This is a genomic window from Actinosynnema sp. NPDC023587, from assembly GCF_040640215.1.
Taxonomy (GTDB): domain Bacteria; phylum Actinomycetota; class Actinomycetes; order Mycobacteriales; family Pseudonocardiaceae; genus Actinosynnema.
Map to the genome: position 1 here is coordinate 112,545 of NZ_JBFABG010000003.1, position 44,563 is coordinate 157,107.

The following is a 44,563-nucleotide window of genomic DNA, read 5'->3' on the forward strand; positions in this document are numbered from 1 at the left end:
CGGAGGATTCCGGGCCGTAGATCTCGACCACCCGGCCACGGGGCAGGCCACCGATGCCGAGCGCGACGTCGAGCGCGATCGCGCCGGTCGGGATCACCTCGATCGGGGCGCGGCCCTCCTCGCCGAGCCGCATGACCGAGCCCTTGCCGAACTGCTTGTCGATCTGGGCCAGGGCCAGTTCGAGCGCCTTGTCCCGGTCGGGTGCCTGTGCCATCTGGAGTCCACCTCGGTTTGTCTTCTTGGTCGCTGAGCGATGTCGGTGCCGACGTTACGGGCGGGGTACGACATTTCTCGGCGGGGACCGGGTCACCTGCGGGGATGCGTCACCCGGACGTGTCGGGAACTATAGCCGAACAGGTGTTCGAACGCGTGGTCGGCACGCCGTTCACCGCCGGTGCGCCGGCACGTCGAACGCGTCGCAGACGGCCAGCCAGATCTCCTTGGTCGGCACGCCCTCCTCCAGCGCCTGGTCGGCGGTACGCCCGCCGAGGGCGGTCATCACGTGATCCCTGGCCACCATCTCCGCCCTGACCTGCCCGAACTCGTCGGACATCAGCTTGCGGAACACCGTATTGCGCATTCCGTCCAGGCTAGCGCGCCGCCTGCCAGGCAGGACTGTCGACGTAGTGGTTGTCGTAGCGGTCCTGCGACGCCCCGATCCCGGCGGGGTCGGCCTGACCGCGCCGCACCCGGTCCAGCAGGCGGTAGTAGTCGAACCGGCCCAGGCCGGGCGTGAAGACGAACAGCACGTCGGCGTCCGCGCCCTCGGCCGCGCCGAACGCGTGCGGGGTGCGCGGCGGCACGACCAGAAAGTCGCCGCGTGCCAGCGTGATCACGTCCTGGTCGAGCAGCACCTGAAGGGTGCCGTCGAGCACGAAGAACAGCTCCGACGCACGGGTGTGGAAGTGCGGTGGCGCGCCGTTCGCGCCGTCGAGGAACGTGGAGCGGTTGCAGGTCAGCCCGTCCAGGTCGGCGAGCAGGGTGACGACGGCGGCGGGGTCGGCGGTGAGCTTCTCGGCCTGATCGGCCCGGATGAGCAGTGCGTTGTCCACAGGACGACGATCTCCCGGATCGAACGCCCCGACAACGACGGGAAACGCCCCGAACGATAACCTGGGTGTTATGGAACGGCGGGACGTCGAGATCTTCCTGACCCTGGCCGAGGAGCTGCACTTCAGCCGCACGGCCGCCCGCCTGCACGTGTCCCAGGCCCGCGTCAGCCAGACCGTGAAGCACCTGGAACGCCGCATCGGCGCGCCCCTGTTCGAGCGCACCAGCAGGCGCGTCGCGCTGACCCCGATCGGCCGCCGGCTGCGGGACGACATCGGTCCCGCCCACCAGCGGATCGTCGAAGCCGTGGAACGTGCGATCGCCGCAGGTCGCGGGACGGGTCTGCTGCGGCTGGGCTTCGAGGCACCGGCGCTCGCCGACCTGATCCCGGACGTCCTGGCCCGCTACCGCGCCGGGCACCCCGGCAGCGAGGTCCGAATCCGCGAGGCACCGTTCGCGGACCCGTTCGCGCTGCTCCGGGACGACGAGGCGGACGTGCTGGTGACGCTGTTCCCGGTCGGCGAGCCCGATCTGACCGCCGGTCCGGTGGTCTACCGCGAGCCGATGGTGCTGGCGGTGGCCGACACCCACCCGTTCACCAGGCAGTCCCGTGTCACGGTGGAAGACCTCGCCCGCGACACGGTGTTCCGCGCGGCCTTCTGGCGTGACACGACACCGTCCGGCCTCCCTATCGCGCGCGGGCGCGCCCTTACGACGTTCCAAGAGCTCATGACGGTGATCGCGAATGGTGAAGGCGTGTGTCCGCTGGGTGCGCACGCGGCCGGGTACTTCGCGCGCCCCAAGATCGCATTCCTGCCCCTGGAAGGCGCTCCTCACCTGGAATGGGGAATGGTCTGGCGCACGGCGGGCGAGACGGGCCGCGTGCGCGAATTCGCCGCTGCGGCCCGCTAACCTCGACCTGTGGACGACACCGTGGCAGGACCCCTTTTCCAGGTCGTGGTCATCGCGGGGTTGGTGGCCGCGATCGTGGTCGGTCTCCGCGCGTGGTGGTACCACAACCGCAGGAAGTGATCAGCGGGTCCGCTGCAACGCCGTGAACAGGCACGCCACCAGCAGCGGCAACGCGGTGAACCCCACGATCAGCCCCAGCGCGGCGTAGGACCACGCCGTCACCACGATCCCCGCCGTGATGCCGCCGACCGCCCCGCCGATGTTCATGCACAGGTCGGACAGGCCCTGCGCGGCCGGCCGGTCGGCCACCGGGACCGACTCGGTGAGCAGCGCGGACCCCGCCACCAGACCGGCCGACCAGCCGAGGCCGAGCAGCGCCAGACCGGCCGCGAGCTGCGGCGCGTCGTGCGAGGGTGCCATGCCGGCGACACCGGACGCGGCGACCACGAGCGCGGAGCCGATGGCCAGCACGGGCACCCGGCCCAGCCGGTCGGCCAACCACCCGAACACCGGGCTGGCCGCGTACATGGCCGCCACGTGCAGGCTGATCACCACGCCCACGACCCGCAACGACGAGCCCGCGTGGTCCATGTGCACCGGGGTCATCGACATGAGGCCCACCATCGCCGTGTGGCACAGTGCGATGCCGCCCAGCGCGAGCTTGCCGGTGGCGGGCAGCGCGCGCCACACCGCACCGGAGCCCCGCGTGTCGCCCACTCCCCCGGCGCAGTGCGCGGGCGTCACGGACGGCGCGGGCAACGCCGATCGGGCCAGGGTCAGCGGGTCGGGTCGCAGGAAGCGCAGCACGACCAGCGCCGCCACCCCGAACAGCACGGCTGCCGCCAGGTACGGCCCCACGCCCACCGGGAGGCCGAGCCGCGCGGCGAGCTGCCCCGCCGGGTCGGCCAGGTTGGGCCCGGCGACCGCGCCGAGCGTCGCCGCCCACACCACGAGCGCCAGCGACCGCGCCCGTCGCCGAGGGTGCGCCAGGTCCGTCCCGGCGTAGCGCGCGGCCAGGTTCGCGCTGCTCGCGGCCCCGAACAGGACCAGCGCGACCACCAGCACCTGCCACGAGCCGAGCACCACCGCGCAGGCCGCCACGAACGCCCCGGCCGCGCCCGCGCCGTAGCCGAGGACGAGCGCCGGGCGACGGCCGCGCCGGGTGGCCAGACGTGCCGTGGGCAGGGCGAACAGCGCCGCACCGAGGACGGCGGCGGTCTGCGCCAGGCCGCCCACCGCGTCCGAGCCGGACAGCGCGGCGGCGATGAGCGTGGAGAACGCCAGGCCGATGGTCACGCCCGCCGCGCCGAGCACCTGGGTGACCCCCAGGACCCGGAGCACCCGGCGCTGCACCACCTCGACCGTGGTCATGATCATCATGGTGCCAGGCCGAATGGCGCAGGCACAGCCTCCGTAAGGGTCAGGTGCCCGGCTGGACGGTGTTCTCGAAGAAGGTCGCGACGGTGTCCGCGGTGAGGTCGCCGCCACCGCTCTTGGTCACGATGCCGAGCAGCGGGCGGTCGTCGGCGGTGAACGCGAGCAGCCCCACGCCACCGTCCGCAGCGGCCCGGTATTTGCCCTTGAGGCCGTTGCCGGCCCATTCCGCCTCGACCATGTCCGCCTTCATCGAGCGGACCACGGCCTCCGCGCCCTGCTGCGCGCCCGTGACGGTCTCGGTGAGGATGTACTGCACCGAGTAGTCGTCCTGGATCGCGCAACTCACCACGGTGCCCTTGATGGCGCTGATGCCCGACACGCCGGCCGCGCCGCCCGCCTTGCACGTGTTCGTGTCCGGCAACGTGCCCGCGAGGTGCCGCAAGCACTGCGTGAAGCCCTGCGCGTCCTTCTCCGTCTCCGACTTGCAGTCCTCCGCGCTGGGCACGCCCGCGCCGCTGAACGCGAAGAAGCCGCCCACCACGGCCAGCACGACGACCACGGCCGCACCGGCGGCGATGAGCGCGTTCTTGTTCGGCTTCTTCTTCGGCGGCGGCTGGGCGCGCGTGACGCTGGGGAAGTTGAACTGCTGCGGCCCCGTCTGCGGGTAGTTCACCTGGTACGGGCCGCTGACCGCCGGGTTGACCTGGTACGGGCCGCTCACCGCGGGGTTCACCGGGTACGGACCGCTGACCGCCGGGTTCGACGGGTACGGCGCGGTCGCGACGGGGTTCGGACCGGTCACCGGCTTGGTGATCACGGTGGCCGGATCGTGGTTCACCTTGACCGGGCGCTGCTCCGAGCGCGGCGTCACGCCGTCCTTGGGCACGTGGTGCGCGCCCAGCGCGACCGCCGTCTCCGGCTGGTCCAGACTGGTCGGCACCACCCGCACCTGCTCGGTGATCATGGTCGCGACCAGCGGAATCCGGCTCGAACCGCCGACCAGGTAGATGCCCGCGAGCTGGTTGGGTGCCATGCCGGTGGACCGGATCGTCGAGGCCAGCAGCTCGGCGCTGCGCAGCATGCTCGGCCGGACCAGCGCCTCCAGGTCGGACCGGTTGACCAGCACGTCCTCGAACGGCTCCGGCATCGGCACCTCGGTGTGCGCGTGCCGGGACAACGACTCCTTGGCCGCCCTCACGTCCTCCTGCAACGCCCGCCGCGCACGGCGGTCGGCGGTCGACTCGGGGCGCAGCAGCCGCTGCCAGACCGCCGGGTCGCGGTGCGACACCTGCCGCCCCACGTGCTCCAGCAGCGCCTGGTCCACGTCCAGCCCGCCGAGGTCGGGCAGGCCGTCTTCGGCGAGCACGGTGAACCCGCTCTGGGTCGCGCCGACGACCGCCACGTCGAACGTGCCCGCGCCCAGGTCGTACACGGCCAGCGCCTGGCCGACCGACAGCGAGGCGTAGTGCGACGCCGCCGCGACCGGCTCGGGCACCAGCACGACGTCGGTGTTCACCCCCGCCAGCCGGGCCGCCGACAGCAGCACGTTGCGGCGGGTCGGCCCCCACTGGGCGGGGTGGGTGAGGCGGACCTCGTCCAGCGACTCGCCGCCGAGCTGGCGGGTGGTCTCCTCCAGCACGCGGCGCAGCACGGCGGCCAGCGCGTCGGTGACCGGCACGACGTTGGCACCGAGCAGCAGCGTCCCGTCGTCCACCCGGCGCTTGGGGTTGGGCTCGAACCGCGACGGGTCCAGCCGGGCGCGGCGCTCGGCGTCCCGGCCGACGACCAGCGAGCCGTCCTCCTCGCAGTACACGGCCGAGGGCATGGTGGCGGACCCGTCCACCTCGACGACCCTGGGCGGGCGACCGTGCGCGGCGAGCACCGCGACGGTGTTGGAAGTGCCCAGGTCAACGGACAGGACGCGCACAGTCACCCCTTCACGTACGAACCGGGGTGATCCTGTCACAAACCCCCACCGCGCGAGGCCGGGACTTCCAGGCTCCCGAGCCGCACCGCCGGAGGCGGTGCCGGGTAATTGTCGTACCCCCGGTTCACTATGGACGCATGGATGTACTGGCTGCTTTCTCCCCCGCGACCCGGCAGTGGTTCGCCGGGGCCTTCGCCGCGCCGACGGCGGCGCAGGCGGGCGCGTGGGAGGCGGCTGCCGCCGGCGAGCACGCGCTGGTCATCGCGCCGACCGGTTCGGGCAAGACGCTGGCCGCGTTCCTCTGGGCGTTGGACCGGCTCGCGTCGACCCCCGTGCCGGAGGAGCCCCGGCACCGCTGCCGCGTCCTCTACGTCTCGCCGCTGAAGGCCCTGGCGGTCGACGTGGAGCGCAACCTCCGCGCGCCGCTGACCGGGATCAGGCAGGCCGCGCACCGGCTGGGCCTGCCCGAGCCGTCCATCGCGGTCGGGATGCGCACCGGCGACACCCCGGCCGACGAGCGCCGCGCGTTCGCCCGCCGCCCGCCGGACGTGCTGGTCACCACGCCCGAGTCGTTGTTCCTCATCCTCACGTCGTCGGCGCGCGAGTCGCTGCGCGGCGTGGAGACGGTGATCGTGGACGAGGTGCACGCGGTCGCGGGTAGCAAGCGGGGCGCGCACCTCGCGCTGTCCCTGGAGCGGCTGGACGCGCTGCTGGAGCGGCCGGCCCAGCGGATCGGCCTGTCCGCGACGGTCCGCCCGGTCGAGGAGGTGGCCGCGTTCCTGGCCGGCGGGCGTCCGGTGAAGGTCGTGCAGCCGAAGTCCGCGAAGACCATCGAGGTGCGGGTGGAGGTGCCGGTCGAGGACATGTCCGCCCTCGGCGAGCCGACCGGCGAGGTCAGCGGGCCGGCGTCGGGCGCGGAGCAGCGGGCGTCGATCTGGCCGGCGGTGGAGCAACGGGTGCTGGAGCTGGTCCGCGAGCACCGGTCCACGATCGTGTTCGCGAACTCGCGCCGGCTCGCCGAGCGGCTCACCGCCAAGCTCAACGAGCTGGCCGAGGAGGCGGTGCCGGAGCCCGGCCGGTTCCCGGCCGGGGCGATCGGCCAGTCGGGCCTGACCACGCAGACCGCGCCGGTGATCGCCCGCGCCCACCACGGCTCGATGTCGCGCGAGCAGCGGACGGTGGTGGAGGAGGAGCTCAAGTCCGGGCGGCTGCCGTGCGTGGTGGCGACGTCGTCGCTGGAGCTGGGCATCGACATGGGCGCGGTCGACCTGGTGGTGCAGGTGGAGGCACCGCCCACGGTCGCGTCCGGGTTGCAGCGCGTCGGCCGCGCCGGGCACCAGGTGGGAGCGGTGTCGCGCGGGGTGGTGTTCCCGAAGTTCCGGGGCGACCTGGTGTCGTGCGCGGTGGTCGCGGAGCGGATGCGGGACGGCGCGATCGAGGCCGTCCGGTACCCGCGCAACCCGCTGGACGTGCTCGCGCAGCACGTCGTGGCGATGGTGGCGATGGAGCCGTGGCCGGTGGAGGCGCTGGCCGGGCTGGTGCGGCGGGCCGCGCCGTTCGCCGCGCTGCCGGAGTCGGCGTTGCAGGCGGTGCTGGACATGCTGGCCGGCCGCTACCCGAGCGAGGAGTTCGGCGAGCTGCGGCCCCGCATCACGTGGGACCGGGTGAACGGCGAGCTGCGCGGCCGGCCGGGGTCGCAGCGGCTGGCGGTGACCTCCGGCGGCACCATCCCGGACCGGGGGCTGTTCACCGTGATGACCCCGGCGTCGGAGAGGGGGCCCGGTTCGCGGGTGGGCGAGCTGGACGAGGAGATGGTCTACGAGTCGCGGGTGGGCGACACGTTCCTGCTGGGCACCTCGTCCTGGCGGGTGGAGGACATCACCCACGACCGGGTGATCGTGGTGCCCGCACCCGGTCAGCCGGCCCGGATGCCGTTCTGGAAGGGCGACGCGCCGGGGCGTCCGCTGGAGCTCGGGCGGGCGCTGGGCAGGTTCCTCCGCGAGATGTCCGCGATGGCACCCGAGGCGGCGGCGGAACGGGCCGCCGGCGCGGGGCTGGACACCTGGGCGACGGCCAACCTGCTCGCCTACCTGGGCGAGCAGCGCGAAGCGACCCGGCACGTGCCCGACGACCGGACCGTGCTGGTCGAGCGGTTCCGGGACGAGCTGGGCGACTGGCGTCTGGTCGTGCACTCGCCGTTCGGGGCGCAGGTCAACGCGCCGTGGGCGCTGGCCATCACGGCCCGGCTGCGCGAGCGGCGGGGCATCGAGGCGCAGACGGCGCACTCCGACGACGGGATCGTGGTGCGGCTGCCCGACGCCGTCGACCAGGACGGCGCACCGGTCGTGGCGGGCGCGGAGGACGTCCTGCTGGACCCCGAGGAGGTCGACCGGATCGTGGTCGCCGAGGTGGGCGGCTCGGCGGTGTTCGCCGCCCGGTTCCGGGAGTGCGCGGCGCGGTCGCTGCTGCTGCCCCGGCGCGACCCGAGGCGGCGCACCCCGCTGTGGCAGCAGCGGCAGCGGTCCGCGCAACTGCTGTCCGTGGCGGCGAAGTACGAGAGCTTCCCGGTGGTGCTGGAGGCGATGCGCGAGGTCCTCCAGGACGTGTACGACGTACCCGGGCTGCGCGAGCTGATGACCGACGTGCGGGCCCGGCGGGTGCGCGTGGTGGAGGTGGAGACGCCGTCGCCGTCGCCGTTCGCGCGCAGCCTGCTGTTCGGGTACGTCGGGATGTTCCTGTACGACATGGACGCGCCGCTGGCGGAACGGCGCGCGGCGGCCCTGTCGCTGGACTCGGCGCTGCTCGCGGAGCTGCTGGGCTCCGAGGCGATCCGGGAACTGCTCGACCCGGAGGTGGTCGAGGAGGTCGAGCGCGCCTTGCAGCGCCTCGCCCCGGACCGGCACGCGCGGGACGCCGAGGGCGCGGCCGACCTGCTGCGGTTCCTGGGCGACCTGTCCGAGGCGGAGGCCCTGGAGCGGGGCATCCGGCCGGAGTGGCTGGCCGAGCTGGTCGCGCAGCGGCGGGCCATCCGGGTGCGGATGGCCGGCGACGAGCGGGTGATCGCGATCGAGGACGCGGGCCGGGTGCGCGACGCGTTGGGCGTGGCGCTGCCGGTCGGCGTGCCGGAGGCGTTCACCGAGCCGGTGGCGGACCCGTTGGGCGACTTGCTGTCCCGCTACGCGCGAACGCACGGCCCGTTCCCGGCGAGCGAGGCCGCGCGGCGGTTCGGGCTGGGCGTCGCGGTGGTCACGGCGGTGCTGGAGCGGATGGCCGGCGCGGGCCGGCTGGTGCGCGGCGAGCTGCGCCCCGGCGGCACCCACACCGAGTTCTGCGACGCCGACGTGCTGCGCAGGCTGCGGCGGGCATCGCTGGCCCGGCTGCGCGCCGAGGTCGAGCCGGTGGAGCCGGCCGCGCTGGGCCGGTTCCTGCCGAGCTGGCACGGCGTGGGCCGGCGGCTGCGGGCCGCGCCGACCGTGGACGACGTGTACTCCGTGGTGGAGCAGCTCGCGGGCGCGCCGCTGCCGGCGAGCGCCGTGGAGTCGTTGCTGTTGCCCGCCCGGCTGCCCGGCTACAGCCCGGCGCTGCTGGACGAGCTGACCGCGTCCGGCGAGGTGACGTGGACCGGCTGCGGCGCGCTGGCCGGCGGCGACGGCTGGATCGCCCTGGCTCCCGCCGACGTGGCGGACCTGCTGCTGCCGGACCTGGTGCCGGAGGCGGTCCCGGAGTCGTCGTTGCACACCGCCGTGGTCGAGGCGCTGGCCGGCGGCGCGCTGTTCTTCCGGCAGGTGGTCGACCGGGTCTCGGTGCAGGGGCCGACGACCGACGGCGCGGTGGTGGGCGCGTTGTGGGACCTGGTGTGGGCGGGCGTGGTCACCAACGACACCCTGTCGCCGCTGCGGGCGCTGGTCGCGGGCGGCGGCACCGCGCACAAACCCCGCCGGACAGCCCCGAGGGGCCGCTACGCGCGGATGCGGGCGGGCCGGCCGGACCTGCCCGGCCGGAGCGGGCCGCCCACCGTCGCCGGGCGCTGGTCGTTGGCCGTGGTGCCCGTCGCGGACCCGACCAGGCGCGCCCACGCGCGGGCCGAGGCGTTCCTGGAACGCCACGGCGTCCTCACCAGGGGCGCGCTGGACACCGAGCGGGTGACCGGCGGGTTCAGCGGCGTCTACCGGGTGCTGCGCGCGATGGAGGAGTCGGGCCAGGTGGTGCGCGGCTACGTGGTCGAGGGACTCGGCGCGGCCCAGTTCGCGGCGAAGGGCGCGGTGGACCGCCTGCGCGCCCTGTCCCGGCCGCCCGGCCAGGAGCACGTGGGCGCACCGCAGGCGGTCGTCCTGGCCGCCGCCGACCCGGCCCAGCCCTACGGCGCGGCCCTGCCCTGGCCCGACCCGCTCGGCGAGGGCAAGCACCGGCCGGGGCGGAAGTCCGGCGCGCTCACCGTGCTGGTGGACGGCGCGGCCACGTTGTACGTGGAGCGCGGCGGTCGCTCGTTGTTGTCGTTCACCGAGGACGAAGCCGTCCTGCGAGCCGCTGCGCAGGCGCTGAGCCAAGCGGTGCGCGACGGCTGGCTGGGCCACCTCGCGGTGCAACGGGCCGACGGGGAGGTGGCCCTGGGCTCACGGCTGGCCGGCGTCCTCCAGGAAGCAGGCTTCCGCGCCACCCCGAAGGGACTGCGCCTGCGCGCCTGACCACGCGAAGCCCCGATCCCGACCCAATCCGGCCCAACCCCAGACCAGACCCGGCCAGACCAGACCCGGCCAGACCCGGCCCGGCCCCAGACCCGGCCCGGCGCGGCCCGGCGGACGCCGATCGCCACCTCGCCACCTCGCCGAGCGGACTGCGAGCGGACTGCGAGCGGATTGTGGCGGTTCAGTCCTGGATCGGTCGGTGGGTGGGGTCAGCGGAAGAGGCTGCTGTAGGCGTTGAGCGCGGGCTGGCCGCCGAGGTGGGCGTAGAGCACCGTGGAGTCGCGGGGGATCTCGCCCGACGACACGAGTTCCACCAGGCCCGCCAACGACTTCCCCTCGTACACCGGGTCGGTGATCATGCCTTCGAGGCTCGCGCCGAGCTTCATCGCCTCCACCGTGGACTCGCCCGGGACGCCGTAGACGCCCTCGTGGAAGCGTTCGTCGAGCAGGACGTCCGCGTCGCGCACCTCGACGTCGAGCAACTTTCCGGTCGCCTGGGCGATGCGGGTGACCTGCGCCCGCGTCTCGGCCGGTTTGGCCGACCCGTCGATGCCGATGACCCGCCGGTCGCGGCCCGCGAACCCGGCGACCATCCCGGCCTGGGTGCTGCCGGTCACCGAGCACACCACGACGGTGTCGAACCGCACGCCCAGCTCGACCTCCTGCCGCTCCACCTCCGCCGCCCAGCCCGCGAAGCCCAGCCCGCCCAGCGGGTGGTCCGACGCGCCCGCCGGGATCGCGTAGGGCGTGCCCCCGGCCGCGCGCACGTCCTCGACCGCCTGTTCCCAGGCCGGTTTCACGCCGATCCCGAAGCCCGCCTCCACCCGCCTGACCTCGGCACCCAGGAGCCGGCTGAGCAGGATGTTGCCCACCCGGTCGTACCCCGCGTCCGGCCAGTCCACCCAGCTCTCCTGCACCAGCACGCACTTCAGCCCGGCCCGCGCGGCGGCGGCGGCGACCTGGCGGGTGTGGTTGGACTGCACGCCGCCGATCGAGACGAGCGTGTCGCACCCGGTGGCCAGGGCGTCCGCCACCAGGTACTCCAGCTTGCGGGTCTTGTTGCCGCCGTAGGCCAGGCCGGAGTTGCAGTCCTCCCGCTTGGCCCACACGGCGGCCCCGCCGAGGTGCTTGGTGAGCCGTTCCAGCGGGTGCACCGGAGACGGGCCGAAGGTCAGCGGGAACCGCGCGAAATCATCCAGTGCCATGGTCAGTTCTCCTCCAGCAGGTCGGCCAACGTCGCCCAGTTCCGCTCGACCAGCCGCGCCGCGCCGTCGGCGTCGCCGGCCGCGCACGCGGCGGTGATCTCGTCGTGCACAGCCACCGAGTGCCGTCCGGTCGGCGCGGCGAACCGCAGTCGCTCCAGCCGTCGCACCAGGGGCGTGTAGCGCTCGATCGTGGCGATCACGGCGAAGTTCCCGCTCCCCCGCACGGCCACGTCGTGGAACTCGTCGTCGGCGGCGAGCGCGGCGGCGACGTCCCCGGCCGCGAGCGCGGTCGCGAACCGCCCGTTGGCCGCGCGCATCGCCGCCAACTCCGCTTCGCCCATCGTCGGCACGGCGAGCCGCGCGGCGAGGGCGTGCATGGTCTGGATGACGGCGTGCGCGTCGCGTACCGGCGCGGTGTCGAGCGGGGTGATCCGCGTGTAGCTGTGCGGTTTCGACTCGACCAGGCCCTCCTCGGTCAGCCGCGCCAGCGCCTCGCGCACCGGCGTCCTCGACAGGCCGAGCCGTTCGGCGAGCTCGACGTCCTTGACAGGCGTGCCGGGCGCGAGGTCGCCGTCCAGGATCGCCGCGCGGATCGCGGTCAACGCCTGGTCCCGGTAAAGGGCCCGACTGATATATTGCATACCGGACCCTAACCCGGCTTGGCCGGCCGACGCCGGCCCCACCACCGACCGCCCTCACCACCGACCGCCCTCACCACCGACCGCCCTCACCGCCGACCGCCGGGACCGGCGTTGATCGCCGTGCTGTGGCGGAACGCGAACCGCACCGGGCGGTCGGGCCCCGTGAACCGGGAAGCGCACGCCCAGCCCGGATGGGCCGTCCGGCCGAGCGCCCGGAACCGGGAAACCGCGTCGGGACGGGTCGGCAGTGTCCACGGCCACAGAGCACGACCTCGTCACCGTGATCCGGAGGTAACGTCTGCGCCCATGGCGCAATTGGTGATCGGCCCCGTGCTGCGACACGTCGACGCGACGTCGGCCACCATCTGGGTGGAGACCGACGCGGCCTGCGAGGTCACGGTGGCGGGCCACCGCGCCGCGACGTTCCAGGTGGGCGAGCAGCACTTCGCGCTGGTCGTCGTGGACGGTCTCACGCCCGGCACGTCGACGGCCTACGACGTGCGGCTGGACGACCGGGTCGTCTGGCCGGAGCCCGACTACCCCTTCCCCGCACCGAGGATCCGCACCGGACCGGTGCGGCAACTGGTCTTCGGGTCGTGCCGCGCGGCCAAGGGCGGCTCCGAGACCGACCGGCTGGGGCCGGACGCGCTGGACGCCTTCGCCGTGCGGATGCAGGACCTGCCCGAGGAGCGCTGGCCGGACGCCCTGCTGCTGCTCGGCGACCAGGTGTACGCGGACGAGCCGACGCCCCGGATCCGCGAGTGGCTGGCCGAGCGGCGGCCGGAGCCGGAGGGCGAGGTGGTGTCGTTCCGCGAGTACGCCGAGCTGTACCACGAGTCCTGGGCGGACCCGGAGATCCGCTGGCTGATGTCGGTGCTGCCGACGTCGATGATCTTCGACGACCACGACATCCGGGACGACTGGAACACCTCCGGCCCGTGGCGCGCCAAGATGGCCGAGAAACCGTGGTGGCGGCAGCGCATCCGGGCCGGGCTGGCGTCGTACTGGGTCTACCAGCACATCGGCAACCTCGGTCCGGCCGAACTCGCCGACAACGAGCTGTTCACCACCGTCCAGAACGCGGGCGAGGACGTCCAGCAGCTCCTGGAGGACTTCGCCGAGCAGGCCGACCGCGAGGTGGAGGGCCGCAAGGCCACCCGCTGGAGCTACCGGCGCGACTTCGGCCGGGTGCGGCTGCTCGTCATCGACACCCGCAGCGGCCGGATCCTGGACGGGCCGGAGCGGCTGATGGTGGGCGACGAGGAGTTCGACTGGATCGAGCGCAACGCGGAGGGTGACGTCGACCACCTGCTGATCGGCTCGTCGCTGCCGTGGCTGATGCCGCACGCGCTGAGCCACCTCCAGTCCCTCAACGAACGCGCGGCGGCCCGTCCCGGCCTGCGCGGGCGGATCGGCGAGAAGGTCCGCCAGGTGGGCGACCTGGAGCACTGGCCCGCGTTCCGGGCGTCGTTCGAGCGGCTCGCGCGCCTGCTGCGCCGGCTGGGCAGCGCGGCGGACGCGCCGGGCACGATCTGCGTGCTCTCCGGCGACGTCCACCACAGCTACGCCGCCCGCGCCGAGTTCGCCGAGCCGACCAGGTCCGAGGTGCTGCAACTGGTCTGCTCGCCGGTGCACAACGACCCGCCGAAGCCCTTCCGCGTGGTGTTCCGGCTGTCCTGGTCGAAGCCGCTGGCGTGGCTGCTGCGCCGCTGGGCGGACCGGGCGGGCGTGACGCCCGACCCGGTCGCGTGGCGGCGGATCAGCGGGCCGCACTTCGGCAACTCGGTGGCGGTGCTGGAGATCATCGGCCGCACCGCCCGCTACCGCCTGGAGACCGCCACCGGCGACGGTCTCGTGGAGAGCGCGAACCTCACCCTCTAGTCACTTCGTCGCCAACCTCAGCAACGCCCACAACTGCGCGATCGCGTCGTGGTCACCGGTGGTCCGCACGTCGCGGTCCGGGATGCGGCCCCACAGCCAGCGGTAGACCAGCACCGGCGAGCCGGTGACGTCCGCGTCCGCCGACTCCGCCTCCTCCGGCGACGCCCGCCACGCGGTCGCGGGTTCCGGGCCGGTGCGGACGAGCCACACCCGGCGGCCGGACCGGACGGCGACCGTGCTCTCCCTGGTGCCGCGCACGCCCAGCACGTCCAGGCGGTGGCCGAGCCACAGCGACAGCACCTCGTCCGCGCCGTCCTCGGCGACGTCGTCGGACACCGGGTCCAGCGGCAGGCCGGCCGCCGACTGGACGTCCATCCGGTGCACGGTCGCCTCGTGCGCGAGCCGCCGCGCCCAGAACCCGCACGTGCGCTCGGCGGGCCACCACGTCTCGCACGGGTGGTCGGCGGCGCGTTCGGACAAGGCGTCCACCAGCGGCCCGACCCCCTCCCTCAGGTAGTCCGACACCGTCTGCCCGGGTGCCGGGTCCTGTTGCCACGCACCGGGTTGCCGTCCTTCCCGGACCCACGCCGCGACCATCCGGAACGTGCTGCCGACGTGCCGCGCGGTCTCGCCCAGGTTCAACCCCGGGCACGCGGGCACCTGGCGTTCCGGCCGCTGCCCTTCCGCCGACACCGCCAGCAGCTCGGCCTCCGCCGCCACCACGTCGATCAGCCGGCCGTAGCCGACCAGTCCCCTGCTCACAGTCTGCCCTCGTACGTGATCTCGTCGACCAGCTCGGTGAACCGCGCCGCTTGGCGCACGAGGTCGTCGGCACTCCGTCGGTCCACCCGCCGGGTGCCCGCCCGGACGGCCGCGCGGGACGCGGAGCACGCGGCCCGGTCCCGTGGTCCAGCGCGGGTGGGCGGTGGCGGACCGCTCGGCGGACCCGGTCGCGCGCTCGGCTTCCCGAACGCGATCACGGGCCCGGACGAGCGGGGTGACGGCCGACGCCGGGGACGGGAGCGGCGGGACCCGGCGGGTGCCGGGGAAGTCGGTGGAAGTCGACATCGGCGGCCTCCTCGCGGCGTCGGGACAGCGACGACCGCCGCGGGGAGACGGCGGCACTTGGTGGTGGGGCGCTTCCCCCGCCCCACCACCAAGGCATAGCTCGAACAGACGTTCGAGCAAGGTCAGCGTAGCCCGAGAACCCGGCACTCCTCAACCCGGCCGCACGTGGTCTTATGAACACGTGAGCGCACTTGACCACCCCGGCATCCGCAAGGTGGCGGCGGCTTTGGCGGAGGCCGGCCACCCCGAGGCGGCCGACGGGATCCGCGTCCTCGCCGACGCCGTCCGCACCGCCGCCGAGGCCGCACGGGCGGTGGACGTGCCGGTCGGGGCCATCGCGAACAGCCTGGTGTTCGCCGCCGTCCGCGGTGCCGAGGTGGCCCCGCTGCTGGTGCTCACCTCCGGCGCGCACCGGGCGGACACCGACCTGCTGGCCGGACTGGCCGGCGCGGACCGGATCGACCGCGCCTCGCCGGACTTCGTCCGCGAGCACACCGGCCAGGTCATCGGCGGGGTGTCGCCCCTGGGCCACCCCGCGCCGATCCGGACGTTCGTGGACGTCGACCTGGAGCGGTACGAGGTGGTGTGGGCCGCCGCCGGGCACCCGCACGCGCTGTTCCCGACGACCTGCGCCGGTCTGGTGGACCTGACCGGCGGCACCCCCGCGACGGTCGCGCGATGACGGCCGCGCCGTCGCAACGGCTCGTGGAGGTGTCCGCGCGGGACCTGAACGCCCGGCTCGGCGAGGCGTTGGCGCTCTACGTCAGCGCGATGAACTACCCACCGGGCACGGCCGAGCAGCGCGCGCCGATGTGGCTGGCGCACATGCTGCGCGACGGCTGGCGCTGCGTGGTGGCGCTCGGCGAGGAGGACGAGCTGATCGGCATCGGCTACGGCTACCGCGGCTCGGTGGGCCAGTGGTGGCACGAGCAGGTGCGGCACGGCCTCACCCTGGTCTCCGGGCCGAACTCGGTCGAGGAGTGGATGCGCGACTACTTCGAGCTGACCGAGCTGCACGTCCTGCCCGGCGAACAGGGCCGGGGCGTCGGCGAAGGTCTGCTGCGCACCCTGCTGGCGGGGGTGCCGACGTCCCGCGTGCTGCTGTCCACCCCGGAGGGCCCGAGCAAGGCGTGGCGGCTCTACCGGCGGCTGGGTTTCGCGGACGTGCTGCGGCACTACCAGTTCACCGGCGACCCGCGACCGTTCGCCGTGCTGGGCCGCACCCTGCCGCTGGACTGACACGACGACGGGCGGCCGTCCCGGAGGACGACCGCCCGGCGCACTCCCGGACCTAGAACGGCGACACGAACCCGGAGGCCTTGAGCCCCGGACCGGCGTTCAGGTCGGCGATCCTGCGCCACTTGGAGTGGACGACCTTGTCGCTCACGTTGCCCTCGACCGTGCGCACGTGCGTCGCCTTCTGGCCGGTGCGGTCGTAGTTGACCTCGACCACGATGCCGACGTGCGCGACCATCGACGGGTAGTTGCCGTACACGACGGCGTCACCCATCTCCACGTCGCGGTCCGCCAGCGACTTCCAGCGGCCGTTCGCCTGGCCCCACTTCTGCCAGTACGTCGCCCAGTGGCCCTGGTCGACCCCGGGCGCGCCGTCGGCCGGCCGCATCGACGGGCGTTGCGGCACACCGGCTTTCGTCCACGCCCAGTTCACGAACACGCCGCACCACTCCACGGGACGCCGGACGTCCGGGTCCACGTCCTGGTAGCGCTGCGGGTAGCCGTTGGGGCCGTTCTCCTTCGCCCCGATCTGGCTGAACGCGTAGTCGACGATCTCCAGCCGGATCCGCCACTCGTCCGGCGCGTGCTCGTTCTGCCGCGCCTGCGCCGGAACCGCGCTCAACACCGGGCCCAACACCAGCGCGCCCACGGCGGCGAACACCGTCGCGGAACGCCTGAGACGTCTGGACATCCGTCCCCCCTCACCCTCGTCCCCGCAGCATATGCAACAGAAACCCCGGTGACGACGCCGTGAAGCGGAATCACCGGGGCCCGGTCACCGATCAGCCGTTCACAGTCGGGCGAGGCGCTCCCGCAGCGTGTCCAGACCCATCGACCCCATCTCCAGGGCGTCCTTGTGGAAGGTCTTGAGGTCGAACGCCGCGCCGTGGCGGGCCCGCGCGTCGTCCCGCGCCGCCAGCCACAGCCGCTCGCCGAGCTTGTAGGAGGGGGCCTGGCCGGGCCAGCCCAGGTAGCGGTCGATCTCGTCGCGCACGTGCGCCGGGTCGGTGATGGTGCGGGTGAGCATGAACTCCAGGCCCAGTTCCGGCGTCCAGCGCTCGCCGTCGTGGAAGCCCGCGCCCCTCGGGATCTCCAGCTCCAGGTGCATGCCGATGTCGATGATCACCCGGGCCGCGCGGAACAGGTGCGCGTCGAGCATGCCGAGCAGGTCGCCGTCGTCCTCCAGGTAGCCGAGCTCGCGCATCAGGCGCTCGGCGTAGAGGGCCCAGCCCTCGCCGTGGCCGGACACCCAGCACATCGTCCGCTGGAAGTTGTTCAGCTTCTCCGCCTGGTAGACGGCGGTGCCGGCCTGGAGGTGGTGGCCGGGCACGCCCTCGTGGTAGACGGTGGTGACCTCGCGCCAGGTGGAGAACTCGGTCTTGTCCGCGGGCACCGACCACCACATGCGGCCGGGGCGGGAGAAGTCCGGGGTGGGGGCGGTGTAGTACGCGCCGACGGCACCGCCGGGCGGCGCGATGCGGCACTCCAGCTCCATCAGCTCGTCGGGCAGCTCGAAGTGCACGTCGCGGACGTCGAGCAGGGCCTTGTCCGAGAGGTCCTGCATCCAGGACCGGAGGGCGTCCTGGCCGTGCACGAGGTAGCGCGGGTTCGCGTCCAGCGCGGCGGCGGCCTCGGCGAGCGTCGCGCCCGCCTTGATCCGGTTCGCGACCTGCTTCATCTCGGTCTCGACGCGGGTGAACTCGGCCCAGCCCCACTCGTACGCCTCGGCCAGGTCCAGCCGCGCGCCGGTGAAGTAGCGCGACCACAGCCGGTAGACGTCCTCGCCGACGGCGTCCTTCTCCGGTGCCTTCGCCGCGAGGTCGTCGCGCAGGAACGACGCCAGGTCCGCGTACGCCTCGGCGGCGGCCCGCGCGCCCGTCTCCAGGTCGGTGCGCAGCGACGCGTCCACGTCGGCCGGCTCGATCAGCGACGCGAAGTAGGACTTGCCGCCGGACCGGCCGGACCAGGTGTCGCACTGCTCGGCGACCCGGGCGACCTGCCGCAGCGCGGCGACCTCGCCCCGGTCCGCCGAGTGCGCGAGGCCCGCGCGCAGGTTCGCCACCGCCTCCGGCATGGCGGTGAGCCGCTTGGCGACGGTGGCCCAGTCCTCGGTGGTGGCGGTCGGCATCAGGTCGAACACCTCGCGCAGGTTCTGCACGGGGCCCGCGATGACGTTGAGCTCGCCCTCCCACAGACCCGCCTCGTGGATCTCCACGTCCAGGCCGACCCGCTCCAGGAACACGGATTTGGCGGCGGCCTCGCCGGCGTCGGCGGGCTCGGCGGCGGTGATCTCGGCCAGGGCGCGCGCGGCCAGTTCCCGGCGGGCGGCGTGGCCCTCGGGCGAGTAGTCGGTCAGCCGGTCGTCGTGGCCGGGCGTGCCGATGAACGTCGCGGTCAACGGGTCGGCCGCCGCGTAATCGGCCACGAACTGGTTGCTGATGCCGTGCACGCCGGCCGGAGAGGGTGACATGAACCGCACGTTACCCGTGGGTCATGTACCTCCAACAGGTAATTAGCCACGCTCACGACCGTGTCCAGACGGTCAACTTTTGACCCGGCCGGCAGGATGGCCGCGTGCCCAGGGCCTCAGCGCTCCTCCTGCCGGTGATCCTCCTCGCGATGTTCTCGCTGACGGGGTGCATCCGGCTGCACGCCGCGATGGCGCTGTCGCAGGACGACCGCGTCTCCGGCGAGATCGTCGCCGCCACACCGCCCACCGAGGACAACGACCCGGGCCCGCAGCTCAAGGTGCCGGAGGAGCTGGTCGGGCGGGTGACCACCAAGCAGTACCGGGCGGACGGCTACACCGGGACGCAGGTGTTCTTCAGCGCCCTCACCTTCGAGGAGGTGCGGACCCTGTCGATGGTGACCAGCGCGTCCTCCAGCCGCTACCAGCTCGCGTTCCGGCGGTCCGGCGACCTGGTGACGCTGTCCGGGTCGGTGGACCTCACCCAGGTGCCGACCGACCGCGCGGACATCCAGATCAAGATCAGCTTCCCGGGTGAGGTCGTCGACACGAACGGGCGCGAAGAGGAGCCGACGACCATCGCGTGGGCACCCAAGCCGGGCCAGGCGACGATGATCACGGCCACGCTCCGCTACGCCGGGGAGAATTCGCCGTCCTACTTCGGGTGGACCATGCTCGTGGCGGGCCTGACCGGCGCGGCGGCGCTGATCGTGGTGGTGCTCGCGATCGTCGCGCACCGGCGGAGCCTCGTGGCGTAGCGCCAACCGCCGGGTGGGGAGCCGGTGGGGGGAGCACTGTCACATCCCGGCCGGCCACACCGTCCAGCGGGCATGAGGATGAATCTCGCCGAAGTCGCGCCCGAGGTCTACCGGGCGCTGGCCCAGCTCGACGGCTACGCCCGCGAGCGGATCGACCCGACCCTCGCCGAGCTGGTGAACCTGCGGGCCTCCGTGCTCAACAACTGCGCGTTCTGCGTCGACCTGCACTCGTCCGACGCGCTCAAGCGCGGGGAGAGCGCGCAACGCCTGTTCGCCGTGGCGGTGTGGCGCGAGTCGCGGTTCTTCACCGACACCGAGCGGGACGCGCTGGAGTTCACCGACGCGGTGACCCGGCTCGGCGAGCACGGCGTGCCCGACGAGCTGTGGGAGAGGGTCACCGCGACCTTCGACCAGCCGCAGGTCGCCGGGCTGCTGGCCCAGATCATCGCGATCAACGGGTTCAACCGGATCGGCGTGCCGCTGGAGTCGGCCACCGAGCGCCGGTTGCGCTGAGCGGGCCGGGCTCGGGCGCGACCGGGCGGGGTGGTCAGGTCCGGACGGGCACCAGGCCCAGCCGGCCGACCACCTCGCGGGTCGCCTTGGAGCGGTTGAACGTGTAGAAGTGCAACCCCGGCACGCCTTCGGCGAGCAGCCGCTCCCCCATCTCGGTCACCAGGTCGACCCCGGCCGACCGGAACGCCTTCGGGTCGTCGACCAGCGGTTCCAGCCGTCGCGCCACGGCGGCGGGCACCGGCGCGCCGGACAGCTCCACGGACTTGGCCAGCGTGCGCGGCGTGGTCAGCGGCATCAGGCCGGGCAGCAGGAACGTGTCGTGGCCGAGCGCGGCGACGCGGTCCCGCAGCCGCAGGAAGTCGTCCGGGTCGAGGAAGAGCTGGGCGATCGCGAAGTCCGCCCCCGCCCGCAGCTTGCGGACCAGGTGCCTGGTGTCGGTGTCCAGGTCGGCCGAGCGCGGGTGCCCGTACGGGAACGCGGCCACGCCCACGCAGAAGTCGCCCAGCTCCCGGCACAGCCGCACCAGGTCCTCGGCGTAGGTCAGGCCGTCGGCGTGGGGCACCCACTCGCCGTTGGGGTCGCCGGGCGGGTCGCCGCGCACCGCGAGGATGTTGCGCAGGCCGACCGCCGCGTACCACCCGATCACGTTGCGCAGCTCGGCCACCGAGTGGTCCACGGCGGTGAGATGCGCCATCGGCACGAGGGTGGTCTCCTGGACCACGCGGCCGGTGGTGCGGATGGTGCGGTCGCGGTTGGAGCCGCCCGCGCCGTAGGTGATCGACACGAAGGCCGGGTCCAGGGCCTCCAGCTCGCGGATGGCGCGCCAGAGCACCAGTTCGTCGGCGTCGTCCCGCGGTGGGAAGAACTCGACCGAGAACACCGGGGTGCCGCCGTTGAGGCGTTCGACGACCGACGTCATGCCCTCCAGCCTAGTGCCGGTGCCGGCCAGTGGGAGAAGCCGCTCATCAGGTGGGAGCAGGCCCCCGGTTGGCCGGCCGCGCCGGGCAGAGGTGACCATAGGGGGGTGCCGCCCCACCCGTTGGACCTCGAACTCCCCCAGCACGTCGACGCAGCGCTCACAGGCTACCTCGCCGACCGCCGCGCCCTGGGCGAGCGGATGGAGGAGAACTTCGCCGGCGCGGTCGACGCGCTCGCGGATTTCGTGCTCGGCGGCGGCAAGCGGATACGGCCGACTTTCGCCTGGTGGGGCTGGCGGGCGGCGGGCGGCGACCCGGACGGCGACCTGGCCGGTGCCGTGCTCACGGCGGTCAGCTCGCTGGAGCTGATCCAGGCCTGCGCGCTGATCCACGACGACCTGATGGACGCTTCGGAAACCCGGCGCGGGATGCCGACCGTGCACGTCCGGTTCGCCCGCCGGCACCGCGACGAGGGCTGGCTGGGCGAGCCCGAGCGGTTCGGCCTGGCCGCCTCGGTGCTGATCGGCGACATCGCGCTGGCGTGGGCGGACGACATGCTGTTCGCGGCGGGCCTGCCCAACGACGCGTTGCGGCGGTTGAGCCTGCCGTGGCGGGACATGCGCACCGAGATGCTCGCGGGCCAGTACCTCGACGTGCTCACCCAGGCGCGCGGCGACGCCTCGACCGACGCCGCGCTGCGCATCGACCGGCTCAAGACCGCCGCGTACACCGTGGAACGGCCGCTGCACATGGGCGCGGCGATCGGCGGCGCGGCACCGGAGCTGGTGGCGGGCCTGCGGGCGTTCGGCACCGACATCGGCGTGGCCTTCCAGCTCCGCGACGACCTGCTGGGCGTGTTCGGCGACCCGGCGGTGACCGGCAAGCCCGCGGGCGACGACCTGCGCGAGGGCAAGCGGACCCTGCTGGTGGCGCTGGGCGTGGAGTTCGGCGCGGACGTGCTGCACGACGCGCTGGGCAGGCCCGACCTGGACGTCGCCGCGGTCGACGAGGTGCGGGCCCGGCTGGTCGAGGTCGGCGCGGTGGCCGCGGTCGAGGACCGGATCGCGCGGCTCACCGAGTCGGCGCTCCGGGCGCTGGCCGGCGCGCCGGTCGCGGAACCCGCCGGGGAGCGGCTCGCCGAGCTCGCGATCAGCGCCACGAAACGGACCTACTGACCATGCGCACGGTCTCCGGCCGCACCGACCACGTCGTCGTGGTCGGTGCGGGCCTGGCCGGCCTGTCCGCCGCGCTGCACCTGCTCGGCGCGGGCCGCCGGGTGACCGTGGTGGAGCGCGACGACGTGCCCGGCGGGCGGGCCGGGCGGCTGGACCTGGGCGGCTACCGGTTCGACACCGGGCCGACCGTGCTGACCATGCCGGACCTGGTGGACGAGGCGCTGCACGCGGTCGGCGAGAGCCTGGCCGACCGGCTGGACCTGGTGCCGGTGGAGCCCGCGTACCGGGCGCGGTTCGCCGACGGCGACGTGCTGGACGTGCACGCGGACGGCGACGCGATGGAAGCCGAGGTGCGCCGGTTCGCCGGTCCCGCCGAGGCGGCCGGGTACCGGGCGCTGCGGGACTGGCTGACCGACCTCTACCGGGCCGAGAAGGACGCGTTCATCGACGCGAACTTCGACTCGCCGATCGGGCTGCTCACGCCCCGGCTGGCCCGGCTGGCGGCGTTGCGCGGCTTCTCCCGACTGGGGCCGTCGATCGCGCGGTTCCTGAAGGACGAGCGGCTGCAACGGGTGTTCTCCTTCCAATCGCTCTACGCGGGCGTGCCACCGCGCAAGGCGCTCGCCGCCTACGCCGTGATCGCGTACATGGACACCGTCGCGGGCGTCTACTACCCGCGTGGCGGGATGCGCGCGCTGCCCGACGCGTTGGCGGACGCGGCCCGGGACGCGGGCGCGGACCTGCGCTACCGGACGAAGGTCGCGTGGCTGGAGCGGATCGGCGGCCGGGTCACCGCCGTGCGCACGGCGCAGGGCGAGCGCATCCCGTGCGACGCCGTGGTGCTCACCCCGGACCTGCCGATGTCGTACCGGCTGCTGGGCCACCGCCCGCGCCGCCCGGTGCCGATCACGTGGTCGCCGTCGGCGTTCGTGCTGCACGCCGGCGTCGACCGGACGTGGCCGGAACTGGCCCACCACACGGTGTTCTTCGGCCGCGCGTGGGACCGCACCTTCGACGAGCTGACCCGCCGGGGCACGCTGATGAGCGACCCGTCGTTGCTGGTCACCAGCCCGCCGGGGGGCGGTGTGTGCGTGCTCGCGCCCACCCCGAACCTGCGCGTGGGCCCGATCGACTGGGACCGGGTCGGCCCGGCCTACCGGGACGAGGTGGTGCAGACCCTGGAGGCGCGCGGGCTGACCGGGTTCGGCGCGTCGATCGAGGTCGAGGCCCTGGTCACGCCCCGGGACTGGGCGGGCCTGGGGTTGGCGGCGGGCACCCCGTTCTCGGCCGCGCACACGGTCGCCCAGACCGGCCCGTTCCGACCGCGCAACCTGGTGCTGGACAACGCGGTGCTGGCCGGCTGCGGCACCACGCCGGGCGTGGGCGTGCCGCCGGTGCTGATCTCCGGGAAGCTGGCCGCGCAGCGGATCACCGGGTCGGCCGGCGCGGCGTGGCGGCGGCCCGCGGCGAGGTCGCGAGCGCACGGCCCGCGCTAGCCCGCACCGCCCGCCGGGGACGCGCGCCGCTCCCGGGACCGGGTTGGACCGGGATGCGCGACCTGCCCGACCACCCCCGTGGGAAGACGGCCGGATCGGCCACGAAACGTGTCCGACCAGGCGTTCCCGCACGTCGTAATACTCCATGTGGTCACTCGCTCGGGTGACACCCGCGTGCGACGATCCGTCGGGGTGTCACCTGCCCGCGCACGTGTCCGCCATCGCGTGCCGTCGCGCGCCCGCGTTGTGCGACGATGTTGCCGCGATGGCCGCGACCCCGTCCCCACCCACCTCTAGCACCGCACCTGTCGAGCCGGTGCGGTCCGGTGCTACCCAGGTTCCGGACCCCGGCGGAATCCCCGTCCGCACCATCCTGCTCGGCGTGGCGGGCGTCATGCTCATCGCGCTGGGCGGCACCGGCGCGGGGGCGATCCTCAAGCGCGACCCGCTCCTCGCCGACACCACGCTGAGCTGGATCAGGTACGGCCACGGCCACGACCTGGCCAACGCCGTGCTCTACGTCGGACTCGGCCTGGTGGTCTGGTCGTGGATCCGGCTCGGCCGCATGGTCCGCAACGGGCACGTCGGCAGCAACGCCGTCCTCACCGCGGTCGTGGTGTGGACGTTGCCGCTGCTGTTCGCGCCACCGCTGTTCAGCAAGGACATCTACAGCTACCTCGCGCAGGGCCAGATCGCCCTCAACGGCCTGGACCCCTACCAGGTCGGTCCGGCGGTGTTGCAGAACCCGCTGTCGGACAACGTGAGCTGGGTCTGGCAGAACACGCCCGCGCCGTACGGCCCGCTGTTCCTGGTGCTCGCGATGGGCGTCGTGTGGGTGACGAGCGCGAGCATCATCGGCGGTGTGGTGCTGATGCGGTTCGTGCTGGTCATCGGCCTCGCACTGCTCTGCTGGGCGCTGCCCGGCCTGGCCCGGCACCTCGGCGGACGCCCGGCGGTGGCGCTGTGGCTGGCCGCCGCGAACCCGCTGATGCTGGTGCAGCTCACCGGCGGCGCGCACAACGACCTGCTGATGGTCGGCCTGATGGCCGCCGGCTGCCTGTTCGTGCTCGACGGCCGGCACGTGCTGGGGATCGTCGTGGTGACGCTGGCGTTCGCGGTGAAGGCGACCGCCGTCGTGGCGCTGCCGTTCCTGGTGCTGGTGTGGGCGCGGCGGCTGTCCGGCACGCGGACCGCGCAGCTCGTCAAGGCGATCGCGGGCGGGCTGGCCACGTTCGTCGCGGTGTTCGCGGCGACCACGCTGCTGTCCGGGCTGTCCCTGGGCTGGATACCGGCGCTGAGCTCGTCCTCCACCATCGTCAACTGGCTGTCCCTGCCCAGCGCCGTGGGTGACTTCACCCACACGGTCGTGAGCCTGTTCGTGCGGGTCGAGCCCGGCGTGTTCATGACCGTCGCGCGCGGCCTCGGGTCGCTGCTGCTGGTCTACGTCGCGTGGCGGCAGTGGCGGGCCGCCGACGACGGCGGGCCGGAGGCGGTCCGCCGGGCCGCGATCACCCTGCTGGCCGTGGCGCTGCTGTCCCCCGCGACGCTGCCCTGGTACTTCAGCTGGGCGCTGGTGCTCGGCGCGGGTCTCGCGTGGAGCGCGAAGGGCCTGCGGGGGGCGGCGTTCTTCTCCACGTTCCTGCTGCTGGTGACGTTCCCCAACGGCGACACCGGGCTCTACTCGTGGGGCTACCTGGCCGTCACGATCGCCGTCTCGGCGCTGGCCTGCGTGTCGCTGGTCAAGCCCGACCCGCTGAAGCTGTCCAGCAGGTACGCGTAACCGAGCCGGCACGCACTTCCCGTGGGGCGTGGGGGAAGACCTCGGACGTGTGCGCCTGTCCGGACCGGCCCGGACGGTGGTGTTCCGCGCGACGTCCGGACGGCTCCGCGGGAACCGCCCGGACGCGCCTGGTCGGAGTCAGAAGCCCAAGGACTGGGCGCGGCGCTTCACCTCACGGCCGCGATCGCCCCGCAACGCCTCGATCGGCGTCCCGGGCAGCGTGTCGTCTTCGGTGAACAGCCACCGAAGGATCTCATCGGTCGAGTAGCCGGAGTCGCGCAACACCGTGATGGTGCCGGGCAGCCCCTTCACCACGCCTCCGGCGGCGAGGAAGTGGGAGGGGACGACGAGGACACCGTTCCGGCGCTCCGCGATCAACTGACCGTCGCGCAGCAACTGGTGGACACGGGTGACGGGTAGACCGAGACGCTCGGCGACCTCGGGCAGGTCGAGGACCTCCAGGTCGGGAGCCAGTACATCCGCAGCGGCAGGAATCGCACTCACGTGCGCCACGATGCCACAACGCCGGGAGCAACGCCCTGCGCCAACCGGGTGGTGGCCGTACACCCCCGGGTCGGTTCCCGGACACCCCCTGTTCCCGGGGGCTTTGACACTGATCCCACACGCGGGCCGGGATGCTCCCAGCGCACCACATCGGTCGGCTCCACCCCACCGTACGATCCACGGCTGTGGAAAGGTCTGCGACGAACGTGATCGGCGGGCTGCTCGAACAACGCTACCGAGTAGGAGCCCTGGTGGCGCGCGGGGGCATGTCCACCGTGTACCGGGGCGTCGACACGCGCTTGGAGCGTCCCGTGGCGATCAAGGTCATGGACCCCCGCTTCTCCTCGGACCCGCAATTCGTGGCCCGGTTCGAGCGCGAGGCGCGCGCCGCCGCCGGGCTGCACCACCCCGGTGTCGTGGCGGTGCACGACCAGGGCGTGGACGAGGACCGGGTCTACCTGGTGATGGAGCTGGTCGAGGGCGGCACCCTGCGCGACCTGCTGACCGCGCGCGGGAAGCTGGACGTGCCGCTGGCGCTGACGGTGCTGGAGCGGGTCCTGTCGCCGCTGGCCGCCGCGCACCGCGCCGGGCTCGTGCACCGGGACGTGAAGCCGGAGAACGTGCTCGTCGGGCGGGGCGGCGCGGTGAAGGTCGCGGACTTCGGGCTGGCCCGCGCGGTGGCCACACCGGCCATCACGAGTGACACGACGATCCTGGGCACGGTCGCGTACCTGTCGCCCGAACAGGTCACCAACGGCTCCGCCGACGCCCGCAGCGACGTGTACTCGGCCGGCGTGCTGCTGTACGAGATGCTGACCGGCACGCCGCCCTACGTCGGCGACACGGCCATCTCGGTGGCCTACCGGCACGTCAACGAAGAGGTGCCGCCGGTGCCCGGCGTGCCCGCCGAGGTCGCCGAGCTGGTCCGGCGCTCGACGCGCAAGGAGCCGTTCCTCCGGCCGGCGGACGCCGAGGCGTTCCTGTCCGAGGTGGAGACGGCGCGGGCCACGCTCGGCCTGGCCTCCGTCGACGTGCCGACCGTGACGGCGGCGACCGTCGACGCCCCCGCCTCCGCCGAGCCCCGGACCGAACGGGTGCAGCCGGTGGGCGTCGGGGCCGTGGCGCACGCCGAGGCGACCGTCCCGGTGCGCAGGTTCCCCCCGCCGGGCCCGCAGGGCACCCAGGCGCTGCCGCGCGGTCTGGACCCCACCCCGTCACCCGCCCAGGGCCTGTCCGTGCCCGTGACAGGGCAGCAGACGGCCGTGGTGCCCCGCACGCGGCCCGTGCGGCCCAAGCGACCTCCGAAGCAGAAGACGCCCGAGCAGCTCTACGAGGAGATGCGGGCGAAGAGCAAGAAGCAGTTCATCACCTGGATGAGCGTCGTGGGGGTCGCGGCGGTGCTGATCGGCCTGGTGAGCTGGTGGATGGCGATCGGCCGGGTCGCGTCGGTGCCCGACGTCGTGGGCAAGGAGCAGGACGCGGCGGTCGCGATCCTGGAGAACGCGTCCCTGAAGGCCGCGGTGTCCACGGAGAACAGCGACACCGTGCCCAGCGGGCAGGTCCTGCGCACCGACCCGGCAGCGGGCGCGGAGGGCACCCGGGGCGACCTGGTGCGGGTCGTGGTCTCGCGCGGCAAACCGGTCGTGCCGCAGGTGGCGTCCGGCGTCGAGGTGGCCGCCGCGGAGAAGGAGATCAGCGCGGTCGGGCTGAAGCCCAGGCTCGTCCCGGAGGACGACGCCTTCAGCGAGCGGGTGCCCAAGGGCAAGGTCGTGACGACCAAGCCCGCGCCGGGCACGCCCGTGGAGATCGGCAGCGCGGTCACCATCGTGCTGAGCAAGGGCATCCAGCCCAAGCCGGTGCCGGACCTGAAGGGCAAGACGAGAGAAGAGGCGTTCGCGGAGTTGTCGGCGGCGGGCTTCGAGCCGGTCGAGGGTCCCGAGGAACCGTCCGGCGAGGTCGACGGGGGCCGGGTGATCCGCACGACCCCGCCGGCGGGCACCGCGCTCGGCGCGGACAAGCGGGTCACCGTGATCGTCGCGGCGGACCGCGGCGTGACCGTGCCCAACGTCGAGGGCAAGAAGCTCCGGGAGGCCAAGGAGACGCTGGAGAAGGCCGGTCTCCAGGTCGAGGTGCGGTTCGGCAACCGGGAGCGGTCGACGGTGGTCAACCAGTCCATCCGGGGCGGCGAGCGCGTGCCGAAGGGCACCAAGATCACGATCATCGCGGTCTGACCGCGACCCCCGACGACCGGGAGGGCGTCCGACCTCCCGGTCGTCGGGCGCGGTGTCGTCCGTGGCGCGGTCGCCACCCGGACCGCCGCGTGCCCCGGCGGTCCGGGACGGGGTCCAGGTCCGGCCGGGGCACGGGGTCCGTGCTCGATCAGGTCAACTGCGGAGCATCTCCGCGACCAGGAAGGCGAGCTCCAACGACTGCTGGGTGTTCAGCCGGGGGTCGCAGGCGGTCTCGTAGCGGCCGGCGAGGTCGGTGTCGGAGATCTCCTGCGCGCCGCCGAGGCACTCGGTGACGTCCTCGCCGGTCAGCTCGATGTGGATGCCGCCGGGGTGGGTGCCGAGGCGGCGGTGCACCTCGAAGAAGCCCTGGACCTCGTCGACGATCCGGTCGAAGTGCCGGGTCTTGTAGCCGGTGGAGGCCTCGTGGGTGTTGCCGTGCATCGGGTCGCACTGCCAGATGACCTGGTGGCCCGACGCGGTGACCTTCTCCACGATGGCGGGCAGCACGTCGCGCACCTTGCCGTTGCCCATGCGGCTGATCAGGGTCAGCCGGCCGGCCTCGTTGTGCGGGTCGAGCCGTTCGACGTACTCGACGGCCATCTCCGGGGAGGTGGTCGGGCCGATCTTGACGCCGATCGGGTTGGCCAGCAGCTCGGCGAACGCGATGTGCGCGCCGTCGAGCTGGCGGGTGCGCTCGCCGATCCACAGGAAGTGCGAGGACAGGTTGTAGAGCTTGGCCTGGTCGCTGTTGGCGTCCAGGCGCAGCAACGCGCGCTCGTAGTCCAGCAGCAGCGCCTCGTGGGAGGCGAAGATCTCGGTGGTGTGCAGCGAGCTGTCGTCCACGCCGCACGCGGACATGAACCGCAGGCCGCGGTCGATCTCGGCGGCCAGCGCCTCGTACCGCTCGCCGGCGGGCGACTGGCGGACGAAGTCCTTGTTCCACTCGTGCAGGCGGTGCAGGTCGGCCATGCCCGCGGTGGTCATCGCCCGCAGCAGGTTCATCGCCGCGCCCGCGTTGGCGTACGCCCGGATCATCCGCGAGGGGTCCGGGACGCGCGCCTCGGGCGTGGTGATCAGCGAGTTGACGATGTCGCCCCGGTAGGACGGCAGGCCGAGCGCGTCGATGTTCGACGAGCGCGGCTTGGCGTACTGGCCGGCGATGCGGCCGATCTTGACCACCGGCAGGCTCGCGCCGTAGGTCAGCACGACCGCCATCTGGAGCAGGGTGCGGATGTTGGCGCGGATGTGCGGCTCGGTGTTGTCCGCGAACGTCTCGGCGCAGTCGCCGCCCTGGAGGAGGAACGCCTCACCCCGGGCCACCTCGGCGAGGTTGCCGCGCAGCCGGTCGATCTCGGCGGGCACGGTGATCGGCGGGACGCTTTCGAGCACCGCGCGCACCCGGCGCACCTGCTCGGCATCCGGCCATTCGGGCTGCTGGGCGGCGGGCCGGCCCAGTGCGTCGTCCAGTCGGTTGCGGAGCTCGGGCGGGAGGGGCGGGAGCTCGGGAAGCGTGTCCACGGGCACGTCCACGGTCCAGTTCACGGGTCAAGGGTATGCGGTCGGCACCGGGGGACGGGCACTGGATGGCCTGTGCGAGATGTGCGTCATGCCGGCCACCGGTCCGGGCGGCGCGCACCCGGCGGGCCGGGGGCGGGACCGGCGGTGGGTCACCGCCGTGGCCGGTCCCGCCCGGACAGCAGGACGCGGGCGCTCCCGGACGGGTCGAGGGTCCGTCCGGGAGCGCCCGCGAGCTCGTCGCGCGGTCTAGCCGAAGAAGACCTCGGCCTCCGCGTACCGCTCCAGCGGCACGGTCTTGAGCTCCGCCGTCGCCTCCGCCAGCTTCACCCGCACGATGTCGGTGCCGCGCAGCGCCACCATCACACCGAAGTCGCCCTCGGCGACGGCGTCCACCGCGTGCAGGCCGAACCTGGTCGCCAGCACCCGGTCGTACGCGGTCGGGATGCCGCCGCGCTGGGTGTGGCCCAGCACGACCGCGCGGGACTCCTTGCCGGTGCGGTGGGCGATCTCCTCGGCCAGCCAGGTGCCGACGCCGCCCAGCCGCACGTGGCCGAACGCGTCCTTCTCACCGGAGTGCAGCACCTCGGCACCGCCCTCGGGCACCGCGCCCTCGGCGACGACGATGATCGGCGCGTACTGCCGCTCGAAGCGCCGCTCCACCCACTCGACGACCTTCTCCACGCTGAACGGCCGCTCGGGCACCAGGATCACGTTCGCGCCGCCCGCGAGACCCGAGTGCAGCGCGATCCAGCCCGCGTGCCGGCCCATGACCTCGACCACGAGCGCCCGGTGGTGGGACTCGGCGGTGGTGCGCAGGCGGTCGATGGACTCGGTCGCGATGTGCACGGCCGTGTCGAAGCCGAACGTGTAGTCGGTCGCGCCCAGGTCGTTGTCGATGGTCTTCGGCACGCCGACCACGCCGATGCCGTCGTCGGTCAGCCGCTTCGCGACACCCAGGGTGTCCTCGCCGCCGATCGCGATCAGCGCGTCCACACCCTCGGCGGCCAGCACCTCGCGGATGCGGTCCACGCCGCCCTCGATCTTGTACGGGTTGGTGCGCGACGAACCCAGGATCGTGCCGCCCCGGGTGAGGATGTCCTCGACGTCACCGAGGCCGATCGGCCTGGTGAGCCCTTCCACCGGGCCCTGCCAACCGTTGCGGAAACCCACGACCTCCCAGCCGTGGCCTTCGACGCCCTTGCGGACGACGGCGCGGATGACCGCGTTCAGGCCGGGGCAGTCACCACCGCCGGTGAGCACACCAATACGCATCTGCTTAGCCAATCTCTTCGTGGCGTGGGTCACCCAAGACTGTCACGACCTGGATCGGTGCAGCAAGGGTGGGTCCCACCTAGCGGACGGCGAACCCCCGGCGGTGCCGCTCGGCCTCGATCACCTTCCAGCGGGCCAGGTTGTGGCGCGCGTCGGCGAGCGCGTCGTGCGCGTCGGCGGGCGGTGCGGGCAGTTTCGGCTTGCCCACGTCCTCCCAGCGCTGCCGCAGGTCGCGGGTGAACCGGGGCAGGCAGCGCGGCAGCGCGGGCATCGGGCCCCACAACTGGGCCAGCGCCACGTGGTCGTAGGCCGCGAACCACGCCCACAGCTCGATGTCGTCCCGGTTGGCCTTGGCACCGCCGACGAATTCCAGCAGGTCGCGGCGGATGCGCTCGCGACCGCGCCAGGCCCGGTCGGCGGGTGGCGGAAGCTGGGTGAGCACGTTCGCCCGCACCCACGGACCGGCCTTCTCCGGGTCGAACTCGGTCGACACGGCGTAGAACTCGCGGCCTTCCTCGTCGACCACCCCGATGGAGACGAGGTCGATCGTCACACCGTCTTCGATGAACTCACAGTCGTAGAAGAACCGCACCGCGCCAACCTTAAGGTGCGGTTCACCCGGCCTTCGTGCCGGGCAGCCGGTCGACGTCCCCGCCCGGCCGCTTCGGGTCGCCCTGCTCCTCCTTCGCCTTGGCCGCGTAGACGTCGACGTACTCCTGGCCGGACAGCTCCATCAGGGCGTACATGATCTCGTCGGTGATGGACCGCAGCACGAACCGGTCGCCGGACAGCCCCTCGTACCGGGAGAAGTCCAGCGGCTTGCCGATCTTGATCCGGATCGGGTGGGGCCGCCACATCTTCGAGCCGATGGGGTTGGCCTTGTCGGTGCCGAACATCGCGACCGGGATGACCGGCACGCCGGACTCCAGGGCGATCCAGGCGACGCCGACCTTGCCCTTGTAGAGCCGGCCGTCGGGCGAGCGGGTGCCCTCGGGGTAGATGCCGAGCAACTTGCCCTCGCGGACGATCCGCACGCCGGTGTCCAGCGCGCCCTGCGCCGCCGACGCCGAGGAGCGGTCGATCGGCACCTGGCCGACGCCGGAGAAGAACCAGCGCTGCAACGCGCCCTTGACGCCCTTGCCGGTGAAGTACTCGATCTTCGCCGGGAAGGTGACCCGGCGGGAGAGCTTGAGCGGCAGGAAGAACGAGTCGGAGACGGCGAGGTGGTTGGACGCCAGGATCGCACCGCCCTCCTTGGGGATGTTCTCCGCGCCCTCGATGATCCGGGGGCGGAAGAACAGCTTCAGGAGCGGCCCGAGAAAGATGTGTTTCATCAACCAGTAGAGCACTGCCGGCCGCGCCTCCTCGACGTGCTTGATCCCCGCGGGTCAGCCTACGGAGCCAACCGCACCAGGCACAACGAACCCGGGGTGCGGCCGGTGCGGTCGCGAGTCCCACCGACCGCCGCGATCCGCAACACCACGGCCTCGTGGGACGATGAAGTCTGGCAGAGGGTTCGCCTTCACTACCGGAGGGCTGGAGCACGCCGATGAACTCCCGACGCGACCCGGCGGACGGCCCGGAGGACGTGGACGCGACCTTCGCCGAGATCGTGGCCGGTCTGGAACGCGATGGCGTCGGCAGGACCTGGCCCGACGGCGAGGAGCCGGACGACGAGGCCGACGAGGCCGAGCCCGCCGGCCCGATCCGCCCGGAGGGCAAACCGGCCGTGGCGACGGTCGACGACGACCCGGACGAGGAGCCGGACGACGGCCCGGACGACCACTTCGTCCCCCCGGACCCGCCGCCGCTGCCCGTGCTGCGCGCCGGCACCATCGCCGCCCTGCTGCTGATCCTGCTCGGCGTGGTCCTGCTGCTGTTCCCGGGCCTGTTCGGCCTGGGGTCGTCGGTCGGCACCCCGCTGGCGCTGGTCGTGCTCTGCTCGGGCGCGGGCTGGCTGGTCCTGCGCATCCGCAACGGCCCACCGCCCGACTCGGGCTGGGACGACGGCGCGGTCCTGTAGCCGCTCGCGGTCGGGACCGGGGAGCACCGCCCCGGCAGCGCGTGCCGGTCGGGCCTAGCGGGCAGCGGCCAGGTCCCGGGCCAGGGTGGCCACGCCGACGATGCCGGCGTCGTCGCCGAGCTGCGCGGTGCGGATGCGGGCCAGGGGGCGGTGGCCCGCCCCGGTGACCACGGCCGAGTAGCGCTCGCGGGCCTCGTCCAGGAACAGGGGCGCGGACTCCGACACCCCGCCGCCGATCACCACGACCTCCGGGTCGTACACGTCGGCCACCAGCGCCAGGCCCTCGCCCAGCCAGCGGGCCAGGTCGGTCATCGCGCGGGTCGCCAGCGGGTCGCCGTCGCGGGCGGCGGCGGCGATGCGGCGGCCGGTCACCGCCCGGGAGTCACTCCGCGCCTCGCGGGCCAGCAGCGTCGACACGCCGGGGTGCCGGGCCAGCAGCTCCACCGCGGTCGTGGTCAGCGCCGTACCGCTGCAATACCGCTCCCAGCAGCCGTTCTTCCCGCACGCGCAGGGCCGCCCGTCCGGCACCAGGCGCAGGTGGCCGAGCTCCGGGGCGACGCCGTGGGCCCCGCGGAACACCTCGCCGTCGACCAGCAGCGCGCCCCCGATCCCGGTGCCGATCGCGACCAGCACCGCGATCCCCGCGCCCCGCGCCGAGCCGAACCGGTGCTCGGCGAGCGCCGCCGCGTTGGCGTCGTGCTCCAGCACCACGGGCAGCCCGACGCGCTCGGCGATCCGGTCGGCGACGGGGGCCTGCCGCCAGGCCAGGTGCGGCGCGAACCGGACGGTCCGGCGGTCCGGCGTGACGAAACCCGCCACCGCCAGCCCCACGGCGGCCACCCGGTGCCGCGAGGCCACCTCGGCGACGGTCGCGCCGATCGCCTCCTCCAGCGCCTCCTCCCCGGACGGGGTGGCGGCGCGGGCGGTGTCCAGCACGGCCCCGTCGGCGTCCACCACGCCGGCGCGGACGCTCGTCCCGCCGACGTCGACGCCGACGGTCAGCACTGCGGTCGCCGCCGGACCACCGGGATGTGCTGCACGTGCGACGCGGGCCCGGCGTCCTCCGCGTCGGCGGCGGCACCGGTGGCACCGGCCGCGTCGGCGGGCTCGGCCAGGGCGGCGCGCAGCACCGCGAGGAGACCGGCCACGTGCTCGGCGGCGCGGGCCGCGAGCTCCGAGCGGTCGCCGCGGACCAGCGCCGCCGCGTTGCACAGCGGGCACCAGTCGCAGGTCCGCTCGCCGTGCTCGCCGTGCTCGCGCTCGGCGAGCTTGTCCAGCCACGGTTGCGCGCGCTCCGAGGCGGCGTCCAGCAGCAGCCGGAGTTCCTCGGCGAGTTTCGCGTCCACGTTCCTCACCGCATCCACAGGTCGGGGTCGGGGCGGAAGCGCACCGCCAGGCCGTCGTCGTCCAGTTCCGCGCCGAGCACCACGCACCGCCGCAGCAGCGACGGCAGGGCGATCAGCCTGCGCCGCCCGTCGACGGTCACCGCCAGGTCGTCGCCGACCCGCGCGAGCTCCAGGTCCGAGTCGCCGACCGGCAGCGCCAGCCGCAACTCGTACTCGTCGCCCACCGGCACGACCTCGACCAGCGGCCCGGGGGTGCCGGCACCGCCCAGCGGGTCCGCGCCCCGGTAGAGGCCGTCCGCGACGTCCAGCAGGGCGGCCAGGCCGACCGGTTCGCCGGCGCGGTGCCCGACGGTCCGCAGCGGACCCAGGTCCAGCGACGCGAGCACGGCCTCCTGCTCGGCGCGCCGGGTGCGCAGCCACGTCGCGGCCGGGCCGGAATCGTCGCCGGGGTCCGGCACGAGCCGGTTGGCGATCACGCCGTCGACCCGGATGCCCTGCAACGCGAGCGCGGTGACGGTGCGGCGGGTCTCGGCGACGACCACCCGTTCGGGGGTGCAGACCAGCCGGACCGCCGTGGTGTCGGCGGTGAGCAGCGCGCGGAGCTGCTCCAGGTTCTCCGCGAGCCGGCCCAGCGCGTCGGCGGTGGCGTCCCACCTCTCCACCGAGGCCGCGGTGCCGGCCAGGCCGGCGAGCAGGCCGCGCACCACCCGGCGGTGGGTGGGGAACAGCCTTTCGAGGTAGGAGGCGAGGGCCTCGGGCAGCGCGAGCAGCCGCAACGTCTCGGCGGTCGGGCCGCAGTCGACCACGACCACGTCCCACGGCCCGGTGCGCGCCAACCGCTGCACCTCGGAGAGCGCGAGCAGCTCCTCGACGCCCGGCAGGACGGTCAGCTCCTCGGCGGCCAGCTCGTCCACGCCCGCGCCGGCCAGCACGGTCCGCAGGTGTCCGCGCAGCTCCCGCCAGGTGTCGTCGACCAGCGCGCGGGGGTCGATCTGCGCCGCGTGCAGACCGGCGTCCACCTCGGCGGGCGACGACCCGAGCGGCACGCCGAACGCGTCACCCAGCGAGTGCGCGGGATCGGTGGACACGACCAGGGTCTTGCGCCCGCCGGCGGCCAGTGCGGCGGACGTGGCGGCGGCGAGGGTGGTCTTGCCGACCCCGCCCTTGCCGGTGAACAGCAGCAGGCGCGCGCTCATCCAGCTTTTTCCACCCGGCGCTTGAGCTCCTTCAGCGCGGTGTCCATGATCATCTTCTCCGCTTTGCGGCGGAACAGGCCGATCATCGGCACCACGAGCTGCACGGACAGCGTGTAGGTCACCTCGGTCGAGCCGGCGCGCTCGGTGAAGGCGTAGCTGCCCTCCTGGGACTTCTGCATCTGCCCCTTGACCAGGTGCCACGAGATCCGCGAGCTCGACCACTCGTCGTAGGCGAGCACGTACTCGTCCTTGATCGGACCCTGGTCGATGTTGAACTTCACCTGCGCCGCGTAGCCGTCCGCGCCGGTCTCCAGCACCTCGGTGCGCTTCACCCCGTTGGCCCACTCGGGGTACGCGGCGAAGTCGGCGATCACCGCCACGATCTCGGAGGGAGCCGCGTCGATGACGATGGACTGGGTGGACTCGTCGGCCATGCCGGGGAGGCTACCCGGTGGTTCGGATCACCAGCGCAACACGTGGGGCGTGCCGCTGCGCTGGAAGTGGCCGACGTTCACGCACTCGGTCCACCCCACCCGCACGCGCCGCGCCATCGGCTGGTGCACGTGCCCGAACACCGACCAGCGGGGCCGGTCCCGGTGGATCGCGCCCAGCAGCGACGCGGAGCCCCACTCGGGCCGGCGCGCCACCACGTCGTAGGTCAGCTCGGCCACCGCCGGCGGGATGTGGGTGCACAGCACGTCCACCGGGCCCAGCCCGGCCAGCGCCGCGCCGAACTCCTCCTCGGTGCGCAGGTACGGGTACCAGGGCGAGCCGGGCCGGCGCACGAAACCCGGCGCGATCAGCGCGCCGCCGACGAACCCGAACCGCAGCCCGCCGATCTCCGCGGCCTCGCCGTCCAGCACGTGCACCCCGTCGCGGACGAATCGCGGCCACAGCTCGGGGCTGTCCACGTTGCCGGGTGTCGCGTAGGTCGGCGCGCTCATCGCCGCGAACAGCTCGGTGTACTGCTCCAGGACCGCTTCGCGGACCACGGCCGCCGCGTCGTCCAGGCTGTCCCACAGCGACCGGATGTAGCGCACGGTCTCCGCGCCCATCCGCTCGCGCCGCAGCCGGGCGAACACCCCGACCTTCTCCGCGCCGAACACCCGGCCGAGGATGCCCCGGCCGTGGTCGTGGTAGTCGACGAAGTCGACCAGGTCCCCCAGGACCACCAGTGCGTCGGCACCGTCGCCCGCGCGGGCGAGGGCCTCGGCGTTGCCGTGGACATCCGAGACGACGTGAACCCGCACCACACGGAATCTACGGCAGAACGGGCGGCACACCGGGCTCGCGACCCGCTTCCAAGGTCATTTTCAACCCCAAGGACACCTGTTTGGCGGCCAACTGGCGACGCCGGACCTCCCGCCGCAGGCGCTGGGGCGTGCTCTCGCCGGGCGGGTCGGCGCGCAGGAAGTAGTGCAGCAGGGTGCCGTCGAGCACCGGCTCCAGCCACACCTCCATGGTGCCCACCAGCGCGCCGCCGACGGTCCAGCGCAGGCCCTGCGCGCCGCGGTCGAGGTAGACGTCCAGAATGAGGTCGGGCCAGTACCGCGCCCACGACTCGGGAGCGGCGAAGGCGGCGGCGACCACCTCGGGAGGGACTGCGAGAAATGTCTCGTCGACGACGTCCACGCTCGGCACGGGTGGGAAGAGTGCCACGACACGGTCACGGTAAGGGGCACCGGCCTGGTGTATCGCCGGAATCACAGGCTAAGTTTCCGCACCGGTAACAAACAATCGTCCGGAGGTTGACGTGCGCGAGTTCAGCGTCCCCGCCACCGCCACTGTGGCTGCCGAGGAGAACCTCACCGACATGGTGCAGGCGAACGCGGAGCGCTTCGGCAACGCCGTCAGCTTCCGCCGCCGGGTGGACGGCACCTGGGTCGACGTGACGGCCCGTGATTTCGCCGCCCAGGTGACCGCGGTGGCCAAGGGCCTCATCGCGTCCGGGCTCCAGACCGGCGACCGGGTCGGCCTGATGTCCAAGACCCGCTACGAGTGGACCCTGCTCGACTTCGCCATCTGGCACGCGGGCGGGGTCGTGGTGCCCATCTACGAGACGTCGGCCGCCGAGCAGGTCGAGTGGATCCTGTCCGACGCGCAGGCCAAGGCCGTGTTCGTGGAGACCGCCGACCACCGGGCGACCCTCGACGCGATCGTGTCCGGGCTGCCCGATCTGCGCAGCGCCTGGCAGATCGACGGCCCGGAGGCGGACGCCGCCGGCGCGATCGACGAGCTGACCGCGCTGGGCGCGGGCGTGTCCGACGACGACGCGCGGGCCCGCCGCCGGGAGATCGGCGCGGACGACACCGCGACCATCGTCTACACCTCCGGCACCACCGGCCGGCCCAAGGGCTGCGAGCTCACGCACTACAACCTGCTCTCCGAGGTGCGCTCCGACGTGGCCGCGTTCCCGCAGCTCATGCAGGCGGGCAACTCGCTGCTGCTGTTCCTGCCGCTGGCGCACATCCTCGCCCGCGCGATCGCGCTGTGCGGGGTGTACACCCGGGTCACGCTCGGCCACACGCCGGACGTGCGGAACCTGGTCGACGACCTCCAGTCGTTCCGGCCGACGTTCGTGGTGGCCGTGCCCCGGGTGTTCGAGAAGGTCTACAACGGCGCGAAGCAGAAGGCGCACGCGGCGGGCAAGAGCAAGATCTTCGACGCCGCCGAGGCGACCGCCGTGGCGTACAGCGAGTCGTTGGACGGCGGCGGCCCGGGTCTGGGGCTCAAGCTCAAGCACGCGCTGTTCTCGAAGCTGGTCTTCTCCAAGCTCCGGGCGGCGCTGGGCGGCCGGTGCATCGCGGCGGTGTCCGGCGGCGCTCCGCTGGGCGACCGGCTGGCGCACTTCTTCCGCGGTGTGGGCGTGCCCGTGCTGGAGGGCTACGGCCTGACCGAGACCAGCGCGGCGGCGTGCGTGAACACCCAGACGGCGTTCCGGGTGGGCACGGTCGGCCGGCCGATCGCGGGCACCGCGGTGCGGATCGCCGAGGACGGCGAGATCCTGGTCAAGGGCGACGTGGTGTTCCGGTCGTACTGGAACAACCCGACCGCGACCGCGGAGGCCCTGGAAGACGGCTGGTTCCACAGCGGCGACCTGGGCGAGCTGGACGACGACGGCTACCTGCGGATCACCGGCCGGAAGAAGGAGATCATCGTCACCGCGGGCGGCAAGAACGTGTCGCCGGCCGTGCTGGAGGACCGCTTGCGGGCGCACCCGCTGATCAGCCAGTGCATGGTGGTGGGCGACTCGCAGCCGTTCATCGGCGCGCTGGTCACCATCGACGCGGAGTTCTTTCCGGCGTGGAAGGAGCAGAACGGCAAGTCGCCGTCGACGTCCGTGGCGGACCTGGTCGAGGACGAGACGCTGGTGGCCACCATCCAGGCCGCGGTGGACGAGGCCAACCAGTCGGTGTCCAAGGCCGAGGCGATCAGGAGGTTCCGCATCCTGCCGGTGGACTTCACCGAGGCGGGCGGCGAGATGACGCCCAGCCTGAAGCTGAAGCGCTCGGTGGTGGCGTCCACCTACCGGCAGGACATCGACGCGATCTACGCGAAATAAGACGGGTGGCCCGCACCCAGCAGGTGCGGGCCACCCGACCCCCAGTGATCGTCATCCGCTGTCGCGGATTCGAGGAGCTGTGCTGTCCCGGTCCCCCGACCGGGACGTCCCCAAGACTGCCCGACCGCGCTGTCGTATCGCTGACGCGGCGGTGACTCGGGCCGTCGGCGGCAGCCCGGCCGGTACCGCGCGGGCCGTTCGGCCGAGGGCCCGACCCCCTGTTCGGCCCTGGACGGGCGCACCGGACCGGTATGGCCCCACTTGCTCGGCCGGCGGCAGCGCGGCGCGCAGGCGGCGGTTGCGGCCGGACTGGCCGGGCGGGTACCGCGTCGGTCGGCTTCGGCGGCCTGCCCGTCCGACGCCCACCGGCGAGGTGGTCGTCGATCTCGACCTGGAGTGCGGTCGGCAGGGTGTCCGGGTCGGTCCTCACGAACTGATCTTGATTACCCTTCGTCCGCCTCCGGGCACCACCGCCGCCCGCGCGGCACTCGTCTAGCCGTCGATCAGGCACGCCAGCCGGACCGCCAGGTCGTCCCAGCGCCACTCGCGGGCCACCCACTCCCTGCCGGCCAGGCCCATCTTCACCGCCAGGTCGCGGTCCTCCAGCAGCCGACCGACCTCGGTCGCCACCTCGGACACCGCGCGCCCGTCCACCACCGTCCCGGTCACGCCGTCGCGCACGGTCTCCGGCGCGCCGCCGGACCGCCCGGCCACCACCGGCAGCCCGGTCGCCGACGCCTCCAGGTAGACGATCCCGAGCCCCTCCACGTCCAGCCCGCGCCCGCGCGTCCGGCACGGCATCGCGAACACGTCACCCGCGTTGTAGTGCGCCGGCAGCTCCGACCACGGCACGGACCCGGTCAGCACCACGTGCTCCGCGACGCCCACCGACGCCGCCAACCGCGTCAGCACGTCCGCGTGCGGCCCACCGCCGACCAGCAGCAGCGCCGCGCCGGGCACCTGCCGGCGGATCTGCGGCAGCGCCCGCACCAGCACGTCCTGCCCCTTGCGCGGTACCAGCCGCGACACGCACACCACGATCGGCCGCTCACCCAGCCGGTACCGGTCGCGGATCTCCGCGCGGCCCACCGGGTCGGGCGCGAACACGGCGGTGTCCACTCCGGACGGCAGGTGCTCCAGCGCGGCCATCGGCCCGAACGCGGCGGCGAACCGGGAGCGGGTGTAGCGGCTCACGAACGTCACCACGTCGACCGCGGAACCGATGGCGCGCAAGGACTGCCGTGCCACCGGCAGCATCGACCAGCCGACCTCGTGACCGTGCGTGCAGGCCACCACGCGGTGCGCGCCGGCGTCCCGCAGCCACGGGGTGAGCAGGGCCAGCGGTGCCGCCGCGCCGAACCACACCGCCTCGCACCGGTGGGACCGGACGATCTCCGCGGCGCGCCGCCGCACGTCCGGCGTGGGCAGCATCAGCGTGCCGGGGTGCCGGACCACCTCGAACGGCTGGACGGCGTCGAACTCGGGGTGCGAACCGGACGGCGACTCCCACGAGGGCGCGTAGACCACGAGGTCGGGCAGCCGGACCGCCAGTGCGTGCAGGTACGCCTGAATCCCACCCGGTCGGGGCGGGAAGTCGTTGGTCACCAGCAGCGTCCGGCGCACCGCCATCACGTTACGGGAACGCGGACCGGAGGAATTCCCGCCAACCGCGCACCAACTCGGTCGTGTCCACCCCGGTCGTGTCGAGCACCAGCGCGTCCACCTGCCCGTCGGTGAGCCGGCCGGCGCGGGCGATCCGCCGGTAGGTCTCCACCAGTCCCGGCTCGCCGAACCGCTGCGCCAGGTAGAGGGTGAACGACCACGACTCCTGGTAGGCCACTTCGGCGTCGCTGCCCCGGAACCGCTCGTCGGACGGCAGCGCGTCCGGCAGCGCCGCCTTCACCCGGGCGGCCAGCGCGGGGGCGGCCTCGTGCGGTGGCACGCCGCTGCCCCGGTGGCCCACGTAGTCCGCGAACCCCTCCAGCAGCCACATCGGCGCGCCGTCCACGGTCTCCCCGCGCGCGGCGACGTGCGTGATCTCGTGCCGCAGCAGCACCCGCAGCGCCAACGGCGACAGCACGTCCGCGCTGCCCGGGTTCAGCACCACCCGCTGCCCCTGCGCGGTGCGGGTGACCGGGTCCACCCGGTCGGCCAGCGCGACGCCCGCGACGGACCCGTCCGCGAACCCCGGTCCGACCAGCGCCTGGAGCTCGCGCGCGTCGGCCGGGATGAGCACCGCCACCCGGCGCGCCCACCCCGGGCCCCACACCTCGGTCACCGAGGCCACGGCGGTGTCCAGCTCGGCCAGCACCCGCGCGGCCAGCGGTTCGCCGCCGGGGTGGCCGAGCACGAACCCGCCCGCCCCGGTCAGCACCCGGCACGGCCCGAAGTCCCACGGCCCGCGCCAGGTGCGCTTGCCGAGCGGTTCCAGCGCGGTGTCCGAGTTGAGGTACCAGCGGTCACCCCGCCGGGTGAACAGGTAGGCCATGGCCTGCGTGCTGGGCACCGCGTCGACGCCGCGCAGCCGGTAGGCCAGCCGCACGTCCGGTGCCCACGACTCGTCGGCGGCGGGCAGCGCGAGGGCGGCCAGGTCGGTCTCGCCCTCCAGCCGGTACGCCCAGCCGTCCAGGGGCACGGCCTCGAGGTTGTGGAAGAGGTCGCGCTGGCGCTGCCGGAAGGCCGGGTCGGCGGACGGGTCGAGGTCGGCGGTGAACGCCGCCTCGTCGCGGTCCCGGACCGCGCGGGCCCGCCGGTCCAGCAGGTCGCGCACGGCGTGCTCGCGCGGGTCGGCGGCGGACGACGCGCCGGGCGGGGCGGCGGGCGGGACCGCCAGCGCCAGCCCGCACAGGAACGTGACGGCCACGACGGCGGCCAGCAGGACCCGGAAGCGGCTCACGGGTCCGCAACGTACTCGGCAGGGCCGCCCCGGTGCGGGACGGCCCTGCCGGGTGAGGTGCGGGATCAGCCCTCGATGCGGCGCATCGCGTAGATCGATCCCGGTGCCTCCAACGACACGATCTTCACCGGCACACCGTCGGTGGACGCGTGCACGACGGTCGCGTTGTCCACCGCCATGCCGACGTGGTTGCCGCCGTTGTAGATGATCAGGTCGCCCGCGCGGACCTCGCCGCGGGACACCGCGCGCCCGGCACCGGCCTGGCCGTTGCTCGTGCGCGGGATGGTGACCCCCGCCGACGCGTACGCCCGCGAGGTCAGACCGGAGCAGTCCCACACGTTCGGACCGGTCGCGCCGTACTGGTACATGTCGCCGCGCTGCTCCAGCGCGAACGCCAGCGCCGCGCCCGCGGTGCCCGAGGGCACCGAGATGTTCGACGTGTCACCGGGGTCGGCCAGCTTGGTCCGCTCGGGGGTGTTGAGCCGGGTGAGCTGGGTCTTGACCTCGTCGATCTGGCCGTCGAGGTCACCCTGGCGCTTCTTGATGTCGTCCGCGATCTTGGCCGACTCGTCGGTCGCCTTCTGCGCCCGGCCCTGGGCGTCGGATGCGGCGGTCTTGGCCGACTCCGCCGCGTTGACCGCACCCGCCAGCTTGTCCAGCGCCTCGCCGTTGTCGGCGGCGAGCACGCCCAGCGCCGACATCCGGTTCAGGAAGTCCTGCTGGGAGTCGCTCACCAGCAACGCCGACAGGTGGTTGAACCGCGCGCCCTCGAACGACGCCTCGGTCAGCTTGTCGACCTGGACGCGGAAGGTCTCCTCGTCGGTGCGGGCCTGGTCGCCCGCCTGGGAGGCCTGCGAGAGGTCCGCGTTGGCCTGGTCGAGCAGTTTCTGGTTGTTGTCGCGCTGCTCCTCGGCCCGGAGGAGTTCCTCGTTGAGCTTCGTGGCCTGCTCGGCCAGCTCGTTGTACTTCTTCAGCGCATCCGAAGCCGTGTCCGGCTGAGCCCCGGCGGGAACGGGCATGACGCCCACCGCCGCGGCGGCCACCGCCGTGGCCGCGATCGCCCCGCGCACACCGCGCTTGAGTCGTTGCGACGCCACAGTCGCGTGTCACTCCTAACGTATGAACCGCCTACCGGTCGGAGGCGCGGGTGAACGCACCTGCGCGACTGATCTGGCTTGGTGTTCCGGCTCGGCACCCCGACAGGCCGATTCGGCGGTGAACCCGCGTAGCCGTCCAGGATGGACGGCTGTCCGCCGCGAGATCTCGGCTAGGTTACGAAAGGTGGGGCCCGGCGTCCACCCGCAGGAGCCCGAAAACCTTTCAGGTTGACAACGATTCCCGAACGGTCGTCCCGTGACCTCGCAGTGTGACCAAGCGTGGTGTGAAAAACACGACGCGTGTCACACGCGGCCGAGCCGGGCCAGCAGCACGGCGGAGGGCACCGGGTGCGCACCCCGCCGCCGGACGGAGTCCGCCACCGCCCGGTCGGAGGTCACCACGACCACCGGACGGCCCTCCGGCTCGGCCGTGACCAGCGCCCGGATCACGTCGTCCGCCAGCACCCCGGGATCGCTGAACAGCACGCGGACACCGCGCGGCGCGCTGGTCGGCACGGCCACCACGCCCGCGCCGTCGAACACCAGCGTCACCTCCGCGCCGGTGCGCGCAGCGAGCACCGCGAGCTGGTGCACCAACCGGTCGCGCTGGTCGGACAGCGACAGCTCCGGATAACCCGTCTTGGTGACGTTGTAGCCGTCCACGATCAGGTGCACCGCGGGCAGCGCCAGCAACCGGTCCAACGCCGCCGGGTCCTCCACCCGGCCCACCGCCGACTGCGCGGCGCTCGCACCCCGCACCAGGTCCGCCGGGCGCGGCCCGGCACCGCCCAGGGCGAGCTCGCGGCGCAGCCCGTTCACCGCACCGTCCAACGTGTCCACCAGCAGCGCCAGCCGCACCTCGTCGGCTTGCCGGGCCTCCTTGGCGGACTGCCGGGCCACCTCGGCGTCGGCCGCCGCGCGCTGCGCCTTGCCCCGCTCGTTCTCCGCGCGCTCCCGCTCCCGGTCGCGCTCGGCGGTGATCCGCCGGACCTCCGCACCCGCCTCGCCCCGAACCCGCTCGGCCTCCGACAGCGCCGCCTCGGCCCGGTCCTTGGCCTCCCGCAGCCGCACGCCCTGCTCGCGCAGGCGCTTGCGCAACCGCTCCAGCTCGACCTCGGCCTCCTGCCGGATCTTGTCGGTGACGGTGGTGGACTCCGCGCGCTCGGCCTTGAGCCGCTCCAGCTCCTGCTCCAGCCGCTGCGCCCGCTGCACCGCGCCGTCCCGCTCGACCCGCAGCGCCGCCTCGGTCCCCCGCCGGGTCACCAGCTCGACGAAGTGGGCCGCGACCTCCTCCCCCAGCAGGATCGCCGCCGCGCCCGCCGCCACCGGGTCCGGCGCGGTCACCTCCAAGGCGGCCGGCCGGTTGCGCCGGAGCCACTCGACCACGGCCGCGCGGAAGTTCGCCGATCCGCGCAAACCGCCGATCAACGGCCCGCCGCCCAGCCGGGCGCGCTTGGTCGGCGCGAACCGCGCGACCGCGCGCAACGACTGCGGCACGTCGACTTTCGCCAGATCGCCCAGGGCGTCGGCGCTGAGCTCGGCCAAGCGGGCGCGCAGCGGCTCCGGCAACGCCCCCCAGTCCACAGTGGACTCGACGGGCGCGTCCGGTTCTCCGGTCACGAGCTCGTCGGCGGACGCTGTCGGGTCTTGCACCCGTACAGGCTACGACAGCGTTGAATGGCCGCGACTCCGTCGCGGCGGCTCGGCCGCCTGGAAGTCGGCGGCTCGCGATCCGTTTCCCGCCGATCGAAGAGCGTGATCGGCGGGAAACGGGTCGCGAACCACCGACGCGGCCTCGCGGGGGTGGCCGGTGAGGAGCGGAACGGAGCG

The 44,563-nt window shown here is 73.5% G+C and carries 39 protein-coding genes (1 of these 39 running past the window's edge); 13 read left to right on the top strand and 26 right to left on the bottom strand.

Going from position 1 to position 44,563, the window contains the following annotated elements; translation table 11 throughout:
* From recA to AB0G01_RS09245, 3 genes are all read right to left on the bottom strand, one after another.
* A protein-coding gene (gene recA / locus AB0G01_RS09235; protein ID WP_360941628.1) for a recombinase RecA crosses the window boundary here: on the bottom strand, nucleotides 1–214 show its 5' portion. The gene continues 827 nt to the left of window position 1, outside the view; the window shows 214 of its 1,041 coding nt (coding positions 1–214); it begins with the start codon at nucleotides 212–214; its stop codon lies off the left edge, out of view.
* 171 nt (nucleotides 215–385) lie between these two features.
* Nucleotides 386–580 (bottom strand): DUF3046 domain-containing protein, encoded by a 195-nt coding sequence (locus tag AB0G01_RS09240; protein WP_360941631.1) that lies wholly within the window; start codon nucleotides 578–580, stop codon nucleotides 386–388.
* Nucleotides 581–590: 10 nt separating this feature from the next.
* Entirely contained in the window at nucleotides 591–1,052 is a 462-nt protein-coding gene (locus AB0G01_RS09245) for a cupin domain-containing protein (protein WP_360941634.1), read from the bottom strand.
* Nucleotides 1,053–1,122: 70 nt separating this feature from the next.
* Here AB0G01_RS09245 and AB0G01_RS09250 point away from each other — a divergent pair, with 70 nt between their 5' ends.
* The gene (locus AB0G01_RS09250; RefSeq protein ID WP_360941637.1) at nucleotides 1,123–1,962 is read left to right on the top strand and encodes a LysR family transcriptional regulator; all 840 of its coding nucleotides are present in this window, start codon (nucleotides 1,123–1,125) and stop codon (nucleotides 1,960–1,962) included.
* Between the two features lie 120 nt (nucleotides 1,963–2,082).
* Here the strand turns inward: AB0G01_RS09250 and AB0G01_RS09255 are convergent, their stop codons facing one another.
* Both AB0G01_RS09255 and AB0G01_RS09260 read right to left on the bottom strand, forming a co-directional pair.
* Nucleotides 2,083–3,333, bottom strand: a complete 1,251-nt coding sequence (locus AB0G01_RS09255) for an MFS transporter (RefSeq protein ID WP_360941640.1) — start codon at nucleotides 3,331–3,333, stop codon at nucleotides 2,083–2,085.
* Between the two features lie 49 nt (nucleotides 3,334–3,382).
* The gene (locus tag AB0G01_RS09260; protein WP_360943263.1) at nucleotides 3,383–5,266 is read right to left on the bottom strand and encodes an Hsp70 family protein; all 1,884 of its coding nucleotides are present in this window, start codon (nucleotides 5,264–5,266) and stop codon (nucleotides 3,383–3,385) included.
* Between the two features lie 137 nt (nucleotides 5,267–5,403).
* On the opposite strand from AB0G01_RS09260, the gene AB0G01_RS09265 reads away from it, so the two are divergent.
* Nucleotides 5,404–9,951, top strand: coding sequence for an ATP-dependent helicase (locus AB0G01_RS09265; RefSeq protein ID WP_360941643.1), 4,548 nt, complete (start codon nucleotides 5,404–5,406; stop codon nucleotides 9,949–9,951).
* Nucleotides 9,952–10,160: 209 nt separating this feature from the next.
* Here the strand turns inward: AB0G01_RS09265 and AB0G01_RS09270 are convergent, their stop codons facing one another.
* Nucleotides 10,161–11,156 (bottom strand): 1-aminocyclopropane-1-carboxylate deaminase, encoded by a 996-nt coding sequence (locus tag AB0G01_RS09270; protein ID WP_360941646.1) that lies wholly within the window; start codon nucleotides 11,154–11,156, stop codon nucleotides 10,161–10,163.
* A 2-nt stretch (nucleotides 11,157–11,158) separates the two neighbouring features.
* Nucleotides 11,159–11,797, bottom strand: coding sequence for a GntR family transcriptional regulator (locus AB0G01_RS09275; RefSeq protein WP_360941649.1), 639 nt, complete (start codon nucleotides 11,795–11,797; stop codon nucleotides 11,159–11,161).
* Nucleotides 11,798–12,103: 306 nt separating this feature from the next.
* On the opposite strand from AB0G01_RS09275, the gene AB0G01_RS09280 reads away from it, so the two are divergent.
* A complete protein-coding gene (locus tag AB0G01_RS09280) occupies nucleotides 12,104–13,678 on the top strand; it encodes an alkaline phosphatase D family protein (RefSeq protein WP_360941652.1) in 1,575 nt (524 codons plus the stop codon).
* Here AB0G01_RS09280 and AB0G01_RS09285 read toward each other — a convergent pair whose 3' ends face one another.
* Nucleotides 13,679–14,440 carry a maleylpyruvate isomerase family mycothiol-dependent enzyme gene (locus tag AB0G01_RS09285; protein ID WP_360941655.1) on the bottom strand — a complete coding sequence of 254 codons (762 nt, stop codon included), beginning with the start codon at nucleotides 14,438–14,440 and terminating at the stop codon, nucleotides 13,679–13,681.
* Nucleotides 14,441–14,927: 487 nt separating this feature from the next.
* On the opposite strand from AB0G01_RS09285, the gene AB0G01_RS09290 reads away from it, so the two are divergent.
* Nucleotides 14,928–15,428 (top strand): YbaK/EbsC family protein, encoded by a 501-nt coding sequence (locus AB0G01_RS09290; RefSeq protein ID WP_360941658.1) that lies wholly within the window; start codon nucleotides 14,928–14,930, stop codon nucleotides 15,426–15,428.
* On the top strand, nucleotides 15,425–15,985 hold the full coding sequence (locus AB0G01_RS09295) for a GNAT family N-acetyltransferase (protein ID WP_360941661.1): 561 nt from the start codon (nucleotides 15,425–15,427) through the stop codon (nucleotides 15,983–15,985). Before AB0G01_RS09290 ends, AB0G01_RS09295 begins: the two co-directional genes overlap by 4 nt.
* Before the next feature lie 52 nt (nucleotides 15,986–16,037).
* Here the strand turns inward: AB0G01_RS09295 and AB0G01_RS09300 are convergent, their stop codons facing one another.
* Nucleotides 16,038–16,673, bottom strand: a complete 636-nt coding sequence (locus AB0G01_RS09300) for a CHAP domain-containing protein (protein ID WP_360941664.1) — start codon at nucleotides 16,671–16,673, stop codon at nucleotides 16,038–16,040.
* 99 nt (nucleotides 16,674–16,772) lie between these two features.
* Nucleotides 16,773–18,452 (bottom strand): DUF885 domain-containing protein, encoded by a 1,680-nt coding sequence (locus AB0G01_RS09305; protein ID WP_360941667.1) that lies wholly within the window; start codon nucleotides 18,450–18,452, stop codon nucleotides 16,773–16,775.
* Nucleotides 18,453–18,556: 104 nt separating this feature from the next.
* Between AB0G01_RS09305 and AB0G01_RS09310 the strand changes: the two genes are divergently transcribed.
* Nucleotides 18,557–19,207 (top strand): DUF3153 domain-containing protein, encoded by a 651-nt coding sequence (locus AB0G01_RS09310; protein WP_360941670.1) that lies wholly within the window; start codon nucleotides 18,557–18,559, stop codon nucleotides 19,205–19,207.
* A gap of 72 nt (nucleotides 19,208–19,279) precedes the next feature.
* On the top strand, nucleotides 19,280–19,720 hold the full coding sequence (locus tag AB0G01_RS09315) for a carboxymuconolactone decarboxylase family protein (RefSeq protein WP_360941673.1): 441 nt from the start codon (nucleotides 19,280–19,282) through the stop codon (nucleotides 19,718–19,720).
* A gap of 34 nt (nucleotides 19,721–19,754) precedes the next feature.
* Here the strand turns inward: AB0G01_RS09315 and AB0G01_RS09320 are convergent, their stop codons facing one another.
* A complete protein-coding gene (locus AB0G01_RS09320) occupies nucleotides 19,755–20,639 on the bottom strand; it encodes a methylenetetrahydrofolate reductase (protein ID WP_360941675.1) in 885 nt (294 codons plus the stop codon).
* 105 nt (nucleotides 20,640–20,744) lie between these two features.
* Between AB0G01_RS09320 and AB0G01_RS09325 the strand changes: the two genes are divergently transcribed.
* From AB0G01_RS09325 to mptB, 3 genes are all read left to right on the top strand, one after another.
* Complete coding sequence (locus AB0G01_RS09325; protein ID WP_360941678.1) at nucleotides 20,745–21,812, top strand: polyprenyl synthetase family protein; 1,068 nt, start codon at nucleotides 20,745–20,747, stop codon at nucleotides 21,810–21,812.
* Nucleotides 21,813–21,814: 2 nt separating this feature from the next.
* Nucleotides 21,815–23,308, top strand: coding sequence for a phytoene desaturase family protein (gene crtI / locus AB0G01_RS09330; RefSeq protein WP_360941681.1), 1,494 nt, complete (start codon nucleotides 21,815–21,817; stop codon nucleotides 23,306–23,308).
* A 316-nt stretch (nucleotides 23,309–23,624) separates the two neighbouring features.
* Nucleotides 23,625–25,088: a polyprenol phosphomannose-dependent alpha 1,6 mannosyltransferase MptB gene (gene mptB, locus AB0G01_RS09335; RefSeq protein WP_360941684.1), complete on the top strand. Its 1,464-nt coding sequence runs from the start codon at nucleotides 23,625–23,627 to the stop codon at nucleotides 25,086–25,088.
* A 138-nt stretch (nucleotides 25,089–25,226) separates the two neighbouring features.
* Here mptB and AB0G01_RS09340 read toward each other — a convergent pair whose 3' ends face one another.
* Nucleotides 25,227–25,592, bottom strand: coding sequence for an Rv2175c family DNA-binding protein (locus tag AB0G01_RS09340; protein WP_360941687.1), 366 nt, complete (start codon nucleotides 25,590–25,592; stop codon nucleotides 25,227–25,229).
* Between the two features lie 185 nt (nucleotides 25,593–25,777).
* Between AB0G01_RS09340 and AB0G01_RS09345 the strand changes: the two genes are divergently transcribed.
* Nucleotides 25,778–27,823 (top strand): PASTA domain-containing protein, encoded by a 2,046-nt coding sequence (locus AB0G01_RS09345; protein WP_360941690.1) that lies wholly within the window; start codon nucleotides 25,778–25,780, stop codon nucleotides 27,821–27,823.
* Nucleotides 27,824–27,976: 153 nt separating this feature from the next.
* On the opposite strand, the gene AB0G01_RS09350 is transcribed toward AB0G01_RS09345, so the two are convergent.
* The 4 genes from AB0G01_RS09350 to AB0G01_RS09365 all read right to left on the bottom strand — a co-directional run bounded on the left by AB0G01_RS09350 (nucleotide 27,977) and on the right by AB0G01_RS09365 (nucleotide 31,962).
* Nucleotides 27,977–29,365, bottom strand: coding sequence for a class II 3-deoxy-7-phosphoheptulonate synthase (locus tag AB0G01_RS09350; RefSeq protein ID WP_360941693.1), 1,389 nt, complete (start codon nucleotides 29,363–29,365; stop codon nucleotides 27,977–27,979).
* 222 nt (nucleotides 29,366–29,587) lie between these two features.
* The gene (locus tag AB0G01_RS09355) at nucleotides 29,588–30,613 is read right to left on the bottom strand and encodes a 6-phosphofructokinase (RefSeq protein WP_360941696.1); all 1,026 of its coding nucleotides are present in this window, start codon (nucleotides 30,611–30,613) and stop codon (nucleotides 29,588–29,590) included.
* A 79-nt stretch (nucleotides 30,614–30,692) separates the two neighbouring features.
* Complete coding sequence (locus AB0G01_RS09360; protein WP_360941699.1) at nucleotides 30,693–31,205, bottom strand: polyadenylate-specific 3'-exoribonuclease AS; 513 nt, start codon at nucleotides 31,203–31,205, stop codon at nucleotides 30,693–30,695.
* A 22-nt stretch (nucleotides 31,206–31,227) separates the two neighbouring features.
* Nucleotides 31,228–31,962, bottom strand: a complete 735-nt coding sequence (locus tag AB0G01_RS09365) for a lysophospholipid acyltransferase family protein (protein WP_360941702.1) — start codon at nucleotides 31,960–31,962, stop codon at nucleotides 31,228–31,230.
* A gap of 200 nt (nucleotides 31,963–32,162) precedes the next feature.
* On the opposite strand from AB0G01_RS09365, the gene AB0G01_RS09370 reads away from it, so the two are divergent.
* Complete coding sequence (locus AB0G01_RS09370; protein ID WP_360941705.1) at nucleotides 32,163–32,636, top strand: hypothetical protein; 474 nt, start codon at nucleotides 32,163–32,165, stop codon at nucleotides 32,634–32,636.
* Nucleotides 32,637–32,690: 54 nt separating this feature from the next.
* Here AB0G01_RS09370 and AB0G01_RS09375 read toward each other — a convergent pair whose 3' ends face one another.
* The 6 genes from AB0G01_RS09375 to AB0G01_RS09400 are packed head-to-tail and all read right to left on the bottom strand — an operon-like array spanning nucleotide 32,691 to nucleotide 36,837.
* Complete coding sequence (locus tag AB0G01_RS09375; RefSeq protein WP_360941708.1) at nucleotides 32,691–33,641, bottom strand: ROK family glucokinase; 951 nt, start codon at nucleotides 33,639–33,641, stop codon at nucleotides 32,691–32,693.
* On the bottom strand, nucleotides 33,635–33,982 hold the full coding sequence (locus AB0G01_RS09380) for a hypothetical protein (RefSeq protein ID WP_360941711.1): 348 nt from the start codon (nucleotides 33,980–33,982) through the stop codon (nucleotides 33,635–33,637). Before AB0G01_RS09380 ends, AB0G01_RS09375 begins: the two co-directional genes overlap by 7 nt.
* 5 nt (nucleotides 33,983–33,987) lie before the next feature.
* Nucleotides 33,988–35,178 carry an ArsA family ATPase gene (locus AB0G01_RS09385; RefSeq protein WP_360941714.1) on the bottom strand — a complete coding sequence of 397 codons (1,191 nt, stop codon included), beginning with the start codon at nucleotides 35,176–35,178 and terminating at the stop codon, nucleotides 33,988–33,990.
* Entirely contained in the window at nucleotides 35,175–35,612 is a 438-nt protein-coding gene (locus AB0G01_RS09390; RefSeq protein ID WP_360941717.1) for an SRPBCC family protein, read from the bottom strand. Before AB0G01_RS09390 ends, AB0G01_RS09385 begins: the two co-directional genes overlap by 4 nt.
* 27 nt (nucleotides 35,613–35,639) lie before the next feature.
* Nucleotides 35,640–36,428: a metallophosphoesterase gene (locus AB0G01_RS09395; protein WP_360941720.1), complete on the bottom strand. Its 789-nt coding sequence runs from the start codon at nucleotides 36,426–36,428 to the stop codon at nucleotides 35,640–35,642.
* Between the two features lie 10 nt (nucleotides 36,429–36,438).
* Entirely contained in the window at nucleotides 36,439–36,837 is a 399-nt protein-coding gene (locus AB0G01_RS09400; protein ID WP_360941723.1) for a polyketide cyclase / dehydrase and lipid transport, read from the bottom strand.
* A 94-nt stretch (nucleotides 36,838–36,931) separates the two neighbouring features.
* Between AB0G01_RS09400 and AB0G01_RS09405 the strand changes: the two genes are divergently transcribed.
* Nucleotides 36,932–38,740, top strand: coding sequence for a long-chain fatty acid--CoA ligase (locus AB0G01_RS09405; RefSeq protein WP_360941726.1), 1,809 nt, complete (start codon nucleotides 36,932–36,934; stop codon nucleotides 38,738–38,740).
* Between the two features lie 492 nt (nucleotides 38,741–39,232).
* Here the strand turns inward: AB0G01_RS09405 and AB0G01_RS09410 are convergent, their stop codons facing one another.
* The 4 genes from AB0G01_RS09410 to AB0G01_RS09425 all read right to left on the bottom strand — a co-directional run bounded on the left by AB0G01_RS09410 (nucleotide 39,233) and on the right by AB0G01_RS09425 (nucleotide 44,353).
* On the bottom strand, nucleotides 39,233–40,363 hold the full coding sequence (locus AB0G01_RS09410; protein ID WP_360941729.1) for a glycosyltransferase family 4 protein: 1,131 nt from the start codon (nucleotides 40,361–40,363) through the stop codon (nucleotides 39,233–39,235).
* Between the two features lie 10 nt (nucleotides 40,364–40,373).
* On the bottom strand, nucleotides 40,374–41,636 hold the full coding sequence (locus AB0G01_RS09415; protein ID WP_360941732.1) for a hypothetical protein: 1,263 nt from the start codon (nucleotides 41,634–41,636) through the stop codon (nucleotides 40,374–40,376).
* Nucleotides 41,637–41,701: 65 nt separating this feature from the next.
* Nucleotides 41,702–42,733 (bottom strand): NlpC/P60 family protein, encoded by a 1,032-nt coding sequence (locus AB0G01_RS09420; RefSeq protein WP_360941735.1) that lies wholly within the window; start codon nucleotides 42,731–42,733, stop codon nucleotides 41,702–41,704.
* Nucleotides 42,734–43,036: 303 nt separating this feature from the next.
* On the bottom strand, nucleotides 43,037–44,353 hold the full coding sequence (locus tag AB0G01_RS09425) for an NYN domain-containing protein (RefSeq protein ID WP_360943266.1): 1,317 nt from the start codon (nucleotides 44,351–44,353) through the stop codon (nucleotides 43,037–43,039).
* Nucleotides 44,354–44,563: the final 210 nt, after the last annotated feature.

Bases quoted from the DNA above. Each gene is read 5' to 3' on its own strand.
- AB0G01_RS09240 (WP_360941631.1), bottom strand. From the start codon at position 580: ATGCGCAATACGGTGTTCCGCAAGCTGATGTCCGACGAGTTCGGGCAG.
- AB0G01_RS09250 (WP_360941637.1), top strand. From the start codon at position 1,123: ATGGAACGGCGGGACGTCGAGATCTTCCTGACCCTGGCCGAGGAGCTG.
- AB0G01_RS09255 (WP_360941640.1), bottom strand. From the start codon at position 3,333: ATGACCACGGTCGAGGTGGTGCAGCGCCGGGTGCTCCGGGTCCTGGGG.
- AB0G01_RS09265 (WP_360941643.1), top strand. From the start codon at position 5,404: ATGGATGTACTGGCTGCTTTCTCCCCCGCGACCCGGCAGTGGTTCGCC.
- AB0G01_RS09270 (WP_360941646.1), bottom strand. From the start codon at position 11,156: ATGGCACTGGATGATTTCGCGCGGTTCCCGCTGACCTTCGGCCCGTCT.
- AB0G01_RS09275 (WP_360941649.1), bottom strand. From the start codon at position 11,797: ATGCAATATATCAGTCGGGCCCTTTACCGGGACCAGGCGTTGACCGCG.
- AB0G01_RS09280 (WP_360941652.1), top strand. From the start codon at position 12,104: ATGGCGCAATTGGTGATCGGCCCCGTGCTGCGACACGTCGACGCGACG.
- AB0G01_RS09295 (WP_360941661.1), top strand. From the start codon at position 15,425: ATGACGGCCGCGCCGTCGCAACGGCTCGTGGAGGTGTCCGCGCGGGAC.
- AB0G01_RS09300 (WP_360941664.1), bottom strand. From the start codon at position 16,673: ATGTCCAGACGTCTCAGGCGTTCCGCGACGGTGTTCGCCGCCGTGGGC.
- AB0G01_RS09305 (WP_360941667.1), bottom strand. From the start codon at position 18,452: ATGTCACCCTCTCCGGCCGGCGTGCACGGCATCAGCAACCAGTTCGTG.
- AB0G01_RS09315 (WP_360941673.1), top strand. From the start codon at position 19,280: ATGAGGATGAATCTCGCCGAAGTCGCGCCCGAGGTCTACCGGGCGCTG.
- AB0G01_RS09320 (WP_360941675.1), bottom strand. From the start codon at position 20,639: ATGACGTCGGTCGTCGAACGCCTCAACGGCGGCACCCCGGTGTTCTCG.
- crtI (WP_360941681.1), top strand. From the start codon at position 21,815: ATGCGCACGGTCTCCGGCCGCACCGACCACGTCGTCGTGGTCGGTGCG.
- AB0G01_RS09355 (WP_360941696.1), bottom strand. From the start codon at position 30,613: ATGCGTATTGGTGTGCTCACCGGCGGTGGTGACTGCCCCGGCCTGAAC.
- AB0G01_RS09370 (WP_360941705.1), top strand. From the start codon at position 32,163: ATGAACTCCCGACGCGACCCGGCGGACGGCCCGGAGGACGTGGACGCG.
- AB0G01_RS09385 (WP_360941714.1), bottom strand. From the start codon at position 35,178: ATGAGCGCGCGCCTGCTGCTGTTCACCGGCAAGGGCGGGGTCGGCAAG.
- AB0G01_RS09390 (WP_360941717.1), bottom strand. From the start codon at position 35,612: ATGGCCGACGAGTCCACCCAGTCCATCGTCATCGACGCGGCTCCCTCC.